We start from the raw sequence: 56,907 nt of genomic DNA on the forward strand, positions 1-56,907 counted from the left end.
CATTTTCACCGCTCCTCCACCGGATTTTGTCCGAAGTCCTATCATCTTCGGACATTTTCACTGCTTCTCCACGGGATTTTGTCCGAAGTCATGCCCTCTTCGGACATTTTCACCGCTCCTCCACCAGATTTTGTCCGAAGTTTTTCATTTTTCTTGTGTAAAACAAATAACCCCCAATCCCAGCAGGATCAAAGGCCTAAAGCAACAAAGTTTACGAAATAAGCCTAAAAAAACAAAAAACTGCCATACGGCAGTTCCTTGGTTTAATTCAAATACGGTACCAGCTTATTTTGGACCGCATAGATGATGGCTTGTGAGCGGCTATTGACGTTCAGCTTCTTATAAATTTTGTTCACGTGAATCTTTACCGTTTTATCGCTTATGGATAGATGTGCGGCGATTTCCTTGTTGGACTTCCCTCTGACCAGTTGATTGAGTACTTCCTTCTCCCTATTGGTCAATTCATTCTCCTGATTGCTATAGTCATTCTGCAGACGGTGATAGGATATTAACTTGCTTGCCATTTTCGGGTGTATAATAGAGTTTCCTTGATGGATTTTCCGGATTGCGTCGATGACTTCCATGGACGAAGCATCCTTCAATAAGTATCCATCAGCACCTTCCCGGAGAGCCGATTTAAAGTATTCATCATGATCAAACATCGTTAAAATTAGGATTTTACAGCCTGGATGTTTCTCTTTGATCGGGGAAATGAGTTCGATGCCATTCTTATTGGGGAGATTAATATCTAATACAATGACATCAGGAATGGTAGTATCCAATACTTTCATTAAACTTTCCCCTGAATCCGCTTCTCCTACCAGGAGCAGATCCTCTTCTATATCCAGGATACTGCGGATTCCATCTCTTAGTACTGTATGGTCATCCACTAACATAACCTTAATCATGCTTTCTCCTCCTTACTAAAGTGCCGAATGCCTAGCCGGATTTCCGTACCCTTTCCTTCTGCACTGTCAATCTCCAGTTTGGCTCCAAATTTATGGGCGAGCTCATTCATGGTGAGGATGCCAAAGTGAGGTTCTGATTGTCCGGATATCAACTTGTCATATAATGAGAAGCCTATACCGTCATCCTTGATTTTGATCATTGTCTGCTCCCGTCCATATTTAAGCATGACATCAATCTTTTTTGCTTTTGCATGTTTGACAGAGTTTTGCAGACTTTCCCGGAATATATCATAGATCACTTTTTCTATTTGATAGCCTAATGCGTAAGGCTCACCCTTCTGAGAGAAGGTGATCTTAGCTATTCCTTCCTCCTCCGTTTTCCTGATCTTTTCTTGTATGGCTCGTTTTAAACCATATTGTTCAACTGGGCAGGTCCTTAATGAATAAATCGATTGACGAAGCTCCTTTAGGCTTTCTCTAAGTTGTTCAATCCATTGTTCGATTTGATGATTTAGGATGTCTCCTTTATTTTCATTTTTCCTCCTCAGCGAAGACTCCATCTTAAAGACGATGCCTGCCAGGGACTGGCCAATGCCATCGTGAATATCACGGGCAATTCGGCTGCGCTCCTCCACAATCAATAATTTTTCATTCTCAAGGAGAAGAGAACGCGTTTTCAATGTACTGGCCAGAACATTGGATAGTACGGTCAAAGAACGAATTTCATCAAAGCTAAAACCAATGGCACTTACTCTGCCGACAATTAACATCCCCACTTTTTCATTGTCCATAATAAGGGGAGAAAAGATTTGAGAAAGAATCATTTTATTAAAAATCGTATTGCTGGGCAGCTTTTCTAAATCCTTTCCGGTCACGATGGTCATTTCAGGAATTTCTTCAAGATAAAGTTCCATGTCATCGCTCCATGCTACCTCGCTATTCACCTGCCCATCCTTCAGCAAAAGCTTCCATGAATGATTTTCTTTTGCCAATAAAACAAAAGCATTCGCATTGAAGGTATCGGCCAAAAGGTTTTTCTTCTCATTAAGGTCATTTGTATTGTTCCTGTTCAACTCCGTACTCAGAATGGATAATGCATTCAACCGCTTCTTTTCTATTCTTGCTTTTGTCAGAATTGAAATGGTCATAGTGATCACAATCCAAATGGACAGGAAAAGAATAATCGTAAAATCAATGATATTCTCAGGAAGATAACTAGTGTATGTATCCAGGAAAACTAATAGGATGATGGACATAGTAGCAATAACCCATTCTTGCAGTGCTTTATCTTTCCACTCTCCTGTTGTAAATGGCAAAGGCCGTATATAAAAGAGAAGATCGTTTGTGACATTATTAATGAAAAAATAGAGTGCAGTAAAGGAGAAGATAATCAGCACGTTTTCATATGGAAACGCTAGCGAGTAGTTGCTCAATCCAATCTTGATCAGCCAATCAGCCCCCACAAGTGAAATGGTGTATTGGGCAATATTGAAAATGGTTGATGGAAGTGATCTTTTATGGTGAAAGGATTCAAAAATCAGTACAAACGCAAACACTACAAGAGCGGTATGAATACCAAAATATGCATTCATAACAAAAAGTATAGGGAACGTCATCGTGCTGAACATTCTTATACTGAATAAGGGAATTTGAAAGTACTCCGAAAGCAACATAAGAATCATCAGAAGGAGTAAAACGATTGGCTTTTCCGTAAAAGTGGCATAAGGGATGGAGTAGAATATAAATCCCCACCCAATCATTCCAATGAGTATTATATAGTAATTGGAAATCTTCTTTCGAAAAAGAATCTCTTTATCTGTCATATTCTCCTCCCATTCAAACTTTATAGTAGAAACCGGAACTGCCCGAGTATAATTCTACTAACCATATACCGGGTCCTTTAAATAATTGCGACAATAACTGCCCTGATTTGTTGGTATAACGATAAAATTCAACAAAAAAAGCGTTAATCCTTCTTAACGCAAATAATGGTATAATTAAAAAAATACCCAAACCCATATATACCAAGGCTTTGGACATTTTATAACTGTTTTTAATAAAGCGTTAATTTGTATTATACGAACATTAGTTCTTGTGACTATAATCTCTTCTTCAACTGTTTCAAATTGAAATACATGCTGCGTCAATGGCTTCAGGATTCGCTTTTCCTGTATTTGTGTTGGAAAGTATTTTTGCTTGCCGGTCCCCAGGTAATTCGCAAACTGCTCATTCTTAGCCCCTCCTTTCTTTATTTGGGTGAGCATATCATCATAAAGTAACCAAATTAGTAAGGAAATATCAAATTGGAAAGGAACATCGTCACCAAAGTTGTCACGAAGATCATCACAGAATACAACACCCCTCAAATAATCGAAGTAAGGGAGTGTAAGTGAGGGAATGAAAAAAGTCGGTTCCTATGAAGGTGACCGACTTAAGACAAGGATTGATTTTTAATCATGACAAACGAGATATTTACTATTCCATATTTTGCATCCACCAATACGCTTTTCAGTTTGGTTGGAAAAAAAGAACCCAGAACCATCTTGGTTGTCGAATTTCCAACCTAGGCTTTCCATTTTATCAATGAATTTTTGTTGTCCTTTCATATTATCTTTATAGGTGAGATACCAATTCTTCTCATTCACGCTTGTTATTAATACAATATCTTCTCCTGATTTCTCTAACATATTTATCGCATCACTGGTACTTATTGATTTTATCGGAAAAGGTTCCTTCGGTTGCAACATATAAATTGTTGCAATCACGAGCACAACTATTACAAAAATTGCCAAGACAACATTACGATTCTTTAAATTCTGCATGAAATTTCCCTCCTCTTTAAAAGATAACAAATTCCCTAACTAAAAAAATAGACTTTTTTACTAAAAATTCAAAAAATATAATATTTTTCTAGAAAATGTTATTTTTTTACTTAAAAGGATGATATTATGAAAAAGTTAATATGAGAAGGAGGTAGAATTATGAAGTATTTTAGCAAAATTAGTCTTTGTGTAGTAACTGTATTTTTAACAATTGCGCCTACATTTGTAGGGGCGACATCAGAGGAGTCTCCTATTAAAATTCCTGGGACAAAGGTTGAAATCAAGCTCCATCCAACGTTAGGTACTGATAAAGTATCTGTCAAAAACAATGCTATGAAAGCCCACAAAGACGCTATCGCAATTGTTAACAAGTATTATCTGGAAAAATATGGTATTGTTCTTGATGTGAATTTAGATGATCGTGAATACCAAAACAAGGTTATGATGTTAGGAACAGCAGCTATGGATACACTTAGCGACAAAGAGATTAAAGAAATCATTAAGTTTGTAAAGTTTATGGACAGGTATGAGAATTACGGTAAAAATGACAAGATTGTTAAAATGAAAGAGAAAAATGATAATGGCCAATTGACTGCAGAAGAAAAAATGGAATTTGAAGAATTGTTGCCGATAGAAATTGATCAGTACACAGAAGAAACAGGTTCCGATGTTCCTACTTTCTCTACTACAGCAGTCTTTGCAAATGGTTATGATCAAATTGCAGCTAGAGATTATGCGCGTAAATGGACAAGTAATACTGAAAAGCTTCGAAATAACACCCAATTCCCGTATTATTCCAGATTAAATAATTGTTATTCTTGCTGGTGGGATTGTACAAACTTTGTTTCTCAATCTCTGATGGCTGGTGGTATGAGGCATTTAGGGTATGATCAAACGTGGTATTACAGTAATTCAGGACCTTCTTATTCCTGGGGAGGAGCGAATAGCTTTTATAAGCATTGGAAGAACCGCGCTCCAGTTGCTGGCTCACACTCTGCCCTTCGGACCGGTGATGTAGTTAGTACTAACTATGACACAGATGCAGATATTGACCATACTGCAATCATTACAAAGAATGATAGCTCTTATGCATCAGGTAAATGGCTAACACAACATACAGATGATATGGAAGAAAAAACAACGGTTGGAACCTGGGTGAGCAGAGGTTACAAGATTGTTGGATATGAGATGGATAAAGCTTCTAATTAAAAAAGAACAAGTATATCAAAACCGGTCTATTGACCGGTTTTTTTATTCCAAAAAGAACTATACTCGTATATTTCTAGGTTCATCTGTCCATACTTCTGAATAAGAGAATGGCCAAGGAGGCGGGAAGATCATGAGAAAAAAACAAAAAGAAAAAGAGGTTAAAGCTGTAAAGGCTGCGGAAAAGAAAATGAAGAAAGCTGGATTCAAAATAATAAATGTAAAAGTAAAATAAGGCGGCCTTGAGCCGTCATTTCATTTTTATGATGAGTTTATTAATGAACTACCTCACTTTTGACCCCCTTATATTGATTAAAAACATATAAAGATAAAAAACACATAAAGTAGTAAAAAGGCAGGGAGTAATAAAAAGACAAATAATAATAGGCTTTACTCCACCACCCCCATCTCTTCCTTACTCTCCGTAAGAAGAACTTAAATTTACAAGAGTGCCAATATCCAAGAATTAAGATATAAAGACATTTTCTATCTATGAAGTAACAAATCAACAAGATTTTCTTACTTCAACTAACATTTACACAAGGTTTTCTTTTAACTATCCAGCTTTCCACAGGTCTACATTCAAATATAAAACACATAAAAAAAATCCGGCTTGTTAGTAACATGCCGGTTTTGCTTTGGATTTCCATTATTTAATTAATCAACCCATTATGAAAAGCCTTGCTGTTATCGATTTTTTTCGCAAGGCTGTTTAAATATTGAATTTGGCCAACTCAGGGACATCTCCGTTTTGCTGGAAGATACGAGTTAGTTTCCAAAATGTTGGATAAAGCTATTGCTTGCTTACACGAAGGAGAAGCCCCAATACTGCATTCGGATCAGGGCTGGCATTATCAAATGAAGCCATATATTCATGAATTAAAACAACATGGGATTATTCAAAGCATGTCCAGAAAAGGAAACTGTTTAGACAACGCAGTAATGGAGAACTTTTTTGGCCTCTTAAAGTCTGAACTATTATACATACAAGAATTTGAAAGTATGGATCACTTCAAGCAGGAGCTGGAACAATACATTGATTACTATAACCACAAACGGATCAAGGAAAAATTAAGAGGATTGAGTCCGGTGCAATACCGAATTCAATCCTCTGTAGCTGCTTAATATTAATATGTCTAACTTTTTGGGGTCACTTCATCTTGGACTAACGCCACCGCAAATTTATCGTAATGATTACTAAAATTTGTGGAAAAGAATTTATTGAATCTTCCTCAAAAATGATTTGGTGCGATCCATCTGAGGGTTGTTGAATAGATCCTGGGGATTTCCTCGCTCAACGATGACACCGCCATCTATGAAGATCACTTCATCTGCTGCTTCCTGAGCAAACCGCATTTCGTGTGTGACAACCACCATGGTCATTCCTTCATTTGCTAAATCTTTCATAACGTTCAACACTTCTCTTACTAATTCTGGATCAAGAGCTGAGGTTGGTTCATCAAACAGCATGACATCTGGTTCCATTGCGAGCGCCCTGGCTATCCCTACCCGTTGCTGCTGACCTCCAGAAAGCTGAAATGGATAATAATCTTTTTTATCAGAAAGACCTACTTTTTCGAGATAGTACTCAGCTTTTTCTCGCACTTTTTCTTTTGGTTCTTTTTTTACTGTAACCGGCCCTTCCATTACATTCTCTAGTGCTGCCATATGCGGGAAAAGGTTATAACTCTGGAAAACCATCCCTGTGTGCCGGCGGAAAGCCGAAAGAGCTGCAGGACTAACCTTTTTCGTAAAGTCCATTTCCTGTCCGCCAATCGAAATACTGCCTTCTGTTGGTGTCTCCAATACATTTAAGCATCGCAGGAAAGTTGTTTTACCAGAACCCGAAGGCCCGATAATGATAACGACTTTGCCTTTGTCTATTTCCAAATCAATTCCTTTTAGAACTTCAAGCTCATTGAAAGATTTTTTCAACCCTTTAATCGTGATCATATTAACCACTCCTTCGACCACATTTAGCGTGATACATAACGATCCAGCCTATTTTCAATTCTCCCCTGAGCTATTGAAAGGAGAAAACAGATTACCCAGTAAATAAGCGCTGCTTCTGTATAAAGAAGCAGAAATTCATAATTTGTCGTTGCGATTTCCTGTGCCCTGCGGAACATCTCAGTGAGAAGAATCATTGAAGCAAGTGATGTATCTTTTACCAGACTAATAAAAGTGTTGGATAATGGCGGAATCGATACCCTTGTGGCCTGTGGAAAAATGATTCTTTTTAACACTTGTCTGTTGTTCATGCCAATCGAATATCCTGCTTCCCATTGTCCCTTAGGAATAGAAAGGATGGCAGCTCTGATAATCTCTGACGCATATGCACCCACATTTAAACTGAAGCCGATAATTGCTGATGGCCACGGGTCCAGTACAATCCCAATGGTGGGTAGACCGTAGAAAAGAATGAATAATTGCACTAGCAAAGGCGTTCCTCTGATTGCAGACACGTAAACCCGCGCAACAGCCCTCAGGAATTTCACATCTGAAATTCTTGCGAGGGCTGTCAGAATAGCTAATCCTATACCAAATACAAATGAAATCAATGTTAAAGGAATCGTGTAAAAAATAGCCCCCTGAATAAGGGGGAGAAGTGAATTTTGTGCTATTTCAACCAGCCGGGCCATTCTTTCCGGATCAGCTAATATATTATTCAAGTACATTTTCGCCAAACCACTTTATCGAAATTTTGTCGTAAGTACCGTCTGCAATCATATCAGCAAGTGCTCCATTCACTGCCTCTACAAGCGTTTCGCTGTCTTTTCTGAACATTAATCCACTTTGTGAAGCGTCCGGGCTCTCGGCAACAATTTTCACCTTTGCTTCCGGTTTTGCCTTTTTAAAATCCAGGAACGAAAGGTTTTCATTAATGGTCACATCTGCACGCTTAGACAAGAGCAGCTCAATCGCCTGGTTAAAGCCATCGACACCTACGATTTCTGCCCCTTGTTCCCTGGCCATATCAGCATAGTTACTTGTCATGGACTGAGCAGCCTTTTTATTCTTTAAATCTTCGAAACCCTTTACTTCATCATTATCTTCATGAGCGATCAAAACTGCTGTAGACGTAATATATGGATTAGAAAATGCATATTTTTCTTCTCTTTCTGGCTTGATTCCTACCTGGTTCGCAATCATATCAAACCGCTTCGCATCCAGGCCGGCAAACATGGCATCCCACTGGGTTTCCTTAAACTCAGCCTCAACTCCAAGTCTTTTGGCGACCTCTTTCGCAATCTCTACATCAAAACCTGTAAGTTCCCCATTATCGTCATGGAAAGTGAACGGAGGGTAGGTACCTTCTGTACCAACAAGCAGTTTTCCTTCTTTTTCGACTTTAGCAAGTACCGCATTTTCCTTTTCTGTTGCATCGTTCCCCTGAGGCACGTTGTCAGTGTTATCCTTGCTTTGCCCCCCGCAGCCTGTAATCGTAAGGACTGCTGCCAGAATTAAAACAAATAGAAATGATAATTTTTTCACTTAGTATTCCTCCTATTTAGTTATTACTATGAATGAATAGTCTTATCTAATAGCCATAACTTTTCTTATATTTACTTTCCCTTTATACAACTTGATTATTACTCGTATTTAAAAATTGTAATTGCTATGTTAAACAATAGCCCTTAATACCCAACTGTTACTTTCCGTCTTTTTGGTGCAGCATTTTTTCAAGATGTTTTACGGTTGGTGTTAAATTCAGCAGAAAGTAAGACTCTCTAAGTCTCCTCGAGGGGGCACTAAACTTTAGATAACCTGCTCCTCCCTGATGCAGCATACTGCCATGTGCTGCTTTTGATGTAAGATACGCAATCTTCAAGCGCAATTGGAGAAGTTCATGCCATTGTTCCACTAAATTCAAACCAGCAGCCAGTTCGTATACATTTGTGCGGATTGATTCTAGTTCATTCTCTAGTTCCTCTGGCTGGATCGGCAGAAAATTATTGCAGCCTCCTTGCTTATTGCAAACCTGACGGATGGAGGCAACGGAAGACTCGGTGACACCCATTCCAAGCGGAATTTGATACAGGACAAAGGCTGGCCTTATGCTTTCAATAAATCGATCGACATCTTCAGATATGATCCACTTATCAGGAATGGTTACCTCATCGAATGTACACGAATAAGTGGCACTGCCGTTTACCCCTAAATACTCTAATTTTGCCTTTAAAGTAAGTCCTTCTGCATGACAAGGAACCACTGCCATAATACGCTGATTGGAGTTAACTTCCGCAATGATGCCAAACCAATGATCCGTACCTAAATTTGATACAGAGGGCAATTGCCCTTTTACAATATATCCATCATTATTCTTAACAGCGTTTAAATGCAAAGTTTCTAAGCCAGCATAATACTTCATAGGGTTTGAAAGCCCCGTTCCGCCAAGCAGGGTTCCATTCTCCAGCTGAGGTAATATTTCTCTTTTTAGATAGGCATTCTTGCTGTTGCGTATATAAGTCAAAGAAGCAAGATGGCACCAAAGGTTAAATGCTGTTGTCATACAGACCTTTGCTATTTCTTCTACAACACGTACCTCTTTTGAGTAATCCACCCCATTCTGGGAACTCAAGAAACCAGCTTTACCAATGCTTTTCAAAAAGTCCTCTGCATAATAGGCATCTGAATCAACTTTTCGCACAACCGGCTTCAGCTGTTTTTGGATCAACTCATCTAGAATCTTTATGTTTTCCAATGGTTACCTCTCCCCTTCACAGCCTTTTTAAAAAGAAAACCTCCGGCTAAGGAGGTTCCACCATTAAGATAATTCTGTAATTGTATCGATCGGTGCCTTAACAGCTTCGCGTGCTTTTTTTACTGTTGACTCGTCTGGAGAATCATAGAAGCAGAGGCATTTGGTCATATCTTCACAGACATAGGTTCTTGAGAAAGTAACTTCAGGAACTTCTGCATAATGAACGGAGTTTTTTGTCTTCCTTTCAAGATAGGCTTCCATTGTCAGGTTTTCCGGAAGGTTCCATTCCACAAGATAATTCACCTTGTCAGCCTGTTTTTTTACTTCCTCTAATTCAGTCCCAACAAGGCGAACCGGTTTGATTAGAGTCACAGGGACACCTAACACTCTTAAACTTTCATTTATGACATTCCGTTCTGCCGCTTCAAAAATAAAGAAAGCCCTTGAGAGATCCTTTGCCACTTGAACTTCAATTAAACTTGCACTTTGCTTTCCCAATTCTACACGAATTTCTTCAACCTTCTTTTCAAATGATTCTCTTCCATCTACAGTACCGTTAAAAATTGATTCCACTAAATATAAAGATGCCATTTGTATTCCTCCCATTTATTAATAACCTATATGTTTACTCGGATATAACCTTTAACTTATTTTATAACACTAAGTTAATAAAAACAACTTAGTTGTTTAAAAAATTATGTTATGATTAAACTAATTTTTATCGGAGGTTTATAAAAGATGCGCGAATCAAAATATGATTTACCATGTAATATTGCTCAAACACTTAACATTATTGGAGATCGTTGGACCTTATTGGTTTTACATGAAATCTTGGCTGGAAGAACTACATTCAATGAAATCAAAAAGGAACTAAACGGAATCTCATCAAATATTTTGTCTGACCGGTTAAAACATTTAGAGCAGACAGGCCTGGTGGCCTCTTCACTTTATTCAGAGCATCCACCAAGGTATGAATATACACTTACAAATAGCGGCAAAGAACTGGAAGGCGTATTTAATGCCATCATTATATGGGGCAGGAACAACCTTGAAAAATGCTATAAAAAAATGATCCATACAGAGTGTAAGCACGAAGTGGAACTCGCCTACTATTGTCCGCACTGCAATAAAAATGTCGATGATTTGGAAGTTGTTGAACTTGAAACAATCGATACTTCTTCCCTGAAGTAAGGTATACGGAGACAGAGAGCATTCATGCCCTCTGTCTCTTTTAATTATTCCTGATGCCCCATTGCCGGTTAATCCATGTCTCGAATAATCCAACCGCTTTATCAAGCAATAGCCCGGAAATACCAATAAACAATATGCCTGCCATAACCAAATCAAGCCTCATTGAGTTTCTTGCGTCGATGATTAAATATCCTAATCCTGACTGAGCACCAACCATCTCTCCAGCGACCAGGAAAATCCAAGCAGTCCCCACCGCAATATGAAGACCATTTGCAATGTATGGAAAAGCGGCTGGAAAGATGATTTTCGTTAAAAGCTTAATGCCTTTTATCTCAAGATTATGGGCAACTTTCAAGTAACTTTGATCGACCTTGCGTACAGCTGATACAGTTGACAGCAATACAGGGAAAAAAGCAGCGATAAATATGATCACAATTGCAGGTATATCACCGATTCCGAACCACAGAACAATAAAAGGCGACCAGGCAATTGGCGAAACTGGCCTTATAACTTGAGCGACTGGATCCAGTACATTCCATAGTGAAGGCAGACGGCCAAATATCAGCCCCAGGATAATGGCTGCAACGACAGCAGATAAATACCCTGCTAGAAATCTGTACAGGCTAACTTGAAAATGGGTAAAGAGGGTTCCATCCTGGATTAGGGAAACAATGCCTTCCCAGACCTTTAATGGTGGAGGGAAGAGCACAGTATCATACTTGCCAATGGTTATGACAGCTTGCCAAACAGTCAATAGAATGGCAAACCCTATAATTGCATTCATTACAGGTTTTAATTTCATTTTTTTCACTTCGCTTTATCAATTAAAGAATGATCAACAAACTCACTAAATGAAGGAGGATTTTCCATTAAGCCCATTTCCTTGAGACTTTCCCTAAGCTCTTCAAATTCTTCTTCCTTGATTTTCAAATCATCATATGAAATCCATTGGAAAGAAAGGTCAAGTACATTTTTTTCCACTTTCATGTACTTCGAAGACATTTCGTGTGTATGCTCGTCTTTTAACTCTGCCATTTCGCCAGCTTTTACATAATGATTAACAAACTCCTGAGCAATTTCACTTTCATTTTTGATGAAATCATTCCTTAGGACCAGTGTGCAGTCAATAGAGTCTTCCCATATTTCTTGATCCTGGTAAAGGACCTTTCCTTTTTCAATGGCTACGGAAATTGCCCCAAACGGCTCTGCCACCACATATCCTGCTATCCTGCCTTCTGATAACGCTGCTGGCATTTCTGCAGGTGGCAATTCAATTACATTTACATCTTCATATTTAAGTCCATTTTGCTTAAGCATTTGATATAGAAGGATGTTATGAGTTGAAAATTTATGTGGGATGGCAAAGCTTTTCCCTTTCAGGTCAGCTACACTGTTCACATCATTGTTAGTAACAAATACATTTCCATCACGATGGCCCAGCGCCACAGCACTTAAATCAATTCCCTGTTCCTTTGCCTTCATTGCCAGCGTAACCAGGACAGAGGCCCCATCAATTCTTCCAGTATTCAGAGCATCCATCAATTCCGGCCAGGATCCGAACTTTACAAGTTCAAGATTAAAATTCTCGTATTCTTCCATTTCTCTTTCAATATAGAGCGGAACTGCATGTGTGATGGGGAGATAACCTATTTTCACTGTTCTTTTTTCTCCATCTCCAGATGTCTGATTGCTTGTTCCGGATCCGCAAGCCACGAGTGAGAGCGTAATCATCATCACCAGTATTTGCAGAATGAAGGATTTAAGGGACTTTTTCATTTGTATTCTCCTTGTCTATTAAGATTTAATTTCGTTAAATATGAAATTCTATTGGTGAATGCTCGCGATTAAAATGGAATTCCTCAAAAATCAGTTTACGGTAGTGCTGAAAATCACTATGGCTTCTATCCCGGGGTTTCGACAGTTGAATGTTAATTTCTTTGTGAATTCTGCCTGGGTTCGCATGCATAATAAAAATTCTGTCCGACAAATAAATCGCTTCGTCAATATCATGAGTAACCAGTGCAATAGTCGTTTTTTCTTTGGCTTGTATCCGAAGAAGTTCATCTTGTAAATGATAGCGATTGAAGGTGTCCAGGGCAGCAAAAGGTTCATCCATGAGAATCATCTCTGGCTGCAGGGCGAGTGCCCTTGCGATGGCAACTCTCTGCTTCATCCCTCCAGAAACCTCGTGAGGAAACAACTCACCTTTCCCCTCTAAACCAACCACATTCAGATAATGAAGAGCTCGCTCCCTGCGTTCTTTAGCAGTGAGATCGCTTCCCTCCAGACCCAGTTCAACGTTTTTCAATGCAGATTTCCAAGGGAAAAGACCATAGTTTTGAAATAGCATTATACATTTTCGGGTTGGACGGCTGACAATCTTCCCATCCAGTATCACCTGGCCTTCATCCGCCTTTTCAAAGCCTCCAATAATGTTCAACAAAGTGCTCTTACCACAGCCACTCTCTCCAAGAATAGAAATGGTTTCTCCCCGATTAATCTCTAAAGAAACCTCATTCAAAACTTGAGTGCTCGTTTTCTTGTTAGGAAAGCTTTTATTTACATTTTTGATTTTAATGATTGGGCTTTGACTCACCTTTAAATCCCCCCTCTACAGTTGCATTAAAAACATTATATTCATTAAACTTCATAATTCCTATAAAAATAGTATGAATTACCTTTAGGTTATTTTATTATACTTTGTTCAATTTTACAACTTCAAAATTCCATCAAATTCCGCAGTGTCATATCCACTTTTTCGGAATTAGAAAGAAACCAAACATGGTATGAGGCATTAAAAATATTTCGAAGTTATTTCTTTATACTTGGCAAGCTTGATAGCTTTATATTGTCCCTAATAGCAGCTGGGGTGAATAGAAATAGCGATTTCTCACTTTTTGAATATAATGGGGTATTGCAGCAGGTTCCTGAATGACAAAACCTAAAGGAGGTTCTAATATTGGATCCATCCGCAAACCGGAAAACAGGGGACGACGTGAGCAAGAACGAACGAATTTTAGAAATTGAAAAACAGATTGCAGCGACCCTTTGGGTTCAGGCTGTGGCTCAGATAACCGAAGCGATTCTTCTGGCAAAATTGTTGGATTTAAAAGGGGAGACGGAAGGGGAAAGAAAAATCCTGACTGGAGTCTGGGTTCAAACGATTGGGCAAACAATTGAAGTACTTGCAGTCACCAAAGAAATTTCCGCTGTTGATCCTGAAATCATAAGAGAAGCTCAGAAAATTATCGTAGCGGCCGATTTGCTGCAATCTGCCGGTGCAGCCATAGAGGCAGTTGGAGGGAAACAGGTCATAACCGAAGCTCCTGGAGGCTTCGTCCCATAATATTGTTATCGTGATCCTCAAATCTGTTGTTAATAAACCATCATTTTCATATCCCCCTATGACCGAGAATGCCTCTGTCGAATTTCATTGCAGTTAAATGAAGTCTCGGTAAGAAGCACCGCCAGAAATTAAGCAAAAAGCTGCTGGACGATAACATCCAACAGCTTCGAAGTCCTATTCACTTTTTTAATAGCAGATAAACAAAATACGGTGCTCCGATTAAAGCAGTCATAATTCCCGCTGGGATTCCTTCTGGTTCCAGGAGATTGCGGCCGATGGTGTCTGCAAATAAAAGCAGCCAGCCTCCTGTTAGTGCTGCAATGGGAAGGAATAATTGGTGTCTTGGCCCTATTAATGCTTTTGCCAAATGCGGCGCCATCAATCCGATAAAGGCAATTGCGCCGGTGATGGAAACCGCGGATGCCGCTAATGCTACTGCTGTCAGAAGCAGGATCATCCTTTCTTTTTCAATCGAAACACCTACTCCTATAGCGATGGGATCATTTAAATTAAGCAGGTTTAACTTATTCGCCTTGTATAAGGTGAACGGAATCAAGATGAGCACCCAGGGAAGCAGCGCCCAAATGAATGGCCAGTCTGTTCCCCAGATATTCCCCGCGAGCCACCTCGCGATAAAATCAACCTTCTGGCGTTCTGCTGCTGATATGATCACAATCATGGCACCCGACAGAGCCATCGAGAATCCAATCCCCACCAGTATCAACCTGACAGGCTGCAACCCGCTGCCCTTTTTATAGGAAAATAGATAAATAAGCAAAGCTGTGATCATGGCTCCGATAAATGCCACGGCTGGCAGCATATATGCAAAGGAAGCAGCATCGATGGGAAAGAATAAAAAGAAAACAGCGATCCCTACACCTGCTCCTGAGTTAATACCGATGATTCCGGGATCAGCCAGATCATTTCTCGTCAGTCCCTGTAAAATCGAACCTGATATCGCCAGTGCCATTCCCGCAAGAAGCGTCACGATGATACGCGGCAATCGAATGGAGAACAATACAAATTCCTCTTTAAAGGTCCCCTGGCCGAGCATCGTCGGCAATATCCGATTATAGGAAACGGATGAATAACCCAATCCAAGGCTGACGCCAATGGTCATGATAATGAAGATCAGCAACACACTAATGATCAGTCTTTGTTTTTTGATGAGAGATGGATGGATCATGAAAAGCTCCTCCCTCCTCTATTTACAATAAACAGGAAGAATGGCAACCCTAATAATGAGATAATGGCAAAAACCGGCGTTTCATAAGGCGCGTTAATCGTTCTTCCAATCGTATCAGCCACAAGCATGAAAGATGCCCCAATGATCCCCGACATGGGCAGGACGAAACGGTAATCTGTCCCAACAATCATTCTGACGATATGCGGGACCATTAAACCGATAAAGGCCATGTTTCCTACAAGCGCTACGGATGCACCTGCAAGCAGGACAATCACGACAAACAAGATGAATTTGATTTGGGCGGTTTTTTGGCCCAGGCCTACAGCTACTTCTTCATTCAAGCTTAAAATGGTCAGCTGCCTTGATAAATAAAATGAAACAAGCATTCCGACCGTAATAAACGGAATGATGAATTTCAGCTGTGTCCAGGATGTGCCCATTAATCCACCAGCTGTCCACATCGATACATCCTTTGATATTTTAAAATAAAGGCCGATTCCTTCGGCAACGGCAAATAAAAAGGCAGAAACGGCGGCACCGGCAAGGACAATCCTTAACGGAGAAAATCCACCCTTTTTCAATGCCCCAATGCCAAAGACAAGAATTACGCCAATGGCTGCACCTATGAAACATGCAATGGTGATGGCGATATACCCAGCTCCTGGGAACAGTGCCATAGTTAGAGCCAAAGCGGCATTCGCTCCTGCAGTGAGGCCCAGCAGACCCGGGTCTGCCAGCGGGTTCCTGGTCAATCCCTGCATGATCGCTCCCGAGATCGAAAGGGCTGCACCGACAAAGATAGCAGCCACTTCTCTCGGGAGGCGGATTTCCCTGATCATGGTGATTGTATCTGTTTTGACATTTGAAGTTAACGCCAGCCATATTTCTTTTATTGTTGTATCTGCCGCTCCAAATATCATCGACACTATAAAAGTGGCAATCAGCACGATCACCCCGGCGGTGAACTTACTGATCATCTTGAGCGGGCTGTTTTCGTTCGTCATAAGCATCTCATCTTCCTGATAGCAAGAAGAGGAATTCCAAAGAATTCCTCCCCGCCTATTTTATTGTCCTAAAAATGACTTTTTAAAGAATTCAAGCTGGTATTCCAGTGTAAGAGGGTCATTGAAGTAAAATTCCTTCGCATTTGCTTCAAAAACCTGGTTGTTCTTTACAGCAGGGATGTTCTTGTATGTTTCTGTCTGTTGGAATGATGTATCTCCTTCTGCGTTTTTACTGAAGATGACATAGTCACCGGCATATTCAGACAGAACTTCGGGAGAAATCGCATAGTAGCCTTGCTCAAGCGCCATTTGTTTAACTTTTTCAGGCATGTTCAGCTTCATTTCCTGGTAAAGGATTTCTGTTCCACGTGCCCAATTGTCTCCAAATACATAAAGCTCTTTGTCGAAGTTTTCAATGACGGACACCGTAGCATCTTCGCCAATCTTCGCTTTGATTTCTTCACCGGCTGCTTTGGAATCTGCTTTGAAGCTGTCGATCCACTCCTGCGCTTCTTTTTCCTTATTCAAAAGCTTGCCGATTTCAAGGTGTTGATTCAGGTAATCCAGCTTACCGTAAGTAAACGTCACTGTCGGCGCGATTTCCTTTAGTTTATCCACATTTTTAATGGTTGAAAGTCCAATGATCAAATCTGGATCCAATTCGATGATTTTTTCAAGGTTTTCATCTGTTACTTCTTCTACGTCCTTCAACTTTTCGAAACGCGGGTTCATTTTAGACCAGGAGTCCACTCCTACAATATTCACATCAAGCGCCATGACATTTCCCGCAAAACTGGAAAGGACAATGACTCTCTCAGGATTTGCCGGCACTTCTACATCACCATTTTCAGATTGATAGGTAATCGTTTCGGATTTATTTGCTTCCTTCTTCTCACTTGATTTCTCCGTTGTTTCTCCTCCACAAGCGCTAAGCAAGAGCACTAGCATAAGCAGGAATGGCATGATTAATTTCTTCATCTTCTTGTTCTCCTTTGATTAGGTTGTATGTGATACAAATCGGTTTTATTGTACGCGGATCCATGCCAATTTCAGCATCGATCTGAAAAACTTTTCTCAATACTTCTTTGTTTATTACTTCTTCGCTTGTTCCTGTTTTTACGATATTCCCAGCCTTCAAAGCTACAAGGTGATCGGCGAACCTTGCTGCATGATTTAAATCATGCAATACCATGACAATCGTCCGTTTTTGCTCCCTGTTCAGCTTTTGCAGCAATTCAAGGATCTCCAGTTGATGTGCCATATCCAGATAGGTCGTTGGTTCATCAAGGAAGATCATTTCTGTTTCCTGGGCGAGAGCGAGGGCAATCCAGACGCGCTGCCTTTGACCCCCGGACAATGCATCCACAGGGTCATATTTGAAAGCTGCCGTTCCTGTCACCTCAAGGGCCCAGTCAATGACCTCCAAGTCTTTTTTCGTCAGTCTTCCAAAACCCTTTTGATATGGAAAGCGTCCATATGAGACAAGTTCCCCAACAGTAAGACCCGCAGCACTTTCAGGAGTTTGAGGGAGAATTGCCATTTTTTTCGCCAGGCTCTTTGTATCTTCTTTCGTAATGCTTACGCCATCAAGGACGATGGATCCAGATTGATGCGTAATAATCCGTGACATTGATTTTAACAATGTCGATTTCCCACAGCCATTGGGCCCAATGATAATTGTGATTTGCTGATCGGGAATTTCAAGAGTTAAATCGTTTACAATCGTTCTTTCTCCATATCCCACTTTTAACTGTTCAGTATAAAGGCGAACCATTATCAGTCCTCCGTTTTCAAATTTTAATTGATAATGATTATCAGTGTCGTTTATAATAACACTATAAAACTATTTCTTATGTGAGTCAATGAACTTTTTGTGACAATAATAAGCTATTTATTTATAAGGGGTGCTTTTGCATGACCGAACATGAGATTTTTGACCTGACAATCATTGGCGGAGGACCAGCTGGGCTGTATTCCGCATTTTACGGTGGACTGCGTGAAATGAAAACGAAAATAATAGAGGCACAACCCGAACTGGGCGGGAAAATCCATGTCTATCCTGAAAAAGTAATTTGGGACATCGGGGGACTTGGTCCCATCACAGGAGCCAGGCTCATTGAGCAACTTAAGGACCAGGCCATGACATTCAACCCAGAAGTCGTGTTGAATGAAAAAATCTCTTCGATCAGTTTTAGTGATGGTTTATTCATATTGAAAGCAGCGTCCGGAGCCGTCCATTATTCGAAGACTGTTATTGTGGCGATAGGGAGCGGAATCTTAAAGCCTCAGAAACTAAAGCTTGAAGGTGCTGAACGCTATGAAGTGTCCAACCTGCATTATATGGTGAATTCCATCAAGTATTTTAAAGACAGAACCGTTGCCATCTCCGGAGGGGGAAATTCTGCGATTGATTGGGCAAATCTGCTCGAACCGGTAGCAAAGAAAGTGTATCTGGTGCACAGGAGAGATTGCTTTTCCGGTCATGAATCGCAAGTAACCCAAATGATGAACAGCACAGTTGAATGTATCTTTAATTCTTCCATTACCAGATTAATAGCCGATGAGTCTCATACTTCCATTGCTTCTGTAGAGCTGACGAATCAAAGGAATGGCGAAAAATTCACACTGCCTGTGGATGAGGTTTTGGTCAATCATGGTTTTGACCAGGATGCTTCATTGCTTGAAAATAGCGAACTGGACGTCCAACTCATTGATCAATTTTACATTGATGGAACCCCAACCAGTGAAACATCTGTGCCTGGACTTTTTGCTGCAGGAGACATCCTGAAGCATGAAGGGAAAGTGAATCTGATTGCCGGCACCTTTCAGGATGCGGCTAATGCGGTAAACAAGGCCAAGCAGTTCATCGAACCTTCAGCGGAGAGGGCTGCGATGGTTTCATCCCATAATAAAGTGTTTAACGAGAGAAATAAGGAATTGATAGAGCAATTGGTTAAATAGAAGACCATACTAAAAGGCAGCCGTCGATGGCTGCCTTCTTTTATACATGGCTGATATTTATACTGTACTTTCTTCAGGTTCCATAAATGGCGGAAGCGGGTCGCGAAAGCCGGACCAATTCAAAGACATCTCCTCATCCGTTAACAGACATTGGTCAAGGGTGGCTGCTACCTCTTCCCTATCCATTTCAACACCGATCATGACCAGCTCTGTCATCCGGTCGCCGAATTCACTGTCCCATTTCAAGCGTAATTCCGGGTCTTCATTCAGGATCTGGTTTATTTCACTTTCTGGATAGGCTGCTACCCACTGTCCTGCTGCCTGGAGCATGATGGATGGTCCTGCTTGAGACAAAAGGCCAGCTGTATCATTTCGTGTGGCCAGCCAGAAGAAACCTTTAGCCCTTACCACATCCTCAGGCCATTTCTCAAGCCACTTCATCCATCTCTCAGGATGAAATGGCCGTTTTCTCCGATAAACAAATGAAGAAATGCCGTATTCCTCTGTTTCCGGGATATGTTCTTCGTTCAGTTCTTTGATCCAGCCTGCACCCTGGCTTGCTTCTTCAAAGTCAAAGAGCCCGGTGTCCAAAACTTCACTTAAGTTAACCTGAGAATGGTTTGAATCGATAATCCTTGCTCCAGGATTCAGCTTTTGGATGACCGCTTTTAGTTCATGCAGTACTGCCTCTGAAACAAGATCTTTTTTGTTTAAAATAATGACATTGGCGAACTCGATCTGGTCAATCAACAAATCGACGACCTCTCGAGTGTCATGCTCATCAGCGCCCTGCTTTCTGTCCAGCAAGCTTTCTCCAGACGAGAAATCATGCCAGAATCGGTTTGCATCTACAACCGTAACCATTGTATCGAGAGTACACCATTCGGCCAGATTGATTCCCAGCTCTTCATCAACATATGTAAATGTCTGTGCGACAGGAATGGGTTCTGATATACCTGAAGATTCAATAACAATATAATCAATGTCACCAGCCTTCACCAGGCGTTCAACCTCAATGATCAAATCTTCCCTCAGCGTGCAGCAAATGCACCCGTTCTGGAGTTCAACCAGCTTCTCTTCTGTTTGTGAAAATCCGCTTTGTTTGACTAATGCTGCGTCAATGTTTAACTCGCTCATATCATTGACAATGACAGCTATTTTTTTATCCTCTCGGTTGTTCAGTATATGGTTTAACAATGTGGTTTTTCCGGAACCAAGATATCCGCTTAGCACAGTTACAGGAATTTTACGGGTCATTTTTAACGCCTCTTGTTTAATTTACTCTAGAAACAACAACCTATAGGGAAACGCAGAGGTGCCAGGAAAACTTTCTGACACCTCAATTTAAATCGAAATGATTACGATTTAAAAATCAAAAAAAAGTACTTTACTTCGTCTCACGATGAAGGGTATACCTCTTTAGCCGAGGAGAATATTTCTTTAACTCGATCCGGTCAGGGTTGTTCCGCTTATTTTTAGTGGTTATATAATTTCTGTCTCCAGTTTCTGTACAAGCTAATGTGATTTTTACTCTCATTAAAAGTAACCTCCATATATTATTATAAAACGCTTCGGACAATTCTTTCTGCTGCCTGGCGCGCACCCGAAATATTCCGGGCAATCGGCCCAATCTCAAGCTCTGCCAATGGTCCCATCACGTATAAATTCTTGCACCATTCAAGGGATTCGCTCACGATTGGATAGCCGCATTCAGCACAAGGAAGAGCATGCCTTTGAATCGCCGTCTCCAGCCATTCTCCACCAGGTCTGGATGGTTTGAATCCTGTTGCAAAAACAACTGATCGGACCTTCACTTCCTGCTGATCCGTGGAGAGGACGATTTTCGGGCCTTCGCTCCTCCGAGCATTAATGATCTCCCCGTCCGTCACCTTAATCAGTTGATTCTTTTCAAGTACTTTGAGTCTATAAAACAGCTCTTTAGGCAATGACCCTCGGTTCCTGGCCTGTTTGATCATTTCTCTTCGTTCGGTATAGTCTTTGATCATGGCGTAGGTCGTTTGCTTTTTTGGCCCCAGCCAGCCTGGGTCACTGTCAAAATCATACACCCTGAACGGATGCCTTTTAAACAAATGAACCTGTCCTGGATAGAGAGCTGAAAGCTTGATGACGAGATGTGCGGCTGTGATCCCTCCGCCTATTACAGCTACAGGAGCCTGGAGTCTGGATAAATCAACATTTCTGTCAAATATATGGAAGGTTTGCTTCCCATCATCTCCGATGGAGTCAGCCCAATCGGGAATATTCAGTTGTTCGTTTACACTGAGCGCTAGTACGATGTTTTTTGACCTTACTACCTCGCCGCTTACCGTACTGACGCTCCAGCTTCCTGCATCCCGGTTTATCCAGTTCACAGATCCCTGGTGCCAGCATTCCATTAACCTTAAATCACGGAACAGTTCAAGACTATGTTCATTAAAAATAGGTAATGAAGGTCTTTTATACACTCCATAGAAATCTGTTCTCTTTTTATGCTGCTTTCCTGCAAATTTAATCAGACTAAATGGATCCACATCCAGATGATGTACAAATGGGGATCGGAGGAACTGCATCCCTATCCGTTCGGTGTTTTTCATCCATGTGAATAGAGGGGAATCATGCGGATCGATAATACGAAGCCCCTCCGGCAGCACCTTTTTATTTTTCAATAAGAATGCTGAAACTGTACACCCGTGAATCCCTCCTCCGATTACAACCCAATCATACATCATAAATTCCTCCTGATACCCAAAATAAACCGTAACCATTACGATTTATAAATTAAAAAAAAACAAGAATGCACCTCGTTGAGGGAAAAGTAAAAGTAGAGGGTGTCACCTTTCTTGTCCTTCGTGTCTTCAACCTGATCGGTAAAATCAATCCAGGTTATATTCCTTAATTTCTGTTCCATTTGACTGTTAATTATGTTCTCAATCTCATGCATGGTCATGACCAGCTGGCCAAACGTAAGATTAAATTGTTTTGCAGCCTTCCTGTGTGGTGAATGTTTTACAAGCAGAGCCAAAAATTCATCCGCTGTTTCTGCTTCCTGAGCCAGCTCATCTTCTAGCTCAACAATATATTCATATATTTCTTTTTGAGCCAATGGAAGAGACTTTACGATCTCCCTTGAGAGGATTTCCATCAAATGCGAATTCATATGAAAGCTCCTATTTACTTTTGAAATTATACCTCTTCATGAAACGCTCGGTCCTGCCTCCGCGATCAGCAAATTTCTGGACTCCAGTATAAAAGGGATGTGTATCCGAGCTGATTTCCACTTTGATTAAAGGGTACATTACCCTGTCTTCCCACTCAATGGTCTCGTTTGACGTTTTTGTAGACCCTGTCAAAAACTTAAAACCACTGTTGGTATCCATAAATACCACTTTATGATAATCCGGATGAATATTTTCCTTCATTCCATTCCACCTCCGAGTCTATTACCAGCTGGATTTTTTCACGCCTGGAATTTGGCCCTTGTGTGCATATTCCCTAAAAGCAATTCGTGACATCTTAAACTTACGGAGATAGCCTCTTGGCCGTCCTGTTACCTCACATCGGTTTTTCAGGCGAGTCGAAGATGAGTCCCTCGGCAACTTCCTTAGTGCTTCGTAGTCTCCCTTTTCCTTTAACTCTCTCCTGAGTTCTGCATACCGCATGACAAGTTCCTGGCGTTTGCGCTCCTTTGCAACCTTTGACTTCTTCGCCACTGAATTTCACTCCTCTCTTGTAAATCGTAATCATTACGTTTTAAAAACGAGATAAAGTTATTAAAACACATTTCTTACGTTCCTGCAACACCCATGTTCATCGGCAAGGCCTGTCGACAATGAAATCGCAGTGTCTGGTCCGTAATAGGCCCATTTTATTAAACATTAAGAAGAGCTTCTCACCAGAAATGTCTATTCTTCTGATCTATTTTTATTAATCGAAAAAAGACGAAGCAGTTGGACGGACAATAATCTATAAAAATACCACATTACTGTCCGTCCTATTCAGCTTAAAAGAGAATCAAAGCTCATCAAACCCATTTGCATCTGAGGTTTTCGTGTATTGCCTTGATTTTTGTTCAAAGAAATCGGTTTTTCCAAGGTCGACTTCCTGATAGGCGATAATCCATCGCAATGGATTGGTCCGGTAGCCTTCGAATGGCGAATCAAAGCCTAATTGTTCCGCTCTTTTATTGGCCATGAATTTTATATAAGCCTCGACGTCATCAAGCAGCAGCACGTCTATTTGATTGCCGATGATTTGGTCAGCCCATTCGATTTCCAGCTGGGCGGCTTTTTTAAAGGTAGAAGTGCCGAAATCACGCAGCGACTGGGTATCATATTCCCTGTTTTCTTGTAAAATCTCCTTGAATATTTTTTCAAATAAACCGACGTGAAGCTGTTCGTCCCGGTTTATATAGTTGATCATCGTGCTGGTGCCGACCATTTTTTGATTGCGGGCGAGGTTATAGAAGAACGCAAATCCTGAGTAAAAGAACAATCCTTCAAGAACCACATCATAAACAATCGAGTGCAGCAGGTTTTCGATTGTCGGATTCTCGGCAAATCCTTTGTAGCCGTTTGTTATGAAGTCATTCCTTTTCCGCAAGGTCGGTTCCGTCCTCCAATAATCGAATACCTCCTCCTGCTTCGCCTTTGGTACAATGCTGGACAGGACATAACTGTACGAGTGATTATGGACCACTTCCTGCTGGGCAAGGATGATCATCAGTGCATTCAGGCTTGAATCGGTCAAATAGTCTGCTACCCTTCCGGCATAGTCGGTTTGGATGCTGTCAAGTAAGGCCAACAAGCCAATGATTTTCAAAAACGCATCCTTCTCTTGCTCAGTAAGCATCGGAAACTGTTTGATATCCTTGGACATGTTGATTTCGAACGGAGTCCAAAAGTTCCCCAGCATCCTTTTATACTTTGGGTACGCCCAAGGAAACCGGACATCGTCCCAATTCAATATGTTCGAGCTTTCTCCGTTTATGATCCCTGTAGAGGCATTTGGCGCCGTGACATCAACAAGTGACCTTTTTGTTAAATGACTCATTTCCTCCATCCTCCCTTAGCTATGGCAGCTTTCGCATTCTTCAAGCTCCTGGCCTGAAGTTGACCGAATATAATACGTCGTCTTCAATCCTGATTTCCATGCATCAAAATGCAATTCGAGAAGCGACTTTGCCTTAATATTATTTTTTACATAGAAATTAAACGAGATGGACTGGTCAATATGTTTTTGGCGTCTCGCATTCTGTTTAATGCTCCAATGCTGTTCAATGTTATAGGCTGTCTTGTAGTACCACGTTGTGTCTGGTGACAGGTCTGGCGCAGTGACTGGAATGCGGTAATCCTTCTTCTCCTCGGAATACTCGAGCCTGAAAATGGGATCGATGCTTGCCGTTGAACCGGCAAGGATGGAGGTAGAAGAGTTCGGTGCAACGGCCATTAAATATCCATTTCGAATGCCATCCTGTTTGACTTCTTCTCTTAATGACACCCATTTTTCAGAAACATAAGCCCTTTTGCGGAAGTATTCCCCGGTCGCCCAATCGGATTCTTGAAAGTATGGATACGCCCCTTTTTCCCTGGCCAGATGCTGGCTTGCTTTGATGGTCAAATAGGCGATTTCCTCGTATAAGGAGTCACAATATTCCACCGCCTCCTCACTTTCCCACTTGATCCCTTTCAATGCTAAAAGGTGATGCCAGCCAAAGGTGCCAAGCCCAATTCCGCGGTAGTTCTGGTTCGTTATTTGAGCCTGCAAAACCGGAATTTGGTTCAAATCGATCACATTATCCAGCATCCGGACTTGAATATTGACCACTCTTTCCAGGACATCATCCATCATCGTTTTCGCCAGGGAAATGGAGGATAAATTGCAGACGACAAAATCGCCTGGTTTCTTGCTGATGATGATTTTCCCATCGGCGACTGTCTCTTCTTCAAGTACTGTCGGACTCATGTTCTGGGTAATCTCTGTGCAAAGATTGCTGCAGTAAATCATGCCTTTATGGTGATTGGCATTAAAGCGATTCACGGTATCACGGTAAAACATGTAGGGAGTACCTGTCTCGAGCTGAGAAACCATGATCGATTTAAAGATTTCAATTGCGGGCACAACTTCACGGGATAAATTAGGGTGATTTACACAGGCCCAATATTTTTCCCGGAAGGAACCTGAGCCTTCTTGTTCATCAAAATGATCCTCAAGGGAAAATCCCATCACCTTCCTGACCTCATGAGGATCAAACAGATACCAGTTTTCCCGCTTCTCCACTTGCTCCATGAATACATCAGGGATACAGACGCCTGTAAAAAGATCATGCGTCCTCTGTCTTTCATCCCCATTGTTGAGCTTAGCATCAAGGAACGCGAAAATATCTTTGTGCCAGACATCAAGATAAACAGCAATCGCTCCCTGTCTCTGGCCTAGCTGGTCAACCGAAACCGCTGTATTATTCAGCTGCTTCATCCATGGAATCACCCCGGAACTGATGCCCTTGAACCCTTTTATATCACTGCCGCGGCTTCTGATTTTACCAAGATAGACACCGATTCCTCCCCCATTTTTGCTTAAGGTCGAGATGTCGGTATTCGAGTCATAAATGCTTCTCAGATCATCGTCTACTGTATCGATGAAGCAGCTTGACAGCTGGCCGTAGCTTTTTCCTGCATTGGATAAAGTCGGTGTGGCGACGGTCATGTACAGATTGGAAAGCGCCCAATAGGCTTCTCTTATAAAATCCATCCGTTTTTCCTTTGGTTCATTCGCCATAAGGGTCATCGCGATGATCATAAAACGCTCCTGCGGCAATTCAGCAAAGTCCCCTTCCTGTGTCTTCGCCAAATACCTTTCTGCCATCGTCAACAATCCGATGTATGTAAAAAGTTCGTCCTTTTCGGGTTCAATTATTTTTTCGAGGAAGTCGATTTCTTCCCTGGAATAAACTTCGAGCAGCACGCTATCATAAATGCCTTTTTGAACTAGAGACGCAATCAGCTGATAGAACCCTCCATATCCAGGAGATTTTCGAAATTCTGCGCTGAGCCTGTACAATCTCTGCAGATAAAACCGGGCTGCGGCAAATGTCCATTCTGGCTCATGCCGGCCGATTCTCTCAACGGCCATTAGGATCAGCATATTTTCCAGCTGATCGGTCGACATCGGCTTTACTTGCAGCGTTTTATCCACCTGTTCCTTGAAACTCTTAAAATTCAAATCAGGGAATTTCATTTCAATTTCATCTATCAGACTATTTTTTGCTTGAATGCTCAAGGTAGGTCCCTCCGTTCGATTTTTTCCTCATTTCCAACCGCCGCTGCCTTCTTTCTTCAGCTGTTGATAATAAAAAGCGTTCTTCCTCGGTTTCAGGTTTCACCCCTGCTACAGGGACAGGCTTGCCAGTTTCATCCTTGGCGACCATCGTCAGAATGGACGTGGTGGTAAGTGTTTTTCTGTTCAATTGCAGGTTTTCACTCTCCACCTTTACAAACACCTCCATGGACGTCCTACCTGTTGAGACGACAACTGCTTCAAGCGTCAAGATATCCCCCACTTCCGCAGACGACAGGAAATTCACAGAGTCAATCGATGCCGTCACGACTGCCCTCCTGCTGTGCTTCATTGCAGAAATAGCCGCAATTTCATCAATATAGGACAAAACCGTCCCTCCAAAAATCGTTCCCAAATGGTTCGTGTCCGGCGGAAGGACAAGGCGTGTTTGGATAGTTCTTGATACATGAGAGGATAATTCGTTCATTTCTCAGGCTCCTTTTTATAAAATAGTTCCTGGAAAATGAGAAAAACCCATCACAAAGGATGGGTTTCAGTTACGTTGATGTATTAATAGACATAGAAAGCCTACCAAATAATCCCCGCAATACCTTCCCAATTCCCGAAGAAGATAACACGAATAAATATGGCAGGTCTCCTGACTTGTGCTTCACCCTACTCTGAGGCCTTCCCATCTATTTATCAGACAGTGGTCTTTCCTCATTTCGTCAGCACTTACAGTTGCGGGAACAGTTCTGGACTTTCACCAGATTCCCTATTAAGTCTTCAATTAGACACCATACTTACTGGTAATTCAATATATAGTTGTTTTCTTTTCGATAAACACAATATATCGTGTTATATTACTAGATATTAAATGATAGTTTCGGGAAATTCAACCATTTTGTCTAAAAGATTTTTTGAACATCTTTGTTTACTCCTCCCCCACTTTTGACCTACACACCCATCAAATTACCCGTTTTTCGATTTACGAAAATTTTTTTCAAAAAATGATTGACACATTCTCTCTGCCGCAGTAAAGTAGAAAACAAGATTTAAAACCAAATATTCGTTACCTTCTTATCCAGAGAGGTTGAGGGACTGGCCCTATGACACCTCGGCAGCGGAACCCAATGGGTGACTGTGCCAAATCCAGCAGGCAAGAGCTTGACAGATAAGAAGAGGCCAAACTTTTCATTTTATGTCCTCTTCTTTCTGAAGGGGACTTTTATTTTGGCAAAAAATCCCAGATACAACTTAATACTGTATTTTCTTATCAAGAGAGGCAGAGGGACTGGCCCTATGAAGCCTCGGCAGCGGATCCATTTGGAGACTGTGCCAATTCCAGCAAGCATTGCTTGACAGATAAGAAGAGAACCATGTTATTTCATGTCCTCTTCTTTCTGAAGGGGATTTTTATTTTCCAAAATCCTCACTCAATTCATACTCATATTTTCTTATCAAGAGAGGCAGAGGGACTGGCCCTATGAAGCCTCGGCAGCGGACTCCTTTTGGAGGACTGTGCCAAATCCAGCAAGCAATAGCTTGGGAGATAAGAAGAGAAGTTAGCCCTGTATTTATTCAGGCTTGCCCTCTTCCTGTTTCCGGGAAGAGGGCTTTTTTCTACCCAATTACGTAAGGAGGCAGACAGATGATTACTTTTGAACAAGTAAAAAAGGTCTACGAAAGTGGCGGACAAAAGGTAGCCGCACTCAATGGCATAGATCTGAACATTAACGAAGGAGAGATTTTCGGGGTGATTGGTTTTAGCGGAGCAGGAAAAAGCTCGCTGATCCGCTGCGTGAACCTGCTGGAACGGCCGACTTCAGGAAAGGTCATTGTCGATGGCCACGATCTGACTTCCCTTTCTGTAAAAGAAGTACGGGAGATCAAGAGGAACATCGGGATGGTTTTCCAGCATTTCAATCTTTTAAATTCAAAAACGGTTTTTGAGAATGTAGCAATGCCGCTGATCCTTGCCAAAACTCCTAAGGAGCAAATAAAAGAGCGAGTCCATCAGCTGCTTGAATTTGTCGGCCTGGCTGACAAAGCAAACAATTACCCGGACCAGCTTTCCGGCGGACAAAAGCAGCGGATTGGCATCGCGCGTGCCCTTGCAACCCAGCCAAAAATCCTGCTCTGTGACGAAGCAACATCTGCACTCGATCCGCAGACAACGAGTTCCATTCTTCAGCTGCTGAAGAAAATTAACAAAGAATACAACATCACGATTTTGATCATTACCCATGAAATGTCCGTCATCCGTGAAATTTGCGACCGGGTCGCCGTTATCGAAGAAGGACGGATTATTGAGGAAGGCTCGGTTTTCAATGTCTTTTCAGCACCAAAAACAAAAACCGCAAGGAACTTTGTCAGCTCCATCATGAACGACAGTATTCCAGATTCGGTGCGGAAGATCATCGAGGAGCATTCAGGGCTTCAAAAGGTATTCCGGATTAACTTTGTTGGCCACTCCGCAGGCCAGCCGCTTTTATCCCAGCTGGCAAAGAAGTTCGATGTGGATGTCAATGTCCTTTTCGGTAACATCACAGAGCTCCAGGGAATCCCATTTGGAAACCTGATCGTCGAGTTCCAGGGAAGTGACAAAGAAATTCTGCGCGCCCTTAATTTTATCAACCAGCAAAAAGTAAGCATAAAGGAAGTGAAAGCACATGCTAGTTAATTCAGATCAAATCATCCAGGCCTTAATTGAAACATTGCAAATGGTCGCCTTTTCCCTGCTGTTTTCAGCAGTGCTGGGTGTGCCTCTGGGAATTGCGCTTGTCGTGACCCGGAAAGGCCATTTGCTAGAGAACGCTCCGTTCTTCAATGTCCTGAATGGCATCATCAACGTGTTCCGTTCGGTTCCGTTCATCATCCTGCTGGTAGCGATCATTCCGATTACGAGATTTCTTGTCGGAACATCGATTGGCACTGCGGCGGCAGTTGTTCCGCTTGTCTTTTATGCAGGGCCGTATATTGCAAGATTGGTAGAGAACTCACTTCTTGAAGTCGACCCGGGTGTGATTGAAGCAGCTGAGGCAATGGGCGCAACTCCATGGCAGATTGTTTTTAAATTCATTCTCCCTGAAGCCATGAGTTCCCTGATCCTCGCCTTCACGATTGCGACAGTCGGCTTGATTGGTGCTTCGGCTATGGCAGGTGCGATTGGCGGCGGCGGACTTGGAGATTTGGCCATTACATATGGCTATCAGCGATTTGATACTACAACGATGCTGATTACAGTAGGAATTTTGATTGTGATGGTCCAGGGCCTGCAATCACTCGGAAATATCACAGCTAAAAAAATCAGAAGAAGATAACCAAGGAGGAAAACAAAAATGAAAAAACTACTATTAACTCTGATCGTACTTACTCTGGCAGCATTCAGCACAGCATGCTCAAGCTCTTCATCATCGGCAAAAGGCGGAGAAACCGTAAAAGTGAAACTGGGCGTAAGCGGAACCGATCACCGCGTTTGGAATTTTGTAGCGAAGAAAGCGGAAAAAGAAGGGATTGAAGTGGAAATCGTCACTTTCTCAGACTATGTGCAGCCAAACCTTGCCCTTGCTGAAGGTGAATTGGATGCGAACTCCTTCCAGACTGTTTCTTATTTTGACGCTTTCATCAAAGAACACAAGCTTGATCTTGTCCCAATCGCTACTACGGTGATTGCGCCAATGGGCATTTATTCAGATAAATACAAAGATGTGAAAGACATTCCTGAAGGCGGGAAAATTGCCCTTGCCAACGAAGCGACGAACATGGGGAGAGGTCTTCTGTTGCTGCAGGAAGCTGGCTTGATTGAGCTTGAAGAAGGCTTTGATGGAATCGGCTCCCTGGACAAAATCACTAAGAACCCTAAGAACCTTGAGTTTGTTACGATTGTTGCCGGACAGACGCCAAGGGTATTGCCTGACGTGGCTGCTTCGTTGATCAACAACGGAATCGCTGTTGACGCAGGTCTTACGCCAAAAGACGATGCTATTTTCCTTGAAAGTGCAACGGCCACTCCATACATCAACATCATTGCTGTAAAAGCAGAAGACAAAGACAACAAGACTTTGAAGCGTTTAGCTGAGCTTTACCAGGAAGATGACACTAAAGAGTTCATCGAGAAGGAGTATAAGGGCAATTCAATTCCTACATTCGTCCCGCTTAGTGAGATTGGCTGGTAAACCAACCATAACGTAGCAGATTGCTGTAACAGAGCGGAGGCGGCTCCGCCCTTCCCGCTCCATATAAAATACGAATCCAGGGAGGAATAAAAGATGTCATCACCAGTAAAATCACGTAACGAATTAAAAGATGTTATTGTCGGGAATGTTGAACTTCATAAGGAGCGTTATCTACAAACAAGCCATGCCATCCATGCACGGCCGGAAATTGGCAATGAAGAATTTTTTGCATCTTCACAGCTGATTCAAATCCTTGAAGACGAAGAATTTGAAGTTGAAAAAGCGGTTGCCGGGCATGAAACCTCGTTCGTGGCACGCAAGAAATCGGATAGACCGGGACCTTCCATTGCCTTCCTTGCCGAATATGACGCACTCCCAGGAATCGGCCATGCATGCGGACATAATATCATTGGAACAACCAGTGTCGCAGCAGCCATTGCTTTGAGCACCGTTTTAAATGAAACAGGCGGTGAAGCAGTCGTGTTCGGGACTCCTGCCGAAGAAGGCGGACCTAATGGCAGTGCGAAAGGAAGCTTTGTCAAACACGGACTTGTCGAAGACATCGATGCTGCACTGATGCTGCACCCTTCAGGACAAACACGGCTGACATCCAGCTCCCTTGCCGTCGACCCGCTTGACTTTGAGTTTATCGGAAAGCCGGCGCATGCAGCTGCTTCTCCGCATGAAGGGATCAATGCATTAGATGCTATCATCCAGCTTTTCAACGGAATCAATGCACTTAGACAGCAGCTTACCGATGATGTGAGAATCCACGGAATCATCACCCATGGCGGTGATGCGCCAAATATCATTCCTGAATATGCAAAAGCACGCTTCTTCATCCGTGCGGCAACAAGGGCCAGACTAAATGAAGTAACCCGCCGCGTAAAAGCAGTTGCTGAAGGTGCAGCCCTTGCAACTGGAGCACAGCTCAATGTCATCGCTTTCCAGAACGAAGTCGATAACCTTCTTTTGAATGATCGCTATAATGAAGTCTTCAAGGATGTCATCGAGGAGCTGGGTGAAACGGTAGCCATTGGCGATAGGGAAGGCATCGGTTCCACAGATGCCGGCAATATCAGCCAGGTCGTACCAACAATCCACCCTTACATCAAAATCGGGCCGGATAATCTCGTTGCCCATACCGTTCCATTCCGGGAAGCAGCAGCATCTGAGCTAGGAGATGAAGCCCTCCTTAAAGGAGCCAAAGCACTTGCACTGACCGCGCTCCAGCTGCTAACAGATGAAGATTTATTGAAGGAGATTAAAGCTGAGTTCGAGCTTCGAAAAGCAGCAGAAACCGTGTAATATTGCGAAATCGGAAAGACCCTTGTAAATCGCAAGGGTCTTTTTCGCAATTAAGATACCTTCACTTAAACGTTACTTATTCACCTTTTCCTGTGCCTTCAATGCCACTTTTTCCATACCTTTTCCTCTTTCTTCAGCAAATTCCACATCTGCTTTTGGAAGAGCCTGATTATGTTTAGGCTTATTTTTCGCCAAAATTTTCACCTCCTTATCGTCCAACAAGAGAGATTACGTGATTAGTTTATGTTCATTTTTTCGGGCTATACTTGAGCCAGGAATCGGACAGATTTAAGTTTTAGAGCTCAATGTATGGATTTTCATTCTAAAAAAGGATAATCTAATAAAATAATTCGAATTTGGGAAGGAAATCAGTATGATTGCAAAAACAGAAGAAGATTTTAATGGATTGAAAGAGATTGGAAGGATTGTGGCCGTGATTCGGGATGAACTCGTGCAAAGAACGGTACCTGGAATCACGACGAAAGAGCTTGATGAAATTGCCGGAAAAATGTTCGAGGAGCATGGCGCGATTTCGGCTCCGATGGGTGAATATAATTTCCCGGGATATACATGTATCAGCGTCAATGAAGAGGTGGCACATGGGATACCTGGCAGCCGCGTAATCAAGGAAGGCGACCTTGTCAATGTAGATGTTTCGGGCTCGAAAAATGGGTACTTTGCCGATACGGGAATTTCTTTTGTTGTCGGAGAAGGAGATCCCGTTTTGACAAAGCTTTGCAATACTGCTGTTGAAGCCTTTGAAGCCGGACTGAAAAAAGCCAAGCCCGGTTCAAAGAAAAGCGGGCTGGGAAAAGCCGTCATGGCGACTGCCCGAAACAATGGCTTCACTGTAATCAAAAACCTTACAGGACATGGAATCGGCCGAACCATCCATGAAGCGCCAAACCACATCTATAATTATAATGAACCATGGGACGACGAGCTTTTAAAAGAAGGAATGGTCATTGCATTTGAACCATTTATCTCAACAAGGGAAGAAGAAGTGTTCCAATATGATAACGACGAGTGGACTTACGCCACTGAAAGCAGCTTTGTCGCGCAATGTGAGCATACCATCATCCTCACAAAGAGCGGACCGATCGTCATTACTAAATCCGAGTAGCCAGCAGACCCCTGAATGTTTTCAGGGGTCTTTTCTGTCTTTACTTAGTTTACCAGGGCCTCTGCCGGGTATGGATTATTAACACAACAGATAGGAAGGAGTTTTACCATGAATAAAAGACTTTTGTTCGGAATTCCACTGGCATTTTCCATCTTTGTTGCCGGCTGTTCAGCTGAGACGGACCAGGAAAATGAGCCGCCTGTCGAGGATACTGAAAACGATATCGAGGATGAGGATTTCAAGCTTGATGAAGAAGAGTCTGATGGCGACCAAGAATAACAAAAAGCTGTTCCCGTTGCGGAACAGCTTTTTTGTGTACTAATCCTCATACGTGATAGCCTGGCTGCCGAACTGCTCCCAGCCAGCAATGAACTGCTCTCTTGGCAGCTGATCGTTTTTACCTTCGAGGGGATCGTTTACGTAAATATATTCTTCATCAAAACCGGTAACAAGGACAGAGTGCCATATGTAGGTGATTTTCTCTTTTCCTTCGTTCGTATCCCATGTTTCCCACTCTTCTTCAGGCACAACATCGAATGTGCTTGTGACCAACACCCACACTGGACGCCCATCTGCAACGTGCTCGAGAACTTTCTCAAAATCCTCGCCCGTCAGATCTTCGATTTTATCAGGGAGGTATTTTTCTGCTAATTCTGCTACCGGGCCATGATAGACACCAAGACCAGGTTCGTCCATTGTCTCCATATTGCCGACGAAGCCTTCACTCGGATGCCCCCTCTTCCCTTCTCTTTCAAAGGGGACCTTTTCTATTTCTTCAAAAAGTTCCATTTTATCGACATCCTCTCCCGCATGCTGCAACAGCATCGCAAGGGTCGTGACCTCACAGCCCCTCTCCAATTCTGGCAGCTGCGAAATATGGGGAGCATTAATTTTAGCCTCGTTTTTTTGTTCCGATTCTGGCGGAGGATTTTCATCCCCAGAACACCCTGCCAGGAACAGCCCAAGCAATAAAATTATTTTTTCAACCTTCTTCTCTCCTTGTAAACTTGTTTACAGTCCATATTCCCTATTCGCTTTGCGCTAATCGCAGGATCATTTTTTCCAGCAAAAAACCTTAGAACCAATACGGTTCTAAGGCTTCTTAAGCTGCATTAATTTTCAGTTGACTCTTCAATGTCATCCATTTCTTCCTCAGTCAGGTTCTCGTCACCTTCTGTAGTGCCCTCTGTAGGTTCACCTGAATCTTCAGTGGATCCATCCGGTGCAGGAGGTGCTTGTTGTTCTGGCTGCTGTTCTTCCTGTTCAAGCATCGGATCCTCTTCTGGCGGCGGCTCCTCTGTGTTTCCGCAGCCGGTTAGCAATAGACCTGTACCGAGAGTGAGTGATAATAGTAAGTTTTTCTTCTTCATGTTGCCACTCCTTCCTTAATCAGAATCTACTATACCTATTGCCTAATTGAATGCTTGTAAACGTTTTAACTGGGAAAGAGGGGGAGTAAATTTTGGAAATGTAAGGGATGTAATTGTTTCCATGATATCTAGTTTTTGAAAAAGAAAGCTATTGGTCAGCATAATATCTAGTTTTTGGTAAAAATGGAACCAATGAAGCCTATTTGGTTGCGCATTTTCTAGTTCTTGGTAAAACAATGTTCCAATGAGGTTGATTGGATATCACATTTTCCACTTTTTAGGTGGAGTGTGGAGCCAATGAGACTTATCGGATACTTGGATTTCCTGTTAATGGAAAACGAAGAATTCAATAGTACTGATTGGTTACCTAAAAATCTAGTTTCTGATAATTTAGGGCACCCATGACGCCGATTGGTTACCTTAAAATCCGGTTTTCGATAATTTAGGGCACCCATGATGCCGATTGGTTACCTTGAAATCCAGTTTTCAATAATTTAGGGCACCCATGATGCCGATTGGTTACCTTAAAATCCGGTTTTCGATAATTTAGGGCACCCATGATGCCGATTGGTTACCTTGAAATCCAGTTTTCAATAATTTAGGGCACCCATGATGCCGATTGGTTATCTTAAAATCCGGTTTTCGATAATTTAGGGCACCCATGGCGCCGATTGGTTACCTTGAAATCCAGTTTTCAATAATTTAGGGCACCCATGATGCCGATTGGTTACCTTAAAATCCATTTTTCGATTATTTAGGGCGCCCATTACACCGATTGCTTACCTTAAAATCCAGTTTTCGATTATTTAGGTCAATAGGGCATTCCATCAAAGATAAAAAAGCTTTCCCAAAAGATTTGGGAAAGCTTCCGTAACTTGTTTCTTATAATGTTTTACCTGTATGATCTTCATTGTTTACTTTGAGTTTCCTGCGTCCTGTATATAGGGGAACCAGAATCGTCAGCAAGCTGACAACAATCAGTGTCAACGCGATTGGCTTGTCGAGGAAGATGGCTAGGCTTCCGTTTGAGATCGTCAATGTTTGCCTGAAGGCTTGTTCCATCATTCCGCCAAGGATGAAGGCAAGGATAAACGGTGCCGCAGGAAACGAAAACATCCTCATCAGGAATCCAATGATTCCGAAGACGACTAACATGTATAAATCAAACGTGTTGAAGCTGATGGCATACACTCCGATCAAGCTGAAAATGATGACGAGTGAGATCAGCAGCGGCCTTGGAATCCGAAGTACTTTTGCAATGTACGGAATGAGCGGGAGGTTGAGAATCAACAAAAAGATATTCCCGACATACATACTTGCGATGATGCCCCAGAACACTTCAGGCCTGTCCTGAATCAACAATGGACCTGGCTGGACGCCTAACACTAAAAATGCCCCTAATAAAACGGCTGTTGTTCCAGACCCCGGGATCCCCAGGCTGAGAAGCGGCACGAAAGCTCCGCCGGTAGCCGCGTTATTTGCTGTTTCCGGTGCGGCAAGTCCTTTGATGGAGCCTTTCCCGAATTCCTCTGGTTTTTTCGCCAGCTTTTTCTCTGTGATATAAGCGATAAAGGAAGCAATCGTTGCTCCTGCCCCTGGCAAGACACCAATAAGAAAGCCGAGGAACGATTGCCTTGTCATCGGGCCGCTCATTTCCTTAAAATCCTCTTTGGAAATTCGCAGGCTGCCGAGATCTTTATTATCGTTCATCGTCGTGTCCTTGCGGTTTAATACTAGAGTACTAACTTCAGCGAGTGCAAATAACCCGAGTGCGATGACCAGGAAATCGATACCCTCCAGAAGATTCGGATTGCCAAATGTAAACCTGCTTGTTCCCGTCTGGCTGTCAATCCCGATCGTAACCACCATGAAGCCTAATGTTGCCGAGATAAATGCCTTGATTGTCGAACCATCTGATAAGCTAGAAATCGCTGTCAGGCCCAGGAACATCAAGGCGAAATATTCAGCCGGCCCGAACGATACAGCAACGGCGGACAGGATTGGCGTGAAGAGCATCAATAAGATAACACTGACCGTCCCCCCTGTGAACGATGCGATGGCCGCAATCGCCAGCGCTTTTCCTGCCTTCCCCTGCTGGGCCATCGGATAGCCATCGAATGCCGTGGCAACAGTCCCGGCTACTCCAGGCGCATTCAAGAGAATGGACGAGCTGGAACCGCCAAAAATCGCTCCGTAATAGACTCCGGCCATCATGACCAGCGCTACTGTCGGATCCATGCTGTACGTGATCGGAATCATGATCGCGATCGCACTGATTGGTCCAAGACCGGGCATCATTCCGATGAACGTCCCTACAAATACACCAATAAATACAAACAGGATTCCCTGCAAACTGAAAGCTACCTGAAATCCAGACATTAATCCATTAAACGCATCCATGCTCTCGCCTCCTTACAACGGGATGATCCCCGCTGGCAGATTGATCTTCAGAAGATAGTTGAACAGCCCATAAATGACAAGTGAAAATACGATTGAAACGATGGCGTTCGATACGTGCTTCCTGTATCCAAGGAACAGCGAGCATCCAAAGATAAATAAAGCTGTCATGATTAAAAAGCCGACCATCTCGAGTAAAAAGATATAAATTAAAATGAAAGCAAGGACGGCCAATAATATCAGGACATTTCCTCTTGTCATCGTCCGTTTCTTTTTTTCAGCTTCGGTTTCCTCTTTTTTATCAAAATAAAGCAGGACTGCGAAGAACAGCAGCAGAACACCAAGACCTTTCGGTACCATATCGGCATCAATGATGGCATTCTGGTATTTAGGCAAATTAAAGCTTAAAAATAAATAGACTCCTGCCAGCACTGCTAAGACAACTGCAAGCTTTTGATTGATCCTGACTAGCATTTTCAGTTCACCTCTTATAATAGAATGAAAGATAGAACAGAATGACCTGCCCTATCTTTCGATCAAGCTTACTTATTCTATCTTAACGAGCCAAGCCTAACTCTTTCAAAAGAGCTTCCATATCTTCAGCTTCTTTTTTGAGGAATTCGCTGTATTCTTTGCTGTCCATATACAGTTCTCCCCATCCGTACTTTTTACGGATTTCATCCCATGCTGGTGAATCGCTCAGCTCTTTGAATTTTTCTTCATAGTATTTGACGGCTGCAGGGTCCATGCCGGGAGGACCGAAGAAGCCTCTCCAGTTTACAAATGTTTCGTCAATCCCTTGTTCCTTAGCAGTCTGGAAGTCAGATAAAACTTCTCCTTCCAGTCTCTCTTCTGAAGTGATGCCAAGGACCTTGATCTTCCCTGCTTTAACCTGTTCAATCGTTTCGGCTACACCCGTTGTATACACATCGACACTTCCGTTCAGTACAGCAGTAAGGCCGCCTGCATCCGGGTCGGAAATGTACTTGATCTTTGTCACGTCAACACCGGCCGCCTTGGCAATCTTCACAAACTGCATGTGGTCCATGCTTCCTGGTGATGATGTACCGATTACACTGACGCTTGTTGGATCCTTTTTCATATCTTCGAATAAATCGTTGAGGTTATTCCATTTTGCGTCTGCTTTAACGACGAATGCACCGTAGTCTGCAATCACGTTTGCCAGTGGTGTGAAATCCTCATACCCATACTCGGACTGTCCATTCAGCGGAACCAAAACCAATGGTGGAGAAGCCACGAACATATGGTGCTCGCTTTCTTTCTTTCCTGCAATATAAGCCCAGCCGATTGCTCCGCCACCGCCGGCTTTATTGACGACCGGAAGGCGCTTCTCAATCATTTTTTCCTGTTCGAAAACCTGGGAAACCATTCGCGCGGTCGTATCCCAACCGCCGCCAGGTCCTGCAGGTGCTGTGATTTCAATTGGCTGTGTCGGTTTCCAGTCTCCATTTTCCCCGCTTTTTCCGGTTTCACCAGATGACTGGTTCGAGCATCCAGCTGCAAGCAGCATCGTGAAGGCAGCAGCCGTAGCTAAAAACTTTTTCATTTTGTTTCCCCCTTGTTTACATTCTTCCATCCTTAAATGCTATATTAATTCAGAATAATAAGAATGTAACCGTTTCCAATTTTACTTGCATAAAATTTTTTTTGGCTATTTTGTTCATTTTGTTCACGAAGGCAAGTTGGGAATAAAAAAAACACCTTCTCATCAAAGAAGATGCTTCTCAAACTAAAAAATATTTCCGTTCCGGCCTTCCAACAATTCCATATCCCAGTTCTGCCTTTGCCTTTCCGATTGAAATCAAATATTCCAAATACCTTCTGGCAGTAGTTCTCGAGGCACCCAGGTACTCACTTAAATCCTCCGCATTAATTCCGTTATGGAGAGATTTAAGTGTTTCCTCCACTTTCGCAAGCGTAAGCGGATCGATTCCTTTCGGGAGAGTATCTGGTTCAATATTGCCTTGTCCTCCTCCTGAAAACACTCGGTCGATCACTGCCTGATAGAATTCATCGTTTGATTCCAGAAGTTCTCTTCTCCTGACTGCTTTGTCCAGGGCCTCCTTGAACCGTTCAAATGTAGCCGGCTTGACAATATAGTCTATGACGCCGTTACGGATCGAAGGCTCGACCACTTTACGTTCTGTAGAAGCAGTGATCAAGATGATATCCAGATTTTCATATTTCTTTCTAATTTCTGTGAGCATCGATACACCGCTCCTGTCCGGCAGATAGTTATCCAGCAATAATACATCGACTTCCTGGCTTTCGAGGAGGGACATCGTTTCTGTTGCATTCAAAGCTTTTCCCACGACCTCAACACCAGATATTTTTTCTAAAAATTGTTCATGGATGGAAGCCACCCTGAAATCGTCTTCTGCAATGGCCGCTTTGATCAAAGACATCACCTCATTTTTTATCATTCTAGTAGTCTAGCTTGCCATTTTTTTAGGGAGGTATACAGCCAGGACGGTCCCTTTCCCTGGATTGGATTGAACCTCGATGGTTCCAGCCAGTTTTTCGACTGACTGCTTGACGATGGCAAGGCCGAAACCACGATTTTCTTCCCCTTTTGTTGAATAGCCGGTTTCGAAAATCTTCTCTGTCTGTTCAGCTGATATCCCTGGACCATTGTCATACACTTCGATGATCAAGTCTTCGCCGACATCGATTGCAAAAAAAGTAACCTCTCCGGCCGGATTCCCCTCCACTGCCTCGAACGCATTGTCGATCAAGTTGCCAATGATTGAAATGACGTATGAATAGGAAATATGTTTTGGAAGCGGACCCATACTGCTGTTTTCATCTATCACGAAGCGGATTTTTTTCTCTGAAGCTTTGCCCAGCTTGCCCAGCAATAACGCCTGGATTTTTGTATCGAAAATCTGGTCAAAGATAATCTTGTTTTGGTTTTCATGCAGGGCCGATTCAGCCTGGATCATTTCAATTGCTTCATCATATTTCCCCAGTTGAAGCAAACCCGATATAACATAAAGCTTATTGGAGAATTCATGGGTCTGTGCGCGCAGGTCCTCTGAATATTTTTGTACCTCAGAAAGAGTTTCGATCATTTTATTGATTTCTGTCTTATCCCGGAAAGTAGAGACCACACCAATTACTTCGCCCTTTTCAAAAATCGGAGTTCGATTGATGATCATATGTTTATTCCTTAAGATGATTTCATGATCCCGGTCCGGCTTGCCGGATTCCAAAACCCTGTACACTCCCGTGTTGGGCAGAATGCTTTCAATTTTGTGGTTCACAATCTCTTCTTTTATATTAAGGAGCTCCTTTGCTGACTGGTTAATCATCGTGACGAAACCCTCTTTATCCACGGAAATGATGCCTTCTTTTATTGAATACAGAATCGCATTTCTTTCCAGGTACAGAGAGGTCATTTCATGAGGCTCGAGTCCCAGGGTTGTCCTCCTGATATTTCTGGCTAGCAGATAGCTTGCCAGTATGCCGATCAGCACGACTATCAATGAAATCAGGCCGATTTCCTTTCCTCGCTGGAAGGCGTCTTCCTGGAGGTCGGATATCAAATAGCCAACGGAAATGATGCCTACGATTTTCCCTTGCTGATCAATGATCGGGCCCTTCCCCCTGATTGACATGCCAAGGGAGCCTTTTGCTTTTGAGACATAGAATTCGCCTTTCAAGGCAGGGCTATTGTCTCCGCCAACCATGGACAAGCCTAATTTCTTGTCATCAGGATGGGCATAACGGATCCCGTTCGTGTTTCCGACAACAATAAATTCCGCGCCAGTTTCTTTCCTGATTTTATTCATCAGCGGCTGCAATGTTATGGATGGATCTTTATCGTCAAAAGCCGATATAACAGACGGCATGGATGCCAGGGTCCTGGCTAATTGAAGCGCCTGATTTCCCATCTGCCTTTCAAGTTGTTTGTATTCAATTACCAATGAGATAACAAGAAAAATGAAGATAATAAAAATCGTGTTCACAATATTTGAGCCTATGATTTTCGTCTGCAGGGACATGGGAAGTTTTTTTGGTTTCATAGTTACCCCGGTTGAAATTATTATAAATCTATTAATATTCTAATAATAAACGGGATAATTGTCACCCTTGTAAAAAATTGAAAAAGCCGCGGCTGTCCCGCGGCCTGTTTCCATTACTGATTTTTCATATCCTTTTGGGTCATGTCGCTTCGGATGTTGACCGCTTTTGAAGCATGATCCTGTTTATTGTTTGGATATTTGTTCTTGCGTTCACGGTTATCGTTTTTGTTTGTCATATGCAGTCCTCCTTTCTTCCGTTATTTTTTTCGGCTCTTGAATGAATTGATGTCCTGGTCATTACCCAGCTCACCATTTGTGCGTCCTTTTTCTTTGGCGATTTTTCCGCCTAATCTTACATTAGGCTGGCTGATTTCCTTTCCGCTCATGTTAGTCACCCCCATTTTTTAAGATGCTCAAAAAGAAAAAGAAAAATAAAATTTATTTTAATTGCACCCACGTTCTGTTATGCAATATAATCTAATTAATAGCTCTGTTATATAACAATAAAAGGAGAGGAAGATCAAAATGACAAAAACGGATGCCATTGCACGGAGGGTTTTAGGATGGAAGTTGAACCGTTGGGACCGCTGGTTCGACTACGAAAGAGGCGTATTCATAAATGACTCTGAATTCCAGCCTGTGCAGAACCTTCTGCATGCCATGCTGATTGTGGAGAGATTGGAGAAGTTGGGGTATACCTTTACTTCAAATGGTGAAAATGAAGCTTTGTTTAACCAATATAAAGGCACTGGTGAAACACTAGCTGAAGCCATCACCAACGCTGCCTATGCCATTATTGAGAATGATTCCGTTGTCACAAGCACTAGCTTATGGCGTAAACTTTCATAAAAAAGGCACTTTCTTAAGCATGGTTATTTGTGGAGTTGCGCTTCACGGTTGAAACAGGAGAAGGGTTCTCGTGTTGAAATGGAAAAAACAGGAGAACCGTCCCTCTGTTTTATTCTACCCTCTCATCTTTTCCTGCCAGCCAAAAGGAGGCGATGATGGAACTGATGATGACGAGGAATGGGGCGTAGAACATTAAAAATTCTTCCATTAAAAATCCCTCCTAAGCATGGTCGTCCCGCTTACCTTGGACATAATCTTTATTGAATAGAAAAAGCTTTAGCAGCAGGTACAGGGATGGGAGGAGCAGTCCCAGTCCTGCAATGAAGGCAATGATTAAAGCTATCGCCATCGCTTCATTTGTAAAGCTGTCGTAGATGGTCAGATACGGATAGAGCAGGTACGGGTAATGTGATATACCGTATGCAAAGAACGCGATGAGAAATTGGCCTGTCAGCAGCCCGAAGGCGACTCCGTAAGCCTTCCGCTTGCCAATCAGATAGACCGTCCCGGCAAATAATATAAAGCTCAGAGCAAACATCCACCAAACATCGATCAATCTGCTGTAATGCTCCGGATTGTGGTCCTTGAGCTCGATAATGATGCCGGTTGCGGTCACAATGGTCGGAACAGACCAGATCAGCGCGTATTTCCTCAGCAGCTCGGCAGCGGGTTCATCCTGTGCCTTATTTGCGTACCACGTTAAAAATACTGCCGATATATACAGGACAGCCGCCAGACTGAGGACAACGATGCTCCATGTCAGCGGGCTTGTGAACAGTGCCCAGTAATCCAATTGTATCCCTGATGCTGTCTCGGTCACAAAGCCGCCTTCAGAAATCGTCAGGACGATCGATAGCGATGCCGGGATGAATAGACCGGAAAGACCATAAAGATAGGTATATCTTTTGTGTTTCAGCCCGCCATAGGTCGTGAAAGCATAATAAGCACCGCGGATCGCGAGCAGGACAACCCCAATGCTGGCTGGTACGAGCAGGATGGTGCCATAATAGTAAGCCGTCTTCGGGAAAAAGCCGACAATCCCCACGAAAAAGAAGACCAGAAATACATTGGTGACTTCCCAGACAGGCGATAGATAACGCTGGATAATGCGCGTCAGGATATGCTGTTTCCCCCTGAACAGGCTGTAGGCATTGAAGAAGCCGGCCCCAAAATCAATCGAGGCAACGATGACATAGCCAAAAAGAAATAACCAAAGGACTGAAATCCCGATAATCTCAAGTGTCATCGCTTATCACCTTCCTTCTCGAGCTCTCTGTCAGCCAGCTCTTGTTCGACTGGATTCTTGCGGAACATCCTCGTCAAAACAACGACGCTGCCGATTGCGAGGATGAGGTATAACCCGGCAAACAAAATCAGCATCATATCGACCTGGCCGCTTGTCGTTGCCGCCTCCTCTGTTCTCATGATGCCGCGAAGGATCCATGGCTGCCGTCCTACCTCAGCAAACCACCATCCAAGCTCAATCGCAACCATTGACAACGGCCCTCCAAGGACGATGAGCCATCGATACCACCGAGTCCGGATAAAACTCCACTTCAGCCAGGCACCGACAACATAGACAAGCGATAACAGCGTCATCCAGATTCCGATTGTCACCATGCCGTCAAATAAATAATGGATATACAGCGGCGGTATTTCATCTTCCTTAAATTGATCGAGCCCGATTACCTCTGCATTCGGGTCGCTGTGAGCCAGGATACTGAGTGCGTATGGAATTTTGATCGCATATTTCACTTCACCATCATCGAGGATTCCATATAGCATCAAAGGGGCCCCTTCATGTGTCTCAAAATGCCACTCTGCCGCTGCCAGCTTTTCAGGCTGGTATTCTGCCAGATATTTACCGGAGAAGTCTCCGATTACCGCTGCAGCAATAGAAAAAACCAGTCCAATTTTCATCGTCAATAATAACGCTTTTTTATGGTAGATATGGTCCGAGCCTTTTAGCAATCGGTAAGCCCCAATGGATGCGAGAATAAAGGCGGATGTCATATAGGCAGTCGCCAGGACATGGGCGACCTTCGTCGGCATCGCCGGATTGAACATCGCAAGGATTGGATTGATGTTCACCAGCTCCCCGTTAACGAGGTCGAAGCCTTGCGGCGCATTCATGAACGCATTGACAATGGTGATGAACACGGCTGAAAAAGAAGCCCCGATTGCAACAGGAATCAACAGCAGCAAATGCTTTTTCTGATTTTCAAATCGGTCCCATGTGTATAGGTAGATACCGAGAAAGATTGCTTCAAAAAAGAACGCGAAGGTTTCCATGAACAGCGGAAGGGCGATGACATTCCCGGCCAGCTCCATAAAATTCGGCCAAAGCAGCGATAGCTGAAGTCCGATGGCAGTTCCTGTCACGACCCCAACAGCTACGGTAATGACAAAACCGCGCGTCCATCTTCTTGCCAGCAGAATATAATGTTCATCCTGTTTTTTGATTCCCACCCACTGAGCAATCATGATCATAAGCGGTATCCCCACGCCAATCGTAGCGTAAATAATGTGGAACGATAACGTCAACTCAGTAAGGACACGGCTGAAAAAAACGGATTCTTCGTTTCCCATTCACTATTCCCCTTTTCTATCCAGCAAAGATTCGTCCGATAAAAGACAGACCCATGATTGCCGCGACAATAAAGGCCAGCCACATGAGCATTCTTTCTTGTTTTTTATACATAATGTCACCTCTAGAGTTTGTTCACTAAATCACATTTGTTTATACAGCATAATTGTGAGAGAAATATGATATGTAATCCCTAATGCCACTTTTCTTTTTATTCCCAATCTCAGGCCGGTTAAAACGAAATAAAAGGAAATGGTGTGTATATATCGAATAAGTTAAAAAACAAAGCACAATGGGAGAAAAAGAAAATGTTAAAGTTTTGGAATGAGAAGAAAGGGCTCGGCTGGGCGTTTTTAAAAGCCGTTTTGCTTTATATCCTGATGCTGATCGGGGCAGCAGCAAGTACGTTTATCCTTGTAAAGCTCTCAGGCAATAACGGGGAAGGTGCCGGCTGGCTTCTGGTCATGTTCATTTTTGCCAGCCCGTTTATTTTCATTGGGAACTTTATTTATTTTGCAGTGAAGAAGTGATGATCTAGTCAGTGTGTACGGTCCCTGATTCCCAGCTTTTCCTTATATCTTTGGAAGAACCAGATTACAGCTGCGACCCACAATCCGCTGGCAAGAAAACCACCTATGATATCACTTGGATAATGGACACCCAGATATACTCTGCTTATCCCAATCGCGACGATCATGAAACTGCTGAAGAGGATGACAGCAACTCTTCCCAGCCTGGTTGGCACATGGCGCCATAAAAGGAAAGCAAGGATAGAGTAAAAAGAAAATGCATTCATCGCATGGCCGCTCGGAAAACTGTATCCCCCGATCTCAATCAGCCGGTTAAAGTCAGGGCGAGCCCGATGAAAATACATCTTCAGCAATCTGTTCAGAATCGGCGTACAGAACACAACAGCCAGGAAAACGAGGATTTCCAGCCTGTGTTTTAACACATAAAACAGAAAGAAGAAAATGAGAATCGAAAGGATGACAATCACCCTGGTCGAACCAATAAAGGTGAAAAATTTCATCGCTGCTGTCAGCCACCCTGCTTCAAGCCCCTGGACACGATTGATGACAGCCCTGTCGAACAGCACCAAATGATCAGCCCGGACCAGGTAAGACATAAGGATAAATCCAACCAGCGAACCAAAAAAGGCCAAGAATAGCCTGAGATTAAACTTCATGAAGCTTGTCCCTCCACTTCCCCTTTTTCATCACCCTTACTATTCCCTGATCCGCCATTTTCAAAAGTTGATGAAGAAAAAGAAGGGATGAGTTCACTCATCCCTTTTTAAAATCACCGCCGGTCGCCCGACTGGATAATATTCAACTGTCCTGCATGCCTGAAGGGCGGTTTCCGTCAAACAATTCCTGCCGTCGAAGATAATCCGCTGCTTCATGACATCCAGTAGACCTGCTGCGTCAAGTGTTCTGAATTCTTCCCACTCTGTGACAATAAACAAAGCATCTGTCCCTTTTGCCGCTTCCAATGCTGAGTTTGTATAGGTAATGACGTCACCGATGACTTTCCTGGCATTACTGGCTGCGACTGGGTCGTATGCAGCAACTTCCGCACCTGCCGCAGTTAAAGAGCGGGCGATTTTGATTGATGGCGCTTCCCTCATGTCATCCGTTTCTGGCTTGAAGGAAAGGCCGAGCAAGGCGATTTTCTTCCCTTTTAGATCTCCGAATCGTTTCAAAGCCTTTTCGACAAGAAGTTCTTGCTGAATTTCATTGATGCTAATCGTTTCTCTCAATAAGCTAAAGGGGACTCCGTACTCCCTGGATGTATGCAGCAGCGCTTTTACATCCTTTGGGAAACAGGAACCGCCATACCCAATCCCGGCATTCAAAAAAGCTGAGCCTATCCGCTTATCAAAGCCCATTCCCTTCGAAACATCCTCCACATCTGCTCCTGCTGCTTCGCATAGATTGGCGATTGCATTGATGAAACTGATTTTCATCGCCAAAAAAGCATTGGAAGCGTATTTGATCATTTCGGCACTTCTTACATCCGTCAATAAAAACGGGACGTTAAGCGGCCGGTACATCTCCTGTATTTTACGTGAGGCTTCCTGATCGTCAGAGCCAATGATGATCCGGTCAGCTTTTAACGTATCCTCGATCGCTGACCCCTGTCTCAAAAACTCAGGGTTGGAAACCATCATGATTTCCACTTTATCCTTCAATTGCACCTGTAATAATTGTTTTAAATAATCGTTCGTGCCCACTGGCACAGTACTTTTGATGACGACAATCGAATCGCGGGCGATATTGTCTGCGAGGTCCCTTGCGGCCTGCTCTAGATAGCCAAGGTCTGCACGTCCATCATCACTCTGAGGTGTGCCGACAGCGATGATGATAATGTCAGCATGGTTTATCGCAATTTTGTGAGAGGTGGTAAAAGACAGTCTCCCTGCTGAGGCGTTTTTAGTGAGAAGCTCTTCAAGACCGGGCTCATAGATCGGAGACTTTCCTTGCTTGAGGGTTTCAATTTTCCGTTCATCAACGTCAATGCAAATCACATCATGTCCGATTTCCGCGAGGCAGACGCCAGTCGATAGCCCGACATATCCTGTTCCTAGTACAGCGATTTTCATGTCAGTCACTCTCTCTCTTCATGCCCGGCATCTCGTACACATCTTTTAAATACTGGATCACATCGTCCCTTGTGTCTTCCCTTTGCAGCGCGAAATCCATCGTTGCCTTGATGAAGCCGATTTTATCTCCAATGTCATAGCGCTTGCCCTCGAAATGGTAGCCTAATACAGCCTGCCGGTTGTTCAGCTCATTGATGGCATCGGTCAGCTGCAGCTCCCCCCCATGTCCGGCAGGCAGCTCCGCCAGGACCTCAAAGATCTCCGGCCTCAACACATAGCGCCCCATGATTGCGTAATTGGATGGCGCGTCTTCCTTCGCTGGCTTTTCGACCAATTTATCGATATAAAATAAATTCGGCTCAAGATTCGCTCCCTTTGGCTTGATGATTCCGTATTTGCTGACGTCCTGATCGGGCACTTTCTGGATCGCAACAACGGAGCTGTTGCAGTATTCAAAAACCTTGATGATTTGCTTCAGGCAAGGTGTTTCAGACATCACAATGTCATCGCCAAGTAAAACGGCGAACGGTTCATTGCCTATGAAACTTTTGGCGCAGAGGATGGCATGCCCCAGGCCCAGCGCCTCTTTTTGCCTGACATAATAGATATTGGCCAGGCTCGAGATACTCTGGACTTCCTCCAGAATATCAAGCTTATTCTTCCTCAATAATGCATCTTCCAGTTCATAGGACTTATCAAAATGGTCCTCTATCGATCGTTTTCCTCTGCCGATGATGATAATGATCTCCTCGATACCCGAGGCGACTGCTTCCTCTACAATGTATTGGATGGTTGGTTTATCAACGATCGGCAGCATTTCCTTCGGCTGTGCCTTTGTCGCCGGCAAAAATCTTGTCCCCAGCCCTGCAGCCGGGATGATTGCTTTTCGAATCTTCATATGCTGCCTCCCTTTCGAATTCCATAGTCTTGTATATTCAAATGGTCAGGCTCCCGGCACGTTAAAGGCCTATCAATATGAAAAAAGACTTCAGAAAGATGCTCAGAAAAACTCCATGCCTAATGGCTAGGAGTCGCTGCACTTTTTAGGCAAGGGTAAATATACTTTTTTTATAAATTGCTTGATCAGCTTGGGCAGAACCTTATTCCTTCGTGTCACTAACGCACTGACAATCGCCTTTTTCTCCTCCTTTGAGACCAGCCATTCATCCGGGATGATCGATACGATTTCCTCTATTAAAAAAATGGGGATTGTCTGTGTAAGTTCGATATAATCATCAAATTCCTGCTCATCCTTAATAAAGCCGGCAATTAGTTTATGGGTAGCGCTTTTCAACAATTTCGTATTCATTTTTTCCAGATCCGAAAGCTGCCAATTATATGACCCTAAAACCTCTGCCTGATCAATCATCCATAAACGATAGGAACTGGGTGACTCCTCACGCAATAAAATATTTTTCCGTGTCCGGTCATGGTTGCTTAACCAGTAATCAAACACAATGATACCGGCCAGTTTGTCATGGTTTAGAATGTTAGGCACTTCAGTCACCTCATGCCCATCAAGGCAATCCTGAATATATAAGGAGGCGAATTGAAATTGAGAGGTCGCCACCTGTGAGAGTTCAGGAGTCTGGGAAACGAACGTCTGCGGAATTTCGATTATCTGGGCATATGGAACTGGGAGATCAAGATATCTAGCCAAACAATAGGAGATCCACTCATTAGGCAGTGTTCTTTCAAACCCCTCCTGGAAAAACTTCACCACATAGTTCCTGCCATCATCAAAAGTAATGAGGTGTGCGTTCGATTTCCCTTCCAGCTTTTTACGATAGCATACAGGCTGTATCACGATTCGATCACCCCCGTTCTTTCACCGTGAACGATTTCGTATAATAAATCCATATACTGCTCTGCCACTACTTCAATGGCAAACTGCTCCTGGACATGGAGGCTGGCCGCATTGGACATTTTCCTTTGAAGTTGTGGGTTGTCAAGAATGTCATAAAGCTTCCTGACTGCATCATCTATATTTTGCCCTCGATAAAGATTGCCTGTTTGACCATTTACAACCAGCTCTGTTACCGGCATCATGTTGGAGGCGACTACCGGCACACCACATGCCATCGACTCAATAAAGGTGTTGCCGAATGACTCAGATCTAGTAGTTGCCAAAGTACAGCCGCCCGATTTCCTGATTTTTGCGTAAACATGGGGCATTTGCTGATAAGGGATGACCGGGAACCATTTTACCGTGTCAGTCAGGTTTTCTTCCTTCCATTTTGCTGCAAACTCTTCCCGCTGAACACTCTGCGCTCCCCCAATCACCCAAATTTCCACGTCGTCCCTCTCCCTCTTTATCCTCTTGGCGACCTCGAGAAGCATCGGCCAATTCTTACGCTTATCCAGCCTGCCAATCCACCCAATAATCTTTTTATTTTCCGGCAAAAACGGAGCACTGTTAAAATCGATGTCTTTATCCGGCAGCGGCTTAAAAAAAGAAGTATCAATTCCGTTATAAATGACATTGATCGGCTTCGCTTCGGTCAGTATGGACACGACTCTTTTCTGATACTGGGAAGGAACGATGATGGAAACGGGTTGTACGCCATTGAAGAATTTTATATGCGGCTGGAGCTTAATGATCTCAGGTGTCCTCGCTTCGACAATCACCGGACCTGTGTAATTGGCCTTTTTAAGCCATTTATAAGCAGCACCAGTGTCTACAACAATAACTGCGTCGTACGCGTTTTTCTGGATGATCTCCACAATTTCTTGTTTATCCTTCGTTAAATAGACCGGAGCAATATCCTCCATTATGTGAAGGCCCCCATGATCTGTCGTATACAAGAACTCCGTGTCAATCCCGTGCTTTTTAAAGTAAATCGACCGATTACGCCAGCCTGCGTTGACCCCGCCGACTGTCAACAGCCTCCAGATTACTAGTACTTTCATATTAGTAGCTCCTCGGATTAAATTGGGCATCTCCTAAGCAGCTATAATGATTTAATCAAGTTTTCAGATTCATATTTATAGCTTCAATCTTTATTATCATCTTTACTATTTAAAGAGCGTTTTTCTGCTCTTTCCCAATGTTTATCGATTGCCTCCATTACTTTATCTGGGTTATAACCTTTTGCCAGCATTGTCTTCACCCATTCCTCTTTAAAAACCTTCCTCACAAGGTTTTCAAGCTGACTGATTTGTTCCTGTTCATCATGTGTCAATAGAACCTTCTTGCTTAGAACACTAACTGCATCCTTGTTCGATTTCTTTTTCAGTAAAACCTGATAAATCTCCCTTGATAAGGCCTCCATTTTCATATAGTACTCCCATTCCTCATAGAGCTCAGGCGCCAATAATTTTAAATGGGACAAAAATTTAGCCTTATTTTCTTTTCCTAATGAATTCAATAATTTCCGAGGATATGGATATACACGGTTTCTCCAAATGGTCCTTCCCACGTCAATGACCTTTAAGCTGCCATCCGGCTGAATATAAATTTGCCTTTTATGGTGGTCAATCCGTTCAAAGCCAACTTCTTTAAATGTGATCAGCAGCTCTATCAATTTATAGGAAAGTGTTTCAGTTAAGGGCTGGGATTGAAGATATTCCCGTAAATCCACTCCCTTGACGATCTCCATCACGATATAATTATCCCCTGCTGCATAAAGCAGCGGAAACATGTTCGATTTTTGCCCTAAATACATGGCGTAATGTTCCCGTTCACAATCTTCCGTGTTCCCATATACTTTTATGCAAATATCATCTGTGTACCGGAAGACTGCCCCCTGCCTCCCTTTACCAATAATCTCCAGCGGGGAGTTATTGACTACTTCTACATCCCCGTTCACGACGTTCTTTACATCGATATCCTTTATCAGCTTTTCAACATATTCAGTACTCACAACGTTCCTCCTTGCACCTTTATGATTTCAGATTACTTTGGCAATAAATTTCCTCTTATTAATAAATTCATGGAAAAGCCAATTTGGAAGGGCAGGAATCTATTGATAAAAAATGTTTCGGGTTGGACAACTGTACCTGAGTCTCTGTCTCTTTTTTTCTTTGTGTGTAAAATGTAAAATAGAGATGAAAGGAAGTGGGCAAATGGCGAATTCAATTGCGGGCGCAAATCAGGCGCATTTAACTCAATATATCCCGCCGAAAGGCATGTACGAGCAATTTGAGGATGAAGCTCATTATCTTGAAAAGGTAAAAGAGTGGGGATTGAGCACGAAGAAGGAGTTCTGGTACAAAGACAGGTACCAGCATTGTCTTGTGACGATCAAAGGGTACGAGGTGTTCGGGGAAACCGCGGAATACAATACGCTGGTCATTGAATTCGCGGATGGCAGCCTGACATGCATCCATCCTGCTTACTTGAAGGAAATGCAATCTTCCAGTTTTGGGAAAGAAATCATTGCCATGGCATCTGACGAAGCTGGCGGAGCCGAGGCACCTGTAAAGGCAAAGGCTGCTGAAGAAACGCCGAAAGCTGCTGCCCCTGCAGCAGCAGAAACGAAGGCAGAAAAGCCTGTCAAGAAAGCAAAAAAAGAAAAGGCTCCTAAGCTGGTGCTGCCTGAGGAAAAGGTTCATTTTACCGCGACTGTAAAACAGTTTGCGTTAAGCTGGAACCATTTCAATGAGGACAATGATGAAGTGATTGTATTTGAAAATGTACGGATTGAACAGGACGAACCGATTGAGGTTGGCCTTGCCTGGGGATCCCATAGCAAAACGTTGAAAAAGCACGAGCTTGAGCCTGGACAACAGCTCGAGTTCGATGGAAAAATCGTCAAGAAGAGCCTCCCGAAAGGCAAGGATGTGGAAGATGAATCCCTTCTGCTCGATGTTTCGGTAGGATATAAAATCAATAATCCATCAAAAATCGTTAAGAAATCATAAAAATGGACTGGCATCAGCCAGTCCATATCTTTATTTGCAAATTCCATCGAAATCAGTCATGCTAGAGATACTTTAAAAGAGGGCAAGTGATATTAATGATTGAAGTAAAGACTTCAGAAATCAGCAACGGAGAATTCAACAGAGGGGTTTTTGCTACCCGTGACATCAAGAAGGGCGAACTGATTCATGAAGCGCCTGTTCTTTCGTACCCGAATGATCAGCATGTCCATATTGAGAAAACGGCTTTGGCGGATTACGCTTTTGAATATGGTATCAACCATTCAGCTATCTTGCTTGGCTACGGGATGCTGTTCAACCATTCTTATGAACCTAATGCCATATACGAAATCAACTTTGATAACCACACGTTTGATTTCTATGCTTACCGTGACATCTCTGAGGGTGAAGAAATCGTCATCAACTACAATGGGGAAGTCGATAATAATGATCCCTTATGGTTCAACGAGAAGGAATAACAAAAATGCGGCTCCCTCCTGGGGAAGCCGCATTTTTTCATTGAGCATTTACCAAACAATCCAATTCGACGGTAACCGTTGTTCCTCTCCCTACCTCACTATCGATCTTCATCGTGCCATTGTGTTCCTGGATAATTTTATTGCTGACAGTCAGGCCGAGGCCAATTCCTTTATCCTTGGTCGTGTAAAAAGGTGTACCCAGGTACCGCAGGCGGTCTGACTCAATCCCTGACCCTTCATCAGAGATGCTCACCTGTACTTTTCCAGGAGAGGATGCTTTAAAGTCAATCAAGATTTTCCCGCCATTTGGCATGGATTCAATCGCATTCTTAAGGAAGTTCAGGAACACCTGCTTCAGCTGGTGGGGATTGCAAAGCAAATGATATTCCTTCTCTGGATCATTCGTAATAATCTGGACATTATGCATCATTGCCTGCGGATGGATAATGCTGATGGTGCTGTCCAGGATGGCTTTCAAATCTTCTTTAACAAATTGGATAGCCTGAGGCTTGGCGAGTGACATGAATTCATTGACAATCTTATCGATCCTGTCGAGTTCATTCATGATGATCGCAAGGTAGTCCTCCTGCTTTTCCTTATCCAGGCATGTTTGCAGCAGCTTCGAAAAGCCTTTCAAAGCTGTCAGCGGATTACGGATTTCATGGGCCACTCCCGCTGCCAGCTGCCCCGTTACCGACAGCCTGTCCAGGTTGCGGATGGTCGCGTCATGCTTGACACGGTCAGTGATATTTCTTCCGACAGTGACAAAGGACTCGATTTCCTTTTTATGATTATAAATGGGTGAAATATTATATTCGGTATAAACTGTTGGTGATTGTTCACAGTACGCGAATTTTTTTCGCAAGATCTGCGGCTCACCTGTATCGATGATTTCCTGCAGTTTTTGATCGAGAATTTCATCTTCCTCAGGGCTGATAAATTCACAAAGGTAGCGGCCAACAATTTGATCCGGCGCCAGCCCGATTACTTTTTCATGTGAAGGCGAAGCATAAACAATTGATTTATCCTTGGTGATTACCTTGATCATATCTGTGGTGTTTTCAGTGATCAGTTCATATAGCTCCCGTGTCCTGTGCAGCTCATTCTCGATTCGAACCAATTTGGAAATATCGCGGTAGATTGCTATGATCGCTATGATTTCCCCTTGTTTATTGCGGAAAGGAGAATACGAGACAGCAATATCCAGCATGGATCCATCCTTATGGTAACGCTCGGTTATCATATTGGTGAAGGCTTTCCCTTCCTTGACCTGATTGATGATATGGGGCACAAATTCCGGATTGGCAAACTCATAGAAGGTTTTACCGAGAAGTTCCTCCTCCGTATAGCCGAAAATTTCCGTATACATATGGTTGATCCTTACGAAACGATTCTCCATATCGACAATAGCAAACCCATCAGCGGTACAGTCCAAAAACAAATTCAACAGCTCATCCGGATTGTACACCGTCTCGTCATCTGTTCCAAAAAGAGGAAAACTATTTCGCATAGCGATCACTCCAAACATTTCGATTTCCTTATGATTCTATTTTACAGAAGGTTTCGACTTTTCAAAAGACATATTTTGCAGGATCCCTACAAAATAGATTTAAAATTTGGCGATGCCTGCAAGCAGCTACTAAAAAGGCCGCAGCCCTGATATGACTGCGGCCTTGACTATTTATGAAAGATACGACATGACTTTTTCCACGGCGGCTTCCGCCTGGTCGATACAGCCCGGAATGCCGACGCCCTCGAATGAACCGCCGGCAAGATAGACACCAGGCAGCTCCTCATTCAAACGGTCCTTGACCTCAGCAATTTTCTGCAAATGGCCCACTGTGTACTGCGGCATTGATTTTCTCCATCTTGTTACCACATGGAAGATCGGCTTTGCCGTGATATTCATTGTCTTGTTCAAATCCTTCAAAACCAGCTCGACGATTTCGTCATCGGATAATTCGACTGCCTCCTGGTCATCCGGCTTGCCGACATAGCAGCGCAGCAAGGCCATGTCTTCAGGAGATGTGCCCGGCCATTTCTTGTGGGTCCAGGTACAGGCGGTAATGCGGAAATCACTGTTCCGCGAGATAAGGAAACCCGTACCGTCGATATCCTTTTCGATCGCAGACTTCGGAAAGACCATCGCTACATTCGCAACAGAATTGGACGGCATATTCTTGAATGGCTCCATGAAGGCATGGTCTGCAAGTATCTGCTGGGCGTGGAAGTGATCGGTCGTAATTACGACACTGTCCGCTTCCTCGATTTCTCCTGTGGCCAGCTTCACCTGGTAGCTGCCTCCTGTTTTTTCGACTTTTTCAACTGCGGTATTTTTCCTGACCGTTCCTGGCTCCAAGCGTTTTTCAACCTGGAGAATCAATTCTTCAAGTCCGGTTGACAGTGAGATAAACATGCCCTTTTTAGAGGCTGGACGTTTGACGTTTTTCGGCGGCTTTGGCATCGATTTATTCAGGCCGATTACAAGGCTTCGATGCTTCTGCTCGATTTCATAGAAATTCGGGAATAGTGCCATCAGGCTCAACTCGTCAATATCGCCTGCATAGATGCCGGAAAGGAGTGGATCGATCAGGTTATCGACCACTTCATCCCCCAGCCTTCTGCGGAAGAATTCGCCCAGTGATTGGTCTTCTTTCGCTTCCCCTTTTGGTAAAATAAAATCCCCTGCCGCACGCAGTTTTCCGATCGGCGAAAAAAGGCCTGATAACGCAAACGGCGTTACCTTTGTCGGAATTCCCATAAACGAGCCTTCCGGCATGGTATGGAGTTTTCCGCGGGCAAAAATATATGATTTCCCGGCAGTGTTCGAGATGATTTTATCCTGAAGGCCAACTTCTTCAATAAGCCTCATCGCGCTCTTTTTCCTCGCAATAAGCGAATCCGGGCCTCTTTCGATTGTGAAGCCATCGCGTTTCTCCGTGCTGATGACGCCCCCAAGACGACCGCTCGCTTCCATTAATGTCACTTTGACCGGCAGATTCTTCTCACGCGCTTCTTTTTGCAAATAAAAAGCTGTCGCCAGTCCTGTGATTCCTCCGCCGACAACCACCACTTTTTTCTCATCCATTTTCCGCTCACCTTTTTCACGATTAGTTTAAGTAGGTATGTGAAGGTTTTAACATAAATAAAGTATAGCACCACAAAAGTGGTGATTGGCGGGCAGTTTTTTACTAAAATGTGAACAAGGTGATGGATCCTGCAGTTTGTCATCGTTTGTGCGGAAACAGGGGGACAATCGCAGGACAGCGGATTTCCGAGTATATCGACCACATCCATTTTCCCCCCATTTAAAAAACCCGGTTTCCCGGGGGGTCAGATATTCATATCTCTTTTTCGATAAAAGGTGTAGGTCACAATGGTCAGGCCGACAAACACTATTGCTGACAAACCTAGATACAGCGGCTCGAACCCGCCTTCTTTCAACATCAGCTTCGCGTCAAAGTATTTAAACGGAGTGAAATACTTCAACCCATCCAGTTTTTCATTCATATCTATGGCGATGGAAATGATGAACAGGAACAGCAGGATTCCGGTGGCGAGCGACGTTGCTTTTTTCGCGTTTTTAAAGAACGCAGCGATGGCTGTGCCAATGACAAGGAAGATCAGCTGGAGGATGAACATTCCGCCCATCAGCATCGAAATATCTCCGATCACTTCCTCACCATCCGCAAATTTCTGAACCAGTCCAACAGAGGAGGCGAAGGTCACAAGATTGAAAATCACGATATTGACCAAAGCTGCAACCAATTTGGATGTCATCATCCTCGTTCTTGAAATCGGTTTTACAAGGAGAAATTCAATGGTCTTATCCCTTTCTTCCTTTGAAATGATATTTGACCCGAGCATCGCAGCATGAATGGCGGCCATGACAGCCAGGTACAGAAACAGGACGCCGTAATAGCCGATCGGGGTCGATAGATCGAGCGAACCCGTTCCCATGATTGCCTGGAGCGATTTGGGCATATCGGCCATCAGCGCGTTCATCGATTGTCCTCCGGCGCCCTCCAGACTCGAATACTTCCCCATGCCAGAGGCGACCATGAAGATAACACCGATGCTCCAGATGATGAGCGATTTCCGATTTGCTTTCATTTCTCTTTTAAAAATATTCATGACTTTCCCTCCTCCCTAGACGGAATGGACATCCTTTTTCGTATAAAAATAATAGCTGGCCAAGATGGCAGCGATGATAAACAGCACAACTGTTAAGAGAAAAGAATTTTCATAGCTTAGATTCTCTGTGATGTGCGCTGAGTCAAAATAGTTAAACGGTGTTAAATAGCGGAGCGCTTTGTCATCGGTCGTCGAGCTGATCATGCCTAGCATGAAAAATCCGAACACAGTTCCAAGAGACACCGAGATTACGGACTTAATTCTTGGAAAGATCACAGAAACGAGAATCCCCAGCGCGAGGAACATGAGCTGGATCATGAACAGCGAAAGGGCGATCAGGAACAATGCTTCCTTGTTGAATTCATCTCCTGCT

61 protein-coding genes, 1 pseudogene and 4 riboswitches (1 of these 66 only partly in view) are annotated in these 56,907 nt (G+C 43.2%); of the genes and pseudogenes, 15 read left to right on the forward strand and 47 right to left on the reverse strand.

Annotation, left to right across the window (positions count from 1 at the left end; translation table 11 throughout):
- Positions 1-263: 263 nt before the first annotated feature.
- From EJA10_RS15985 to EJA10_RS15995, 3 genes are all read right to left on the reverse strand, one after another.
- Positions 264-908, reverse strand: coding sequence for a response regulator (locus EJA10_RS15985; protein ID WP_125481032.1), 645 nt, complete (start codon positions 906-908; stop codon positions 264-266).
- Positions 905-2,731, reverse strand: a complete 1,827-nt coding sequence (locus EJA10_RS15990; protein ID WP_125481033.1) for a sensor histidine kinase — start codon at positions 2,729-2,731, stop codon at positions 905-907. The genes EJA10_RS15985 and EJA10_RS15990 overlap by 4 nt, the downstream gene beginning before the upstream one ends.
- A gap of 627 nt (positions 2,732-3,358) precedes the next feature.
- Positions 3,359-3,730: a hypothetical protein gene (locus EJA10_RS15995; protein ID WP_125481034.1), complete on the reverse strand. Its 372-nt coding sequence runs from the start codon at positions 3,728-3,730 to the stop codon at positions 3,359-3,361.
- A 159-nt stretch (positions 3,731-3,889) separates the two neighbouring features.
- On the opposite strand from EJA10_RS15995, the gene EJA10_RS16000 reads away from it, so the two are divergent.
- Entirely contained in the window at positions 3,890-4,939 is a 1,050-nt protein-coding gene (locus EJA10_RS16000) for an amidase domain-containing protein (protein ID WP_125481035.1), read from the forward strand.
- Positions 4,940-5,698: 759 nt separating this feature from the next.
- Positions 5,699-6,061 (forward strand): annotated as a pseudogene (locus EJA10_RS16005) (transposase); the annotation flags it as partial.
- Positions 6,062-6,154: 93 nt separating this feature from the next.
- Here EJA10_RS16005 and EJA10_RS16010 read toward each other — a convergent pair.
- The 5 genes from EJA10_RS16010 to EJA10_RS16030 form a co-directional block, all read right to left on the reverse strand.
- Positions 6,155-6,889, reverse strand: a complete 735-nt coding sequence (locus EJA10_RS16010) for an amino acid ABC transporter ATP-binding protein (protein WP_125481036.1) — start codon at positions 6,887-6,889, stop codon at positions 6,155-6,157.
- Positions 6,890-6,912: 23 nt separating this feature from the next.
- Positions 6,913-7,614 (reverse strand): amino acid ABC transporter permease, encoded by a 702-nt coding sequence (locus tag EJA10_RS16015; protein WP_125481037.1) that lies wholly within the window; start codon positions 7,612-7,614, stop codon positions 6,913-6,915.
- On the reverse strand, positions 7,601-8,431 hold the full coding sequence (locus tag EJA10_RS16020) for an amino acid ABC transporter substrate-binding protein (protein WP_125481038.1): 831 nt from the start codon (positions 8,429-8,431) through the stop codon (positions 7,601-7,603). The genes EJA10_RS16015 and EJA10_RS16020 overlap by 14 nt, the downstream gene beginning before the upstream one ends.
- A 157-nt stretch (positions 8,432-8,588) precedes the next feature.
- Entirely contained in the window at positions 8,589-9,641 is a 1,053-nt protein-coding gene (locus EJA10_RS16025) for an acyl-CoA dehydrogenase family protein (RefSeq protein ID WP_125481039.1), read from the reverse strand.
- Between the two features lie 63 nt (positions 9,642-9,704).
- A complete protein-coding gene (locus EJA10_RS16030; RefSeq protein ID WP_125481040.1) occupies positions 9,705-10,232 on the reverse strand; it encodes a DUF4242 domain-containing protein in 528 nt (175 codons plus the stop codon).
- A gap of 147 nt (positions 10,233-10,379) precedes the next feature.
- Between EJA10_RS16030 and EJA10_RS16035 the strand changes: the two genes are divergently transcribed.
- Positions 10,380-10,832 (forward strand): winged helix-turn-helix transcriptional regulator, encoded by a 453-nt coding sequence (locus EJA10_RS16035; protein ID WP_125481041.1) that lies wholly within the window; start codon positions 10,380-10,382, stop codon positions 10,830-10,832.
- 40 nt (positions 10,833-10,872) lie between these two features.
- On the opposite strand, the gene EJA10_RS16040 is transcribed toward EJA10_RS16035, so the two are convergent.
- Genes EJA10_RS16040 through EJA10_RS16050 form a run of 3 tightly spaced genes read right to left on the reverse strand, consistent with a single transcriptional unit; the run spans position 10,873 to position 13,428 of the window.
- Positions 10,873-11,634, reverse strand: coding sequence for an ABC transporter permease (locus EJA10_RS16040; protein ID WP_125481042.1), 762 nt, complete (start codon positions 11,632-11,634; stop codon positions 10,873-10,875).
- Between the two features lie 5 nt (positions 11,635-11,639).
- Complete coding sequence (locus EJA10_RS16045) at positions 11,640-12,608, reverse strand: ABC transporter substrate-binding protein (protein WP_125481043.1); 969 nt, start codon at positions 12,606-12,608, stop codon at positions 11,640-11,642.
- Positions 12,609-12,642: 34 nt separating this feature from the next.
- A complete protein-coding gene (locus tag EJA10_RS16050) occupies positions 12,643-13,428 on the reverse strand; it encodes an ABC transporter ATP-binding protein (RefSeq protein ID WP_125481044.1) in 786 nt (261 codons plus the stop codon).
- 363 nt (positions 13,429-13,791) lie between these two features.
- On the opposite strand from EJA10_RS16050, the gene EJA10_RS16055 reads away from it, so the two are divergent.
- Positions 13,792-14,178, forward strand: coding sequence for a hypothetical protein (locus EJA10_RS16055; RefSeq protein WP_125481045.1), 387 nt, complete (start codon positions 13,792-13,794; stop codon positions 14,176-14,178).
- 178 nt (positions 14,179-14,356) lie between these two features.
- Here EJA10_RS16055 and EJA10_RS16060 read toward each other — a convergent pair whose 3' ends face one another.
- Genes EJA10_RS16060 through EJA10_RS16075 form a run of 4 tightly spaced genes read right to left on the reverse strand, consistent with a single transcriptional unit; the run spans position 14,357 to position 18,142 of the window.
- Complete coding sequence (locus EJA10_RS16060) at positions 14,357-15,364, reverse strand: FecCD family ABC transporter permease (protein WP_125481046.1); 1,008 nt, start codon at positions 15,362-15,364, stop codon at positions 14,357-14,359.
- Positions 15,361-16,368 carry a FecCD family ABC transporter permease gene (locus EJA10_RS16065; RefSeq protein WP_125481089.1) on the reverse strand — a complete coding sequence of 336 codons (1,008 nt, stop codon included), beginning with the start codon at positions 16,366-16,368 and terminating at the stop codon, positions 15,361-15,363. The genes EJA10_RS16060 and EJA10_RS16065 overlap by 4 nt, the downstream gene beginning before the upstream one ends.
- 60 nt (positions 16,369-16,428) lie before the next feature.
- Positions 16,429-17,346 carry an iron-hydroxamate ABC transporter substrate-binding protein gene (locus EJA10_RS16070; RefSeq protein ID WP_125481047.1) on the reverse strand — a complete coding sequence of 306 codons (918 nt, stop codon included), beginning with the start codon at positions 17,344-17,346 and terminating at the stop codon, positions 16,429-16,431.
- On the reverse strand, positions 17,297-18,142 hold the full coding sequence (locus tag EJA10_RS16075; RefSeq protein WP_125481048.1) for an ABC transporter ATP-binding protein: 846 nt from the start codon (positions 18,140-18,142) through the stop codon (positions 17,297-17,299). The genes EJA10_RS16070 and EJA10_RS16075 overlap by 50 nt, the downstream gene beginning before the upstream one ends.
- A gap of 140 nt (positions 18,143-18,282) precedes the next feature.
- Between EJA10_RS16075 and EJA10_RS16080 the strand changes: the two genes are divergently transcribed.
- Positions 18,283-19,329, forward strand: coding sequence for an NAD(P)/FAD-dependent oxidoreductase (locus tag EJA10_RS16080; RefSeq protein WP_125481049.1), 1,047 nt, complete (start codon positions 18,283-18,285; stop codon positions 19,327-19,329).
- 57 nt (positions 19,330-19,386) lie between these two features.
- Here the strand turns inward: EJA10_RS16080 and EJA10_RS16085 are convergent, their stop codons facing one another.
- The 9 genes from EJA10_RS16085 to EJA10_RS16125 form a co-directional block, all read right to left on the reverse strand.
- The gene (locus tag EJA10_RS16085) at positions 19,387-20,586 is read right to left on the reverse strand and encodes a GTP-binding protein (protein WP_125481050.1); all 1,200 of its coding nucleotides are present in this window, start codon (positions 20,584-20,586) and stop codon (positions 19,387-19,389) included.
- 130 nt (positions 20,587-20,716) lie between these two features.
- The gene (gene rpmG / locus EJA10_RS16090; protein WP_102228530.1) at positions 20,717-20,866 is read right to left on the reverse strand and encodes a 50S ribosomal protein L33; all 150 of its coding nucleotides are present in this window, start codon (positions 20,864-20,866) and stop codon (positions 20,717-20,719) included.
- Positions 20,867-20,888: 22 nt separating this feature from the next.
- Entirely contained in the window at positions 20,889-22,058 is a 1,170-nt protein-coding gene (locus EJA10_RS16095; protein ID WP_125481051.1) for an FAD/NAD(P)-binding protein, read from the reverse strand.
- A 35-nt stretch (positions 22,059-22,093) separates the two neighbouring features.
- Positions 22,094-22,486 carry a hypothetical protein gene (locus tag EJA10_RS16100; protein ID WP_125481052.1) on the reverse strand — a complete coding sequence of 131 codons (393 nt, stop codon included), beginning with the start codon at positions 22,484-22,486 and terminating at the stop codon, positions 22,094-22,096.
- A 10-nt stretch (positions 22,487-22,496) separates the two neighbouring features.
- Positions 22,497-22,748: a type B 50S ribosomal protein L31 gene (locus EJA10_RS16105; protein WP_125481053.1), complete on the reverse strand. Its 252-nt coding sequence runs from the start codon at positions 22,746-22,748 to the stop codon at positions 22,497-22,499.
- A 21-nt stretch (positions 22,749-22,769) separates the two neighbouring features.
- Positions 22,770-23,039, reverse strand: a complete 270-nt coding sequence (gene rpsN, locus EJA10_RS16110) for a 30S ribosomal protein S14 (RefSeq protein ID WP_125481054.1) — start codon at positions 23,037-23,039, stop codon at positions 22,770-22,772.
- Positions 23,040-23,340: 301 nt separating this feature from the next.
- Entirely contained in the window at positions 23,341-24,378 is a 1,038-nt protein-coding gene (locus tag EJA10_RS16115; protein WP_125481055.1) for a ribonucleotide-diphosphate reductase subunit beta, read from the reverse strand.
- A gap of 15 nt (positions 24,379-24,393) precedes the next feature.
- Positions 24,394-26,562, reverse strand: coding sequence for a ribonucleoside-diphosphate reductase subunit alpha (locus EJA10_RS16120; RefSeq protein ID WP_125481090.1), 2,169 nt, complete (start codon positions 26,560-26,562; stop codon positions 24,394-24,396).
- Positions 26,563-26,581: 19 nt separating this feature from the next.
- Positions 26,582-27,088, reverse strand: a complete 507-nt coding sequence (locus EJA10_RS16125) for an acyl-CoA thioesterase (protein WP_125481056.1) — start codon at positions 27,086-27,088, stop codon at positions 26,582-26,584.
- A 144-nt stretch (positions 27,089-27,232) separates the two neighbouring features.
- A riboswitch (cobalamin riboswitch) is annotated at positions 27,233-27,418 on the reverse strand.
- Positions 27,419-27,678: 260 nt separating this feature from the next.
- Positions 27,679-27,782: riboswitch (SAM riboswitch) on the forward strand.
- 89 nt (positions 27,783-27,871) lie between these two features.
- A riboswitch (SAM riboswitch) is annotated at positions 27,872-27,973 on the forward strand.
- Positions 27,974-28,055: 82 nt separating this feature from the next.
- Positions 28,056-28,160: riboswitch (SAM riboswitch) on the forward strand.
- A 92-nt stretch (positions 28,161-28,252) separates the two neighbouring features.
- Here EJA10_RS16125 and EJA10_RS16130 point away from each other — a divergent pair.
- The 4 genes from EJA10_RS16130 to EJA10_RS16145 all read left to right on the forward strand — a co-directional run bounded on the left by EJA10_RS16130 (position 28,253) and on the right by EJA10_RS16145 (position 32,087).
- A complete protein-coding gene (locus EJA10_RS16130) occupies positions 28,253-29,284 on the forward strand; it encodes a methionine ABC transporter ATP-binding protein (protein ID WP_125481057.1) in 1,032 nt (343 codons plus the stop codon).
- Positions 29,274-29,924 carry a methionine ABC transporter permease gene (locus EJA10_RS16135; RefSeq protein WP_125481058.1) on the forward strand — a complete coding sequence of 217 codons (651 nt, stop codon included), beginning with the start codon at positions 29,274-29,276 and terminating at the stop codon, positions 29,922-29,924. The genes EJA10_RS16130 and EJA10_RS16135 overlap by 11 nt, the downstream gene beginning before the upstream one ends.
- A gap of 18 nt (positions 29,925-29,942) precedes the next feature.
- Entirely contained in the window at positions 29,943-30,779 is an 837-nt protein-coding gene (locus EJA10_RS16140) for a MetQ/NlpA family ABC transporter substrate-binding protein (protein WP_125481059.1), read from the forward strand.
- Positions 30,780-30,872: 93 nt separating this feature from the next.
- Entirely contained in the window at positions 30,873-32,087 is a 1,215-nt protein-coding gene (locus EJA10_RS16145; protein WP_125481060.1) for a M20 family metallopeptidase, read from the forward strand.
- A gap of 72 nt (positions 32,088-32,159) precedes the next feature.
- Here the strand turns inward: EJA10_RS16145 and EJA10_RS23960 are convergent, their stop codons facing one another.
- The gene (locus tag EJA10_RS23960) at positions 32,160-32,282 is read right to left on the reverse strand and encodes a hypothetical protein (protein ID WP_281274529.1); all 123 of its coding nucleotides are present in this window, start codon (positions 32,280-32,282) and stop codon (positions 32,160-32,162) included.
- 178 nt (positions 32,283-32,460) lie between these two features.
- Between EJA10_RS23960 and map the strand changes: the two genes are divergently transcribed.
- On the forward strand, positions 32,461-33,210 hold the full coding sequence (gene map, locus EJA10_RS16150) for a type I methionyl aminopeptidase (protein WP_125481061.1): 750 nt from the start codon (positions 32,461-32,463) through the stop codon (positions 33,208-33,210).
- A gap of 108 nt (positions 33,211-33,318) precedes the next feature.
- Positions 33,319-33,489 (forward strand): hypothetical protein, encoded by a 171-nt coding sequence (locus tag EJA10_RS23465; protein ID WP_170169166.1) that lies wholly within the window; start codon positions 33,319-33,321, stop codon positions 33,487-33,489.
- A gap of 39 nt (positions 33,490-33,528) precedes the next feature.
- Here EJA10_RS23465 and EJA10_RS16155 read toward each other — a convergent pair whose 3' ends face one another.
- The 9 genes from EJA10_RS16155 to EJA10_RS23970 all read right to left on the reverse strand — a co-directional run bounded on the left by EJA10_RS16155 (position 33,529) and on the right by EJA10_RS23970 (position 41,409).
- Positions 33,529-34,179, reverse strand: coding sequence for a C39 family peptidase (locus tag EJA10_RS16155; RefSeq protein ID WP_342773932.1), 651 nt, complete (start codon positions 34,177-34,179; stop codon positions 33,529-33,531).
- Between the two features lie 143 nt (positions 34,180-34,322).
- Positions 34,323-34,580 carry a hypothetical protein gene (locus tag EJA10_RS16160; RefSeq protein ID WP_125481063.1) on the reverse strand — a complete coding sequence of 86 codons (258 nt, stop codon included), beginning with the start codon at positions 34,578-34,580 and terminating at the stop codon, positions 34,323-34,325.
- Between the two features lie 882 nt (positions 34,581-35,462).
- Positions 35,463-36,980: a tripartite tricarboxylate transporter permease gene (locus tag EJA10_RS16165; protein WP_125481064.1), complete on the reverse strand. Its 1,518-nt coding sequence runs from the start codon at positions 36,978-36,980 to the stop codon at positions 35,463-35,465.
- Between the two features lie 12 nt (positions 36,981-36,992).
- Positions 36,993-37,451 carry a tripartite tricarboxylate transporter TctB family protein gene (locus EJA10_RS16170; RefSeq protein ID WP_125481065.1) on the reverse strand — a complete coding sequence of 153 codons (459 nt, stop codon included), beginning with the start codon at positions 37,449-37,451 and terminating at the stop codon, positions 36,993-36,995.
- Positions 37,452-37,533: 82 nt separating this feature from the next.
- Entirely contained in the window at positions 37,534-38,544 is a 1,011-nt protein-coding gene (locus EJA10_RS16175) for a Bug family tripartite tricarboxylate transporter substrate binding protein (RefSeq protein ID WP_125481066.1), read from the reverse strand.
- 178 nt (positions 38,545-38,722) lie between these two features.
- Entirely contained in the window at positions 38,723-39,403 is a 681-nt protein-coding gene (locus EJA10_RS16180; RefSeq protein WP_342773933.1) for a response regulator, read from the reverse strand.
- A 27-nt stretch (positions 39,404-39,430) separates the two neighbouring features.
- The gene (locus EJA10_RS16185; protein WP_125481067.1) at positions 39,431-41,023 is read right to left on the reverse strand and encodes an ATP-binding protein; all 1,593 of its coding nucleotides are present in this window, start codon (positions 41,021-41,023) and stop codon (positions 39,431-39,433) included.
- 113 nt (positions 41,024-41,136) lie between these two features.
- A complete protein-coding gene (locus EJA10_RS23965) occupies positions 41,137-41,259 on the reverse strand; it encodes a hypothetical protein (protein WP_281274527.1) in 123 nt (40 codons plus the stop codon).
- A gap of 21 nt (positions 41,260-41,280) precedes the next feature.
- The gene (locus tag EJA10_RS23970; protein WP_281274528.1) at positions 41,281-41,409 is read right to left on the reverse strand and encodes a hypothetical protein; all 129 of its coding nucleotides are present in this window, start codon (positions 41,407-41,409) and stop codon (positions 41,281-41,283) included.
- 139 nt (positions 41,410-41,548) lie between these two features.
- Here EJA10_RS23970 and EJA10_RS16190 point away from each other — a divergent pair, with 139 nt between their 5' ends.
- Positions 41,549-41,872, forward strand: coding sequence for a BC1872 family protein (locus EJA10_RS16190; RefSeq protein WP_125481068.1), 324 nt, complete (start codon positions 41,549-41,551; stop codon positions 41,870-41,872).
- Positions 41,873-41,981: 109 nt separating this feature from the next.
- On the opposite strand, the gene cydS is transcribed toward EJA10_RS16190, so the two are convergent.
- Genes cydS through EJA10_RS16200 form a run of 3 tightly spaced genes read right to left on the reverse strand, consistent with a single transcriptional unit; the run spans position 41,982 to position 44,461 of the window.
- Positions 41,982-42,080 carry a cytochrome bd oxidase small subunit CydS family protein gene (cydS, locus tag EJA10_RS24090; protein ID WP_425462105.1) on the reverse strand — a complete coding sequence of 33 codons (99 nt, stop codon included), beginning with the start codon at positions 42,078-42,080 and terminating at the stop codon, positions 41,982-41,984.
- A 12-nt stretch (positions 42,081-42,092) separates the two neighbouring features.
- Positions 42,093-43,118 (reverse strand): cytochrome d ubiquinol oxidase subunit II, encoded by a 1,026-nt coding sequence (locus EJA10_RS16195; RefSeq protein ID WP_125481069.1) that lies wholly within the window; start codon positions 43,116-43,118, stop codon positions 42,093-42,095.
- Positions 43,115-44,461 (reverse strand): cytochrome ubiquinol oxidase subunit I, encoded by a 1,347-nt coding sequence (locus tag EJA10_RS16200; protein WP_125481070.1) that lies wholly within the window; start codon positions 44,459-44,461, stop codon positions 43,115-43,117. The genes EJA10_RS16195 and EJA10_RS16200 overlap by 4 nt, the downstream gene beginning before the upstream one ends.
- Before the next feature lie 306 nt (positions 44,462-44,767).
- Here EJA10_RS16200 and EJA10_RS16205 point away from each other — a divergent pair, with 306 nt between their 5' ends.
- Positions 44,768-44,989: a hypothetical protein gene (locus tag EJA10_RS16205; RefSeq protein WP_125481071.1), complete on the forward strand. Its 222-nt coding sequence runs from the start codon at positions 44,768-44,770 to the stop codon at positions 44,987-44,989.
- 8 nt (positions 44,990-44,997) lie between these two features.
- Here the strand turns inward: EJA10_RS16205 and EJA10_RS16210 are convergent, their stop codons facing one another.
- The 6 genes from EJA10_RS16210 to EJA10_RS16235 form a co-directional block, all read right to left on the reverse strand.
- Positions 44,998-45,645, reverse strand: coding sequence for a phosphatase PAP2 family protein (locus EJA10_RS16210; RefSeq protein ID WP_125481072.1), 648 nt, complete (start codon positions 45,643-45,645; stop codon positions 44,998-45,000).
- A gap of 93 nt (positions 45,646-45,738) precedes the next feature.
- The gene (locus EJA10_RS16215) at positions 45,739-47,061 is read right to left on the reverse strand and encodes a UDP-glucose dehydrogenase family protein (protein ID WP_125481073.1); all 1,323 of its coding nucleotides are present in this window, start codon (positions 47,059-47,061) and stop codon (positions 45,739-45,741) included.
- A 1-nt stretch (position 47,062) separates the two neighbouring features.
- Positions 47,063-47,959: a UTP--glucose-1-phosphate uridylyltransferase GalU gene (gene galU, locus EJA10_RS16220; RefSeq protein ID WP_125481074.1), complete on the reverse strand. Its 897-nt coding sequence runs from the start codon at positions 47,957-47,959 to the stop codon at positions 47,063-47,065.
- Between the two features lie 126 nt (positions 47,960-48,085).
- Positions 48,086-48,868 (reverse strand): HipA family kinase, encoded by a 783-nt coding sequence (locus EJA10_RS16225; RefSeq protein ID WP_125481075.1) that lies wholly within the window; start codon positions 48,866-48,868, stop codon positions 48,086-48,088.
- Positions 48,865-49,971, reverse strand: coding sequence for a glycosyltransferase family 4 protein (locus EJA10_RS16230; protein ID WP_125481076.1), 1,107 nt, complete (start codon positions 49,969-49,971; stop codon positions 48,865-48,867). Before EJA10_RS16230 ends, EJA10_RS16225 begins: the two co-directional genes overlap by 4 nt.
- 83 nt (positions 49,972-50,054) lie before the next feature.
- Entirely contained in the window at positions 50,055-50,924 is an 870-nt protein-coding gene (locus EJA10_RS16235) for a hypothetical protein (RefSeq protein ID WP_125481077.1), read from the reverse strand.
- A 202-nt stretch (positions 50,925-51,126) separates the two neighbouring features.
- Here EJA10_RS16235 and EJA10_RS16240 point away from each other — a divergent pair, with 202 nt between their 5' ends.
- Together EJA10_RS16240 and EJA10_RS16245 are read left to right on the forward strand one after the other, a co-directional pair.
- The gene (locus EJA10_RS16240; protein ID WP_125481078.1) at positions 51,127-51,924 is read left to right on the forward strand and encodes a hypothetical protein; all 798 of its coding nucleotides are present in this window, start codon (positions 51,127-51,129) and stop codon (positions 51,922-51,924) included.
- A 95-nt stretch (positions 51,925-52,019) separates the two neighbouring features.
- Positions 52,020-52,400, forward strand: a complete 381-nt coding sequence (locus tag EJA10_RS16245) for an SET domain-containing protein (RefSeq protein ID WP_125481079.1) — start codon at positions 52,020-52,022, stop codon at positions 52,398-52,400.
- A 37-nt stretch (positions 52,401-52,437) separates the two neighbouring features.
- Here EJA10_RS16245 and EJA10_RS16250 read toward each other — a convergent pair whose 3' ends face one another.
- The 4 genes from EJA10_RS16250 to EJA10_RS16265 form a co-directional block, all read right to left on the reverse strand.
- Positions 52,438-53,910, reverse strand: coding sequence for a PAS domain-containing sensor histidine kinase (locus EJA10_RS16250; protein WP_125481080.1), 1,473 nt, complete (start codon positions 53,908-53,910; stop codon positions 52,438-52,440).
- A gap of 171 nt (positions 53,911-54,081) precedes the next feature.
- Positions 54,082-55,488 carry a protoporphyrinogen oxidase gene (hemY, locus tag EJA10_RS16255; RefSeq protein WP_125481081.1) on the reverse strand — a complete coding sequence of 469 codons (1,407 nt, stop codon included), beginning with the start codon at positions 55,486-55,488 and terminating at the stop codon, positions 54,082-54,084.
- Positions 55,489-55,733: 245 nt separating this feature from the next.
- A complete protein-coding gene (locus EJA10_RS16260; RefSeq protein WP_125481082.1) occupies positions 55,734-56,534 on the reverse strand; it encodes an ABC transporter permease subunit in 801 nt (266 codons plus the stop codon).
- A 15-nt stretch (positions 56,535-56,549) separates the two neighbouring features.
- A protein-coding gene (locus EJA10_RS16265) for an ABC transporter permease subunit (protein WP_125481083.1) crosses the window boundary here: on the reverse strand, positions 56,550-56,907 show its 3' portion. It continues 440 nt past the right edge of the window; 358 of the gene's 798 nt are visible here — the last part of the coding sequence; the start codon falls outside the window, past its right edge; it ends in the stop codon at positions 56,550-56,552.

Source organism: Mesobacillus subterraneus (genome assembly GCF_003937825.1).
Taxonomy (GTDB): Bacteria; Bacillota; Bacilli; order Bacillales; family Cytobacillaceae; genus Mesobacillus; species Mesobacillus subterraneus.

Bases quoted from the DNA above. Each gene is read 5' to 3' on its own strand.
- EJA10_RS15985 (WP_125481032.1), bottom strand. From the start codon at position 908: ATGATTAAGGTTATGTTAGTGGATGACCATACAGTACTAAGAGATGGA.
- EJA10_RS15990 (WP_125481033.1), bottom strand. From the start codon at position 2,731: ATGACAGATAAAGAGATTCTTTTTCGAAAGAAGATTTCCAATTACTAT.
- EJA10_RS15995 (WP_125481034.1), bottom strand. From the start codon at position 3,730: ATGCAGAATTTAAAGAATCGTAATGTTGTCTTGGCAATTTTTGTAATA.
- EJA10_RS16000 (WP_125481035.1), top strand. From the start codon at position 3,890: ATGAAGTATTTTAGCAAAATTAGTCTTTGTGTAGTAACTGTATTTTTA.
- EJA10_RS16010 (WP_125481036.1), bottom strand. From the start codon at position 6,889: ATGATCACGATTAAAGGGTTGAAAAAATCTTTCAATGAGCTTGAAGTT.
- EJA10_RS16015 (WP_125481037.1), bottom strand. From the start codon at position 7,614: ATGTACTTGAATAATATATTAGCTGATCCGGAAAGAATGGCCCGGCTG.
- EJA10_RS16030 (WP_125481040.1), bottom strand. From the start codon at position 10,232: ATGGCATCTTTATATTTAGTGGAATCAATTTTTAACGGTACTGTAGAT.
- EJA10_RS16035 (WP_125481041.1), top strand. From the start codon at position 10,380: ATGCGCGAATCAAAATATGATTTACCATGTAATATTGCTCAAACACTT.
- EJA10_RS16040 (WP_125481042.1), bottom strand. From the start codon at position 11,634: ATGAAATTAAAACCTGTAATGAATGCAATTATAGGGTTTGCCATTCTA.
- EJA10_RS16045 (WP_125481043.1), bottom strand. From the start codon at position 12,608: ATGAAAAAGTCCCTTAAATCCTTCATTCTGCAAATACTGGTGATGATG.
- EJA10_RS16060 (WP_125481046.1), bottom strand. From the start codon at position 15,364: ATGATCCATCCATCTCTCATCAAAAAACAAAGACTGATCATTAGTGTG.
- EJA10_RS16065 (WP_125481089.1), bottom strand. From the start codon at position 16,368: ATGACGAACGAAAACAGCCCGCTCAAGATGATCAGTAAGTTCACCGCC.
- EJA10_RS16070 (WP_125481047.1), bottom strand. From the start codon at position 17,346: ATGAAGAAATTAATCATGCCATTCCTGCTTATGCTAGTGCTCTTGCTT.
- EJA10_RS16075 (WP_125481048.1), bottom strand. From the start codon at position 18,142: ATGGTTCGCCTTTATACTGAACAGTTAAAAGTGGGATATGGAGAAAGA.
- EJA10_RS16080 (WP_125481049.1), top strand. From the start codon at position 18,283: ATGACCGAACATGAGATTTTTGACCTGACAATCATTGGCGGAGGACCA.
- EJA10_RS16085 (WP_125481050.1), bottom strand. From the start codon at position 20,586: ATGACCCGTAAAATTCCTGTAACTGTGCTAAGCGGATATCTTGGTTCC.
- rpmG (WP_102228530.1), bottom strand. From the start codon at position 20,866: ATGAGAGTAAAAATCACATTAGCTTGTACAGAAACTGGAGACAGAAAT.
- EJA10_RS16095 (WP_125481051.1), bottom strand. From the start codon at position 22,058: ATGATGTATGATTGGGTTGTAATCGGAGGAGGGATTCACGGGTGTACA.
- EJA10_RS16100 (WP_125481052.1), bottom strand. From the start codon at position 22,486: ATGAATTCGCATTTGATGGAAATCCTCTCAAGGGAGATCGTAAAGTCT.
- EJA10_RS16105 (WP_125481053.1), bottom strand. From the start codon at position 22,748: ATGAAGGAAAATATTCATCCGGATTATCATAAAGTGGTATTTATGGAT.
- EJA10_RS16115 (WP_125481055.1), bottom strand. From the start codon at position 24,378: ATGAGTCATTTAACAAAAAGGTCACTTGTTGATGTCACGGCGCCAAAT.
- EJA10_RS16120 (WP_125481090.1), bottom strand. From the start codon at position 26,562: ATGAAATTCCCTGATTTGAATTTTAAGAGTTTCAAGGAACAGGTGGAT.
- EJA10_RS16125 (WP_125481056.1), bottom strand. From the start codon at position 27,088: ATGAACGAATTATCCTCTCATGTATCAAGAACTATCCAAACACGCCTT.
- EJA10_RS16130 (WP_125481057.1), top strand. From the start codon at position 28,253: ATGATTACTTTTGAACAAGTAAAAAAGGTCTACGAAAGTGGCGGACAA.
- EJA10_RS16135 (WP_125481058.1), top strand. From the start codon at position 29,274: ATGCTAGTTAATTCAGATCAAATCATCCAGGCCTTAATTGAAACATTG.
- EJA10_RS16140 (WP_125481059.1), top strand. From the start codon at position 29,943: ATGAAAAAACTACTATTAACTCTGATCGTACTTACTCTGGCAGCATTC.
- EJA10_RS16145 (WP_125481060.1), top strand. From the start codon at position 30,873: ATGTCATCACCAGTAAAATCACGTAACGAATTAAAAGATGTTATTGTC.
- map (WP_125481061.1), top strand. From the start codon at position 32,461: ATGATTGCAAAAACAGAAGAAGATTTTAATGGATTGAAAGAGATTGGA.
- EJA10_RS23465 (WP_170169166.1), top strand. From the start codon at position 33,319: ATGAATAAAAGACTTTTGTTCGGAATTCCACTGGCATTTTCCATCTTT.
- EJA10_RS16160 (WP_125481063.1), bottom strand. From the start codon at position 34,580: ATGAAGAAGAAAAACTTACTATTATCACTCACTCTCGGTACAGGTCTA.
- EJA10_RS16165 (WP_125481064.1), bottom strand. From the start codon at position 36,980: ATGGATGCGTTTAATGGATTAATGTCTGGATTTCAGGTAGCTTTCAGT.
- EJA10_RS16170 (WP_125481065.1), bottom strand. From the start codon at position 37,451: ATGCTAGTCAGGATCAATCAAAAGCTTGCAGTTGTCTTAGCAGTGCTG.
- EJA10_RS16175 (WP_125481066.1), bottom strand. From the start codon at position 38,544: ATGAAAAAGTTTTTAGCTACGGCTGCTGCCTTCACGATGCTGCTTGCA.
- EJA10_RS16180 (WP_342773933.1), bottom strand. From the start codon at position 39,403: ATGTCTTTGATCAAAGCGGCCATTGCAGAAGACGATTTCAGGGTGGCT.
- EJA10_RS16185 (WP_125481067.1), bottom strand. From the start codon at position 41,023: ATGAAACCAAAAAAACTTCCCATGTCCCTGCAGACGAAAATCATAGGC.
- EJA10_RS23965 (WP_281274527.1), bottom strand. From the start codon at position 41,259: ATGACAAACAAAAACGATAACCGTGAACGCAAGAACAAATATCCAAAC.
- EJA10_RS23970 (WP_281274528.1), bottom strand. From the start codon at position 41,409: ATGAGCGGAAAGGAAATCAGCCAGCCTAATGTAAGATTAGGCGGAAAA.
- EJA10_RS16190 (WP_125481068.1), top strand. From the start codon at position 41,549: ATGACAAAAACGGATGCCATTGCACGGAGGGTTTTAGGATGGAAGTTG.
- cydS (WP_425462105.1), bottom strand. From the start codon at position 42,080: ATGGAAGAATTTTTAATGTTCTACGCCCCATTCCTCGTCATCATCAGT.
- EJA10_RS16195 (WP_125481069.1), bottom strand. From the start codon at position 43,118: ATGACACTTGAGATTATCGGGATTTCAGTCCTTTGGTTATTTCTTTTT.
- EJA10_RS16200 (WP_125481070.1), bottom strand. From the start codon at position 44,461: ATGGGAAACGAAGAATCCGTTTTTTTCAGCCGTGTCCTTACTGAGTTG.
- EJA10_RS16205 (WP_125481071.1), top strand. From the start codon at position 44,768: ATGTTAAAGTTTTGGAATGAGAAGAAAGGGCTCGGCTGGGCGTTTTTA.
- EJA10_RS16210 (WP_125481072.1), bottom strand. From the start codon at position 45,645: ATGAAGTTTAATCTCAGGCTATTCTTGGCCTTTTTTGGTTCGCTGGTT.
- EJA10_RS16215 (WP_125481073.1), bottom strand. From the start codon at position 47,061: ATGAAAATCGCTGTACTAGGAACAGGATATGTCGGGCTATCGACTGGC.
- galU (WP_125481074.1), bottom strand. From the start codon at position 47,959: ATGAAGATTCGAAAAGCAATCATCCCGGCTGCAGGGCTGGGGACAAGA.
- EJA10_RS16230 (WP_125481076.1), bottom strand. From the start codon at position 49,971: ATGAAAGTACTAGTAATCTGGAGGCTGTTGACAGTCGGCGGGGTCAAC.
- EJA10_RS16240 (WP_125481078.1), top strand. From the start codon at position 51,127: ATGGCGAATTCAATTGCGGGCGCAAATCAGGCGCATTTAACTCAATAT.
- EJA10_RS16245 (WP_125481079.1), top strand. From the start codon at position 52,020: ATGATTGAAGTAAAGACTTCAGAAATCAGCAACGGAGAATTCAACAGA.
- EJA10_RS16250 (WP_125481080.1), bottom strand. From the start codon at position 53,910: ATGCGAAATAGTTTTCCTCTTTTTGGAACAGATGACGAGACGGTGTAC.
- hemY (WP_125481081.1), bottom strand. From the start codon at position 55,488: ATGGATGAGAAAAAAGTGGTGGTTGTCGGCGGAGGAATCACAGGACTG.
- EJA10_RS16260 (WP_125481082.1), bottom strand. From the start codon at position 56,534: ATGAATATTTTTAAAAGAGAAATGAAAGCAAATCGGAAATCGCTCATC.